The sequence below is a fragment of the Paraburkholderia sp. Ac-20336 genome (assembly GCF_017105025.1).
Lineage (GTDB): Bacteria > Pseudomonadota > Gammaproteobacteria > Burkholderiales > Burkholderiaceae > Paraburkholderia.
Genome location: NZ_JAAGPS010000012.1, coordinates 1 through 57,671, shown reverse-complemented (window position 1 = coordinate 57,671; position 57,671 = coordinate 1). Strand labels below are relative to the sequence as shown.

The following is a 57,671-nucleotide window of genomic DNA, read 5'->3' as shown; positions in this document are numbered from 1 at the left end:
CGCATGGGCACCGTGATGCGCGCGCTGAGCGCCATCGACATCGCGCTGTGGGACATCAACGCGAAAAGCGCCGGCCTGCCGCTGCACAAATACCTCGGCGCCGTGGAAACGGAAACCGTGGCGGCCTATGCGAGCGGCGGCTACTACGTCGAGGGCAAGACGGCGGAAATGGTCGGCGAGGAAATGGCCGGCTACGTGGCGCGAGGCTTCAAGGCCGTCAAGATGAAAACGGGCCGCTGGTCGCCGAGCGGCGAGGAGTCCCGCGTGAAGGCCGCGCGCGAGGCGATCGGCCCCGATGTGGAGCTGATGCTCGACTGCAACAACGGCTGGATCGATACGGTGCAGGCCATGCAGTATTTGAGCCGCATCGAGCAGTACCAGCCCTACTTCATCGAAGAGCCGTTCAGCCCCGACGACATCGAGAGCCACGCGCGCCTCGCGAAGCTCACGCGCATCCCGGTCGCCACCGCCGAGATCGGCTACGGCCGCTGGTATCACAAGCAGCTACTCGATATGGGCGGCGCGGCGATCCTGCAAACCGACGCGGCGGTCTGCGGGGGCATCACCGAGTGGAAGCGGATTGCCGCGATGTCGGCCGGTTATGGCGTGCAGGTGTGCCCGCACTGGTTCCACGACGTGCATGCCCCGCTCGTCGCCGCCACGCCCAACGCGCGCTACGTCGAGTTCTTCTGGGACGACCAGGTACTGAATTTCCGCCGGCTTATCGATCGGCAGCTCGAACATAAGGAAGGCCGCGTGGTGCTGCACCAGACCCCGGGGCTCGGCTTCGGCTTCGATGAAAAGGAAGTGGCGAAGTACGGCCGGTGGAGCACCGTGTCCTGAAGCCGTGTGCCCGAAATCGTGACGCCGCGAGGCAACGCGATTCCGGGCACGCGCCGGCGACGAGTCTGGCGCAACTGCCGATGTCGTGACGGCGCGAAGCCGCGCTTGAAGTCCTGAAGACATCCGCACCGCCGAGGAAGTATTCTTTAGCCTCTTCGAACCCGGATACTTCTATCGATGGATTCCCGCTACCTGCAAAGCTTCGTGTTCGTCGTGGAACTCGGCTCGATTGCAGAGGCCGCGCGCCGGCTCGACCTGACACCGGCCGCGGTCGCCCAGCGGGTGAAGATGCTCGAAACCGAACTGGGCGCAACGCTCGTGCGCCGCTCGGGCCGCACCGTCGGCGCGACGGAAGCCGGCGAGCGCATTCTGGCGCGGGCGCGCTCGGTGCTGCACGACATCCGCGATCTGCGCTCGGACATCGAGGACGCCGACGAACCCGGCGGCCAACTGCGTCTGGGCGGCATGGCGACGATGATGGCGAGTCTCATCCCCGATGCGCTCGCGCTGCTGCTGAACCGTTATGCGCGCCTGGACTTCTATCTGGAGCCGGGCACCTCGCTCGATCTCTATCGCAAGGTCACGAGCGGCGATCTCGATGCCGCAGTGATCGCGCAACCGCTTTTCAATCTGCCGAAAAGCTGCGACTGGCACACGTTCAGAAGCGAGCCGCTGATCCTGCTCACGCCCGCTTCGATGCACGTCGCCGATGTGCACACGACCCTGCAAACCGAACCGTTCCTGCGCTACGACCGCAATGTGGTCGGCGGACAACTCGCCGACACCTATCTGCGCCAGCACGGCATCAGGCCATCGCAGCGGTGCGAACTCGACGGGCTAGGCGCGATCGCCACGCTCGTCGACCGGGGGCTCGGCGTATCGCTCGTGCCGGACTGGTCATCGCGCGAACTCGCCGGGCTGTCGCTGAAGAAATGGGCGTTGCCCCATGCCTCGCCGAGACGTCTCGTGGGGCTGCTATGGGGGCGCTCGTCGGCGCGGCTGCGCCTCGTTCAGGCGTTTCTCGCCGCGGCGGAATCGGTGAGCAACATTTGATCGCGAGCCGGTCATCGCCGGCAACACGTTGCGGGCAAATCATTATGGGCCGATCATGGTCAGCAACGTCGGGACCTCAGAATCTTTATCGTTTGAAGCAAGCGTCAGTTCGACCTCGCCCTGCCCGGCACTGGCGATAATCACCGGTATCCCCTCATCCTTTCACGAGACGGTAGCGCAATCATGACCGACACATTCAAGAAGCAGCCCGACGACGCGCCCGCGCAACCCGGCGGCCTGCGCAAATCGCTCACGAGCTACGGCGACAACGGCTTTTCGCTGTTTCTGCGCAAGGCGTTCATCAAGGGCGCGGGCTATACCGACAGCGCGCTCGACCGGCCCGTGATCGGCATCGTCAATACGGGTAGCGCCTACAACCCGTGTCACGGCAACGCGCCGCAACTGATCGAGGCCGTCAGGCGCGGCGTGATGCTCGCGGGCGGACTGCCGATGGACTTCCCGACCGTCTCCATCGCCGAGTCGTTCTCGCAGCCGACCAGCATGTACTTGCGCAATCTGATGTCGATGGACACCGAGGAGATGATCCGCGCGCAACCGATGGACGCCGTCGTGCTGATCGGCGGCTGCGACAAGACCGTGCCCGCGCAGCTGATGGGCGCGGCATCGGCGGGCATTCCGGCAATTCAGCTCGTCACCGGCGCGATGTTGACGGGTGCGCATCGCGGCGAGCGCGTCGGCGCCTGCACCGACTGCCGCCGCTACTGGGGCCGCTTTCGCGCGGAAGAGATCGACGAGGCGGAAATCGCGGCGGTCAACAATCAGCTCGTCGCGAGCGTCGGCACCTGCTCCGTGATGGGCACCGCGAGCACGATGGCCTGCGTGGCGGAAGCACTCGGCATGACGGTGCCGGGCGGCGCAGCGCCGCCCGCGGTGACGTCGGACCGGATGCGCATCGCGGAGATGACGGGCACGCAGGCCGTACAGATGGCACGCGATGGCCTTTCGATCGAGAAGATTCTCACCGCCGACGCATTCGAGAACGCGCTGCGCGTGCTGCTCGCAATCGGCGGCTCGACCAACGGCATCGTCCATCTGACGGCAATCGCCGGACGCATGGGCTACGACGTCGATCTGAAAGCGCTCGACCGGATGGGCCGCGAGACGCCGGTTCTGGTCGACCTGAAACCGTCCGGCTCGCATTACATGGAAGACTTCCACAAGGCCGGCGGCATGGCGACGCTGTTGCGCGAACTCAGGCCGCTGCTGAACCTGAACGCGCTGACGGTCACGGGCCGCACGCTCGGCGAGGAAATCGACGCCGCGGGGCCGGCCTTCGAGCAGGACGTCGTGCGTCCGTTCGACCGGCCGATCTATCCGCAAGGCGGCATCGCGGTGCTGGAAGGCAATCTCGCGCCGGGCGGCGCGATCATCAAGCAGTCGGCCGCCGATGCCGGCCTCATGGAACACGAAGGCCGCGCGGTCGTGTTCGAGAATGGCGCCGACCTCGCCGCGCGCATCGATTCCGACGATCTCGACGTATGCGCCGACGACATTCTCGTGCTCAAGAACATCGGCCCGAAGGGCGCGCCGGGCATGCCGGAAGCAGGCTATATTCCGATTCCTCGCAAGCTCGCGACCGCGGGCGTGAAGGACATGGTGCGGATTTCCGACGGCCGCATGAGCGGCACGGCGTTCGGCACCATCGTGCTGCACGTGACGCCCGAGTCCGCCGTGGGCGGCCCGCTGGCTCATGTCCGCACCGGCGATCGCATCCGCCTCAGCGTGTCGCGGCGCGAGATCAGCCTGCTTATCAGCGACGAGGAACTGGCGGCGCGCGCCGCGAATCATCCCGTGTCGATACCGACCGCGGAGCGCGGCTACCGCAAGCTCTTCTTCGACACGGTGACGCAGGCCGACAAGGGCGTCGATTTCGATTTTCTGCGCGCGACCGAAACGCGTGGCGTGACGCCGCGAAGCTAGGGCACACGGGTCGTTCCCATTCGCAGGCCGCCTTGCGCGGCCTTTTTTTCGTTGATGCTTCGGCATGCCATGCATTCCGGATCAAGCACCCCGCCCTATTCCGGCCGCAGTCCGAAGCGTCCGCGAAACATCAAAATTTCTTTTGTTTGAAACAAGCGCACCCGTGTACTTCGAGCGTCGACCCACGGCGATACTGGTCCGATCTCATCGCCACTCACGGAGACGCTTTTCATGACCTCGTCCAGCCACTTTCAACGCGTGCTTTCACCGGTCGTCACACCGTTCGACGAAAGCGGCGCGCCAAGCGCGGAACGCTTCATACGCCATTGCCGCGCACTGCTGAGCCATGACGTGGACCTCGCGGTGTTCGGCACCAACTCCGAAGCCAACTCGCTATCGGTCGGAGAAAAACGCGGCCTGCTCGACGCGCTGCTCGCAGCAGGCTTGCCCGCCACGCGCATGATGCCGGGGACCGGCGCCTGCGCGCTGCCCGATACGATCGAATTCACGCGGCATGCCGTGGCGAGCGGCTGCGCGGGCGTGCTGATGCTGCCGCCGTTCTACTACAAGAACGTCAGCGACGAAGGACTGTTCCGTGCGTACTCGCGTGTTATCGATGCCGTCGGCGATACGCGTCTGAAGGTCTACCTCTATCACATCCCACCGGTTGCGCAGGTCGGCCTCAGTCTTTCGCTCGTCGAGCGGCTGCTGAAAGCGTATCCTGGGACGATCGCCGGCATCAAGGACAGTTCGGGCGACTGGAGCAACACGTCGGCGCTGATCGCCGAATTCGCGGCCGCCGGCTTCGAAGTATTCGCGGGCAGCGAGACGTTCCTGCTGCGCACGCTCGAAGCAGGCGGCGCCGGCTGCATTACCGCGACCGGCAACGTGAATGCGGCCGCCATCGCGCAACTGGCTCGCGACTGGCGCGCGGTCGACGCCCCCGCGCAACAGCGCCGCCTCGACGAAACCCGCGCCGTGTTCCAGCGCTTCCCGATGATTGCCGCGATGAAGGCGGCCATCGCGTGGCAATCGGGCGACGCAGGCTGGGCGGCGCTGCGCGCGCCGCTGGTCGAACTCGATGCCACGCAGCGCGCACGACTCGAAAGCGCCTTGACGGCCCTCGGCTTTCGCCTGCCGCACGCGGAGCAACTTGCGTTGCACGCCGGCGCATTGCACTGAGCCGGCCGAACGCACTGCGTGCACCGACACTGCAAACAGGCGGGCGCGCGAGCACACAAAACCGATAGCACGCCCCGCATCATCAGGAGGCAACCTTGGACTACCGCACCTCATTGCCCGCTTCGATAGGCACGGACGACGCCGATTCGATCTTCCGTCGTGTCGCGCTGCGCTTCATGCCCTTGCTGTTCGTCGGCTACGTGGTCGCGTATCTGGATCGCGTCAACGTCGGCTTTGCGAAGCTGCAAATGCTCAACGCGCTGCATCTGAGCGAAGCGATCTACGGCCTCGGCGCGGGCCTCTTCTTTGTCGGCTACTTTTTCTTCGAGGTGCCAAGCAATCTGCTGCTGCATCGCATCGGCGCGCGGCGCTGGATCGCGCGCATCATGATTACGTGGGCCATCCTCTCGATGGCGACCGCATGGGTCACGACGCCGCTGGAGTTCTACGCGGTGCGCTTTCTGCTCGGCATCGCGGAAGCGGGCTTTTTTCCCGGCATGGTGCTGTATCTGACTTACTGGTTCCCCTCGCACCGGCGCGGCCGGATGGTCGCGTTGCTGATGGCGGGCAATCCCGTCTCGGGACTCGTCGGCGGACCCGCGTCGGGCTGGATCATGCATTCGTTGCAGGGCGTGGGGGGCTTCGCGGGCTGGCAATGGCTCTTCATCATCGAAGCGCTGCCGTCGCTGCTGCTCGGCTTCGTGGTTCTGCGCCATCTCGACGACCGCGTCGCGGACGCCACGTGGCTCTCCGCGCCCGAGAAGCAGGTCATTCTCGACGAGATCGCCGCCGACGCCACGACGCACACGCACGGCTCGGTGCGCGCCGTGTTCAAATCCGCACGCGTCTATCTGATGTGCCTGATTCTGTTCGGCATCGTGATGGGCTCGTATGCGATCGGTTTCTGGCAACCGAGCATTCTGCGCTCGACCGGCATCGAGGACACGTTCGTCATCGGCCTGCTCACGATGATTCCGTATTCCGTCGCGCTCGTCGCGATGATCGCGGCCGGCAGGCACGCCGACCATACGCGCGAGCGCCGCTGGCACGTCGCAATGCCCGCGCTGGTTGCCGGAGCCGGCTTCGTGCTGTGCGCGCTGTCCGGTGCGTCGCCGGTCATCTCCGTGCTGGGGCTCACGCTCGCGACCGCGGGCGTCATTACCGCCTTGCCGATGTTCTGGGCGCTGCCGACCGCGTTTCTCGGCGGCACCGGCGCAGCCGCCGGTATCGCGCTCATCAACTGTACCGGCAATCTCGCAGGCTTTATCAGCCCGGCCGTGATCGGCTGGCTGAAGACGCTCACGCATTCGCTTTCTTCGGGACTGTTCGTCGTGGCGGCTTCGCTCGCGCTCTCGGCGCTGCTGATTCTCGTCTTCGTCCCGGCACGACTCGTCAACAAGTAACCCATGATAAAAAACCCGATGCACGACCCGAACCCCACCCTGCCGCCCGTACTGCAAATCGGCGAATTTCCTTCGGTAGCCTATGCGTTGCTGAAAGAACGCCTCGACCTGTTCACGCTCGCCGATATCGCCGCCGACGATGCGTTGCGGCAACGGATCGGCGCGATCGTCACGCGCTCGAACTACGACATCGACACGGCACTCCTCGCACGCCTGCCGTCGCTTCGGATCATCGCGACAAACGGCGTGGGCTTCGACCGGATTCCGCTCGCGTTCGCGCGCGAGCGCGGCATTGCGGTCACCAACACGCCCGACCTGCTCAACGCCGCGGTTGCCGAGCTGACGATCGGCCTCATGCTCGCCTTGCTGAGGAAACTGCCGCACGCCGATCGCTTCGTGCGCTCGGGCGCCTGGCGACAAGGCGCCTTTCCGCTGGGTTCGAGCCTCGCCGGCAAGCGGGTAGGCATCGTGGGCATGGGCCGCATCGGCCGGGAAATCGCGCGGCGGCTCGCCAGCTTCGATGTCGAACTGGCGTACTTCGGCCGCACGCAACAGGCGCTGCCGTTTCAATGGTTCGCGCAGCCGGTGGAACTCGCTCGCTGGTCGGACCTTCTGATCGTGAGCTGCCCAGGCGGCGATGCCACGCGTCATCTGATCGACGCAGCCGTGCTCGATGCACTCGGTTCGGCAGGCATGCTCGTGAATATCGCGTGCGGGTCGGTCGTCGACGAGCGGGCGCTCGTGCTCGCGCTTGAAAACGGCACCCTCGCGGGCGCGGCGCTCGATGTCTTCGAGCACGAGCCCGCGCCTGAATCGGCACTACTCCGATTCGAGAACGTGGTATTGAGTCCGCATATGGGAAGTGCGACACACGAAACGCGCATGGCGATGGCGCAACTCACGATCGACAATCTGGCGTCGTTCTTCTCGACGGGCAAGGCGCTGACGCCGGTCTGACGGCACGCCGTGCGTCATTCGCCGCGCTGATTCGCGCTCGCGGCGCGCGTGATCCAAACCGTCGGCCTATGTTGCGCCTTCCTTCGCCATGCTGCCGGTTTCACCCACTCCGCCGCAACCACGCCATCGCTTCCGTCAGCTCATGATGCCGATCTGCCAAGGCACGAACTCGTGGTCGCCAAGCCCGAGTTCTTCACTGCGGGTACGCTGGCCCGACGCGGTCGCGAGCAGCGCCTCGAAGATCTCGTGCGCAGTGCTTTCGATCGTCGCGGTACCGTCCAGAATGCCGCCGCAATTGAGGTCCATGTCTTCCGTCAAGCGGCGATACATCGGCGTGTTGGTCGCGAGCTTGAGCGACGGCACGGGCTTCGCGCCGAACATCGAGCCGCGCCCGGTCGTGAACGCGATCAGGTTCGCGCCGCCGGCAATCTGCCCGGTCGCGGACACCGGGTCGAAACCGGGCGTATCCATAAACACGAGACCGCGCGCCGTGACAGGCTCCGCGTAACGATAAACGTCCATCAGCGGCCCCGTGCCGCCCTTCATCGACGAACCGATCGACTTCTCGAAGATGTTCGCGAGTCCGCCGACCTGATTGCCGGGGCTGACCTTGCCGTTGATCTGCACGTCGCGCCCGACCGAATATTCGTCCTTCCACCAGCGAACGCGCTCGATCAGTTTCTCTCCGACCTCGCGGCTCACGGCACGCCGCGTCAGCGTGTGTTCGACGCCGTAGATTTCCGGCGTTTCGGAAAGAATCGCGGTGCCGCCGTGACGGACCAGCAGATCGACGGCGGCGCCGAGTGCCGGGTTCGCCGTGATCGACGAAAAACCGTCGGAGCCGCCGCATTGCAAGCCGATTCGCAGATGGCTCGCCGGCACGGTCTTGCGCACCACGTCGTTGGCGGCAGGCAGGAGCGCTTCGACGACGGCGATGCCGGCCTCGATCGTGCGCCGCGTGCCGCCGCTTTCCTGCATCACGAAGGTATGCAGCCGTGAGCCGGGCTGCAGCCCTTCCTGTTCGAGCAGGCCGCCCAACTGGTTACGCTCGCAGCCGAGCCCGACGATTACCGCTGCCGCGAGATTCGCGTGGCGCGCGTAGCCCGCCATGGTCCGGCGCAGCAGCGCCATCGGTTCGCCGCTCATCTCCATCCCGCAGCCGATGCCATGCGTGAATGCGACCACGCCGTCGACGTTCGGCCAGGCGGCAAGCCGCTCGGGCGTGAAATGCGCGGCGATGCGATGCGCAACCGTCGCCGAGCAGTTGACGGTCGCGAGAATGCCGACGTAGTTGCGCGTGCCGACCTCGCCGTTCTCGCGCACGATGCCCTCGAAGGTCGCTCGCTCGGACTCGGGCAGCAGCTCGACAGGCCGGTAATCGGCGCCGAATGCGTAGTCGCGGTCGAATTCGCGGAACGTCAGGTTGTGGCTGTGCACCATCGTGCCTGCCGCAATGTCGCCCGCGGCGAAGCCGATTACCACGTTGTACTTACGGATCGGCTCGCCTTCGCGGATCGCGCGCGCGGCGATCTTGTGGCCGGCCGGCACCTGACTGCGACAGGCAATGCCGTCGATCGGCAGCGGCGTGCCGATTGCGATGTCGACTCGCGCGATGACGACGTTGTCGTCCGGATGGAGCCGGATCACGGGACCGGCGACGGTCTTGTTCGAAGTGGAGATCATGGTCGGGGCAATCGGGAAGGAAGCGACGCGCGGGCGGCGAGAGGGTTGATGTTCGTCGCCCATGTTCGTCGCAATGGGCGATTAAAGAAAGTACGCTTTGCCTTCTTCAAAGCATAAAATTTTTATCGATGAGTTGCCGTTACCTGTGGCGCTTTGTCCGTGGGGTTGGACTGGGTGGTGTTGTCGAAGCGGCGTGGGCGTGCCATCAAGAAACTCTCTCCTCTCGGGACATCGGAAAAAGCTCTTTCGTCAGACTGACGGGTGATGATACCCGTGGTATTGGCAGAAGAAGGTTGCTGGTCACGCCAATGCGGCCAATACCATTGCCGCATTCATGAAGCGCCTCCAGCCAGATAACGCAACGCCTTCGCAAAAAAGTCGACGCTGCCGAAATTCCCCGACTTGAGTGCGAGGGCAAGCGGATCGGCACCGACCGTCGCGGTCGCGGGCACGCCCGGATCGATCTGCCTGCCGATACGCAGCATCTGCACGCCGAGCGCCTGCACCACGGCACCAGACGTCTCGCCGCCCGCAACGACGAACCGGCGCACGCCGACGTCATGCAACCCGCGGGCAATCGCAGCGAGCGTACGTTCGACCAGATGCCCCGCTTCCATCACGCCCAACGCGCCTTGTGTTGCCTTCACTTCGTCGGGAGAAGCCGTTGCGTAGATCAACACCGGCTGAGGCTGGGCCGCGAGTATATGCTCGCGTGCAAACGCCAGCGCCTTATCGACGACGGACTCCCCGCGCGCGACGGCCATCGGATCAATACGGAATGCGGGCCGTGACTCGCGCCACGCGGCAACCTGTGCGTTCGTCGCCTTCGATGCGCTGCCCGCCAGAACAACGGCAGCGCCCTCGATAAGCGGCAATGCGGCTGCGTCCCCTGCGGCTTCGAGCAAACCCGCGCGGCGGAAATTCGCGGGCAGGCCGAGAGCAACACCCGAGCCGCCCGTAATCAGCGGCAGGTCCGCGCAGGCTTCGCCGAGTGTATGGAGATCGGCGTCCGATACCGCATCGGCAATCGCCATGCGTACGCCGTCGCGTTTGAGCGCCGCGATTGCCGCGCGCACCGCGTCGGCACCTTTCGCCACCGCGTCGTAACGCACGAGCCCGACCTTGTGCTTCGCCTGCGCCTGCAACACGCGTACGAGATTCGCGTCGGTCATGGGCGTGAGCGGATGGTTCTCCATGCCGGACTCGTTCAGCAGCACGTCGCCAACGAACAGATGTCCGCGATAAATCGTGCGGCCATTCTCCGGAAACGCGGGACATGCAATGGCAAACGGCGCTTCTCCATGCACAGACAGCGCATCGAGCAGCGCTTCGGCTACGGGACCAATGTTGCCCGTATCCGTCGAATCGAACGTGGAGCAATACTTGAAGAAGAACTGGCCGCACCCTTGCGCCCGCAGCCATTCGAGCGCAGCGAGCGACTGCGCGAGCGCATCGCCGGCGGATACCGTGCGTGACTTGAGCGCCACGACCAGCGCGTCTGCTTCAATGTGCATGCCGGCGGCAGGCACACCGATCGTCTGCACCGTACGCATGCCGCCGCGCACGAGCATGTTCGCAAGGTCCGTCGCGCCGGTGAAATCATCGGCAATACAGCCAAGCAGCGGTCCCGGTCGACTTTCAGTTGCCATCGTTGATCTCTATTGAATAAAGGGAATAGGTTGCCGTTCTCGCAAAGCCGGCGCCGGCTGAGCGGCGCCGATTCGTGCCTGTCCGCGCCTCTCAGAAGCGCTGCGTAAGCCCCATCGTGACAAGCGTCTGCGAACCCGTGGACGACTGGGTCGTCCCCTGGATAGCGGCTACCGCACGACCGCCCGTGGAATCCGTTCCGCTCGCGTTCTGGTGAACGAGTATCGCGTAGAGCGACGTACGCTTCGAAAGGCTGTACACGGCACCGACGTTTTCCTGCTGATAACGCGCACTGCCCAAACCGCTCGCGCCGCTGTTATGCGTATAGGCATAGGAGACGCCGAGCAGCAGAGCCGGTGTCACCTGGTACTTGAAGTTCACTTCGCCGATATTGAATATGGCATTGCCGTGGTAGCCGCTTGCGGCGGTGTTCAAACCGGCCACACTCACGCTGCCGAGATCGCGAAACTGGGTATTGCTATACACGGCGCCAAGCGTCGCGGAACCGATCGTATAACTGGCCCCCGCGGACAATATCCGCTGGGACGCGGCGGATGCATAGCCGCTAAAAATCGGGCTCGAGATATTGTTTCCGGTTTTACTGTCGTTCGCCTTGTTTCCCCATAGCGAATAGTTCGGATCGTTGACATACAGATAACCAACCGCCACTCGCAACGACGCGTTCGTATACGACGCGCTCAGGTCCCAGATCTGGTTGCGGGAGAAATCGCCCGCCACGCCGCCGGGACTATAGACACCGCCAAAGCTGAAGCCGTTGTAGTTCCTGCTCAGAAACTTGATGGCGTTGTTGATGCGGCTATTGTTGTCGAGATTGTCGACGTCGCCCGGATGGGCGCCGTATTGCGCCCCAGGTGCCGCCCAGTCCTGCCCCGACTCGATCGGCCCAACAGCAATCGACGCACTGGAATACTGACGTCCGAACAGAACAGTTCCGTAATTCGAGTCGATACCCACGAATGCCTGCCGACCGAACAATGTCCCGTTCTGCCCCATGGTGCCGTTCACGAGGCTATACCCCGATTCGAGTGTGAACAGGGTCTTCAGTCCGCCACCGAGATCCTCGACGCCACGGAACCCCCATCGTCCTGCACCATAGTTCCCGCTCGTCAGCGAATACAGCGTTGATCCTTTCGAGTTCGAAACATAGGTCAGCCCCGCGTCCGCAATGCCGTAGAGCGTGACGCTGCTTTGCGCGAAAGCACCGCCCGACGAGATTGCGATGACGAGAGGAAGAAGTCTCCAATATTGTCTTTTTTTCATTTGCTTTGCGTTTCCGCTATTTCAGCTGGTTCACAGACAGAAAAATATCCTGATTCATTAAAAATCAAGACTCCAAAATACTTATTACGAGTAGCAATCCTATTCAATAGACATGCGATTGCCTGGCAGGCGCAGAACCCAGGTCAATATCAGTTGCGTGGAACTTCTACGACGAAATCAGGCCGGACCGGCCATCAATCGCAAAGATGGAACCTGTTGACGACCTTCGAGGTAATCCAGTCCCTCGTTGCTTCGTCGAACCGGCGATAGTGTTCCATGCGAAGATGCGCTTCGAAATCGGCTTCGCTTTCATAGAGCTCGTAAAGGAAAACCGAGCATGTGTCGTCGACCGAAGCAGCTACATCGAACCGGCGGCAACCCGGTTCGAGATCACGCGATTGCCGCGCGTTGAGCAGCATTTCGCGCAAAAACTCCGTGTGATGCATCTCCTTCACATTCAATGAAACTGTAATCACATACATCGCTCATTACCCGAAAAGAGAGGTGGACGCCAAATCCCGGCTCGGCCGGAACGTCGCCATGTCGACGCGACAGCCGTTTAGATGCGAGTGGTACACCGCCTCCTGAACCAGAAGATTGGCAAGGTAGTCCGATGCGGTATTTTCAGGTCGATGCCCCTTCTCGAGTGCATCGATGACATGTGCCTGCAGACGGCCGCATGCCCCTCCACCAAATTCGACCTCCGAGCCTCGATCATAGACGTGCTCGACCTCGGTCTGACCATGCGGCTTGAACCATAACCTCGCGTAGCCGTCCAACCGAAGCACTCCCGCGGAACCCTCCAGCCACATTTCCCCCATGGTTCGCCGAGGGTTTTCGCAGACATGATCCACCAGACGGTTGCCGTCGAACTGTCCGATCGTGTTGTCCGGAAACTCCAGACAGATGATCGCGGCATCTTCCCCCTTGATAACCGGATTCAGACGCCTCAATCTGGCGTACACACCGGAGACTTCACCGAACAGGAAGCGGAACGTATCGATGAAATGCACGGCCGTTTCCTTGACCATGAACCGGGGCATCTGCTGAAAGTACGGTTGCCGCGCCATGTAGGCTATCGATCCTTGCCCATCCCCGGGACGCAGGCGGAAATTCACGCTGTAGGGCTGGCCCAACATGCCTTGATCCAGAAGACGCTTTACTTCGCGGAACCACGGCATGAACCGGAAATTCTCGTGCACGACGACAGGTACACCGGCGCCCTGAGCCCGCTCGGCCATGTGCTCCGCCTGCCAGAAGTCGGTGCAGAACGGCTTCTGGCAGATCGTCGCCAGTCGGCGCTCCAGCGTCGCATCGAGTATCGCCGCGTGACTCGTGGGCGCCGTCACGATGTCGACGAGATCGGGGCGCGCTTTGTCCAGCAGTTCATCAATGCTCCCGAAGGTCTGCGCCACGTTATATCGCGCAGCCATCGCTTCGGCCTTTGCTGTGTCCATGTCGCAAATGCCGACGACTTCAACATTCGGGAGTGCGGTCCATCCAGCGAGATGAAACTGGCTGAAATAGCCTGCGCCGATAACGGCGACGCGCCAGGACGGTTTGGAGACTGACATGTCGGACCTGGCGTTACGCGGTGAGGAATGAAACGACTTCATCCGTGATCGCTTTCGTACCGTGCGAGCCACCGAATTCAAACGGCAGAATCTTTCCGCCCGAGAAAGTCTTTTCTACCGCGGCCTCGATAAGCGCCGCGCCATCGGCAAGACGTTGATCGCCCTGGCGGACTGCGAGCCACTGCAGCATCATGGCTGCGGAGAGAATCATGGCGGTGGGGTTCGCCTTCCCCTGCCCGGCGATGTCGGGTGCGGTGCCGTGAGCCGGCTGGAACAGGCCGTGTTTGTCGCCGATGTCCGCCGACGGCGCCATTCCCATTCCGCCGACCAGTCCCGCAATGAGGTCGGACAGAATGTCGCCGAACATGTTCTCGGTCACCAGAACATCGAACGTCCAGGGCTTCAGGACCAGATTCAACGCGACCGCATCGACGTAGGCGCTATCAGTGGCAACCCCGGCATGTCGCGCCGCAACGCTCTCGAAGACTTCGCGGAAGAACGCCATGGACTCGAATACATTGGCTTTGTCGACGTTGGTCACGCGCGAGGCGCGGCCGTTCTGCGCGGCCCGTTGTTCAGCCAGCGCAAAGGCGAATTCGCAGATTCGCTCCGTACCCTGGCGGGTAATCCGCATCGTGTCGAACACTTCGACTTTCTGGCCGTTCTCGTCCCGCTTCACGTCTCCCCGGCCGCGAGCATAGAAAAGGCCTTCGGTGTTTTCACGCACGAGAACCAGATCTATCTCGCGGCTCCTCGGATGAGCGAGGGGCAGCGGCAACCCGCCGAACGTTTTGACGGGCCGCACGCCCGCATAAAGATCGAAATGAAATCGAAGATCGAGCTGAGGAATAACTTCGGTGCCATCCTTGCCGCGAACGTGGGGCAAACCCATTGCACCGAAAAGAATGGCGTCGGCCCGATCGCAAACGGCGAGTGTTTCGTCGGGGAGCGCGACACCGCTCGCCAGGTAGTGCTGGGCTCCTGCCGGCTGGCTGTCCAGTTCGAACGCGACGCCGATTTTCTTGCCCACTTCGCCAAGGACATGGCACGCGGCTGCCATGACCTCTTCACCGATTCCGTCGCCCGGCAAAATGGCGATATGCCGACTGTTGCTCATGCCTTGCCTCCCGTGATTTCCTTGAGCTTCGAGAAAAAGCCCTTCTTGCGTTCGGAACCGATACGCCAGTCGACCGGCAACGACTGGAAGCCGCACGCCATCGATTCACGCGCGCCGCGGTAGTCGAAGAACCCCCAGCCGGCGTAACCTTCGACTGCCGCGACGAGATGGTTGTCGGGCTTGTCGAAATCGAAGTGATCGTCTTCGTTGTAGAAAATCGGCTGGCCGCGATAAGCGGGCGAAGCCTTCGTACGCAGAAGCTGAAGGCGAATTCCATCGGGATTCGACTGCTGCCAGCCTTCCAGACCGGTGACGTGATTGCCGTGAACCAGAAGGAAATCGCTCGCACCGATGATGTTGTCCGCCACCGTATGGGGATTGAGGATGCTGGCGCTGACGAGCAGCCGTTTGGCCGGTGTGTTGAATTTTCCTTCGGAACGGCTCTTTGCCCTCTCGATCAGTTCGTGACAGCGAGCGACTTCGATAACAGGCTGATGGAACACCTTGTTGTCGATCTCGTTGCCGATTTCCAGCAGCACGTGATTGGCTGTGTGTTTTGCGAGCCAGTCGACCGTGTTATCGACAGCCCGCACGACAGCCGCTTCGTCGGCGAACAGACGGGTGGATGCGCCGTAAAAAAGACCCAGCACGACGACCATGCCGAGCTCGTCGGTCGCCTGGAGTACTTTCTCGAGACGCTTCATCCACGGTTCTTTCAGCGAGCCGTCAGACTCGAAGGCCGAAATGATCCACGGCTGAATCGGCGAGTATCCACGAGGACTGCCGCCCTGCAGGTTGATACATACGGCGTCGAGACCGTGCGCCTTGTAGTCGGCCAGCGCGGCACAGAATTCCGCGGTATTGCGATCCGGGTCCCACGGTCCGTCCGCATAAGCCCACACGCCACGAGTCGTGGGGTTCTCGTCATCGGCAATCGCATTCGCCATGCGGCTGTTGAACAGCAAGCCTTCGATCCTGTTGCCGTTCCAGCTTCTGCCTTCCCATGTCGGGCGGCCGTTGATATGAAACTGATTTCCGGAAATGGAAACCACTGTCTTTCCCATTTTGCACTCCTTATAGTATTGACGATACCGATGCGCTTACGTCGTGATCCGACTGGCACAGTCATGACAATGGTGCGGCTGTCGAGCTAATCCCGTGTTCTGTGTTCGACAGCCGCCGTTATTCGGCTGTTACATGTGCTGGAACTTGTAGCGGTCGAAAATTTCCAGCAATTCTTTGCTCGCCCGGCGGCGATGCAACAGATTGTCGCGCGCCGCCCCTTCCGCATCGCCCTGGCGAATTTTCTCGACTAGCGCCATATGTTCGTGCGTCGACGCGGTCGGGAACGGGCGCAGCCTGAGCGAAAAAAGCCGCGCCCGATGCGAGCGATCCCAGTAGTGAAAAACCGCTTCCGCGAGGAGCTTGTTTCCGGCGAGGGTCACGAGATACATGTGAAACTTTTCGTCGGCACGCGCCCAGGCATCGAGGTCGTTCTTCTCTAGTGCCTTCGCCATATCCGACGTCGCATCGATGAGAGGCTTCAACTCCTCCTCGGTGGGCCGCCGCCGCGTCAACATCTCGACCGCCGTGCTTTCGAGAGAGCCCAGAATTTCATAGATCTCGCGCATCATGACCGGCGACACCGGCAAAACGCGCATGCCACGACGCGGGACGACCTCGACGAGCCCTTCGTTGTGGAGACGCATCAGCGCCTCTCGCACGGGGGTGCGGCTCATACCGAGTTCCTGCGCGATCTCCTGCTCCATCGCGTTGTAGCCCGGCGTCCAGACGTTGTCGAGAATCCGGCGACGAATGGCCTTATAGGCACTGTCGGAAAGAGAACCTGCTTCCTGATCCTGATCGACTGGGGAAGTACTCATGCAAAACTCCAATGAACGGGAGGGACGCCCGCGACAGGCATGCGGATCGTCGCGAGAGAGTCCCCGAGCAGACAACCCAGAAACCCTGTCCGCAAATCGTGCCCGCCGAATGCGAGGCTCGATATATTGCGAAGTACTTTGCTCCTGACGTTATCGAGGTGGGGCCGATCCATACGCGAGTTGACGAATGCTTCTTCCACCCAGCCGAGATGCGAAGGCTCACAATCTTCCAGGTAGATTTCGCTGCGCCCGTTCCGGTCGACCCGCAGCACGCGATTGCTCACGATACTGGTAATCCAGAAGTTACCCTCGACGTCCTGCGCCAAACCGTCGGGATAAGTCCCCGCGCCAAATTCGGCGAATACTTCCTTCTGTCCAAGCGATCCATCTTCGGCAACGCGGAATCTCGAGAGCTTTCGGCCGAAGGTTTCGTTGACGTACAGATAATGATGGGTCGCGTCCAGCACGCACTCGTTGGTGTAACCCAAACCGTCCGCAACGATACGCGCTCCGCGCTCATCGATCAGCACCACGAAACCATCGGCAACATCGGGCCGATAGCCGGCCGCTCGCGGCACCTTGCGGGTACTGACCGTGACCCAAAGCCGTCCGAGATGATCGGCGACGACGAAGTTGGTCGGCGGAAGATCAAGCCCGTCGACTGTGCGAAGAACCGTACTGACGCTACCGTCGCGCTGCAATCTGAACAGACCGCCGCGCTCGGCCCCGAGATGGGCAATCAGGAAACTGCCGTCACGCTGAAGCGCAATCCCGTTCGGCTTTAATGTCTCGCCGTCTACAGCGTGACCCAGATAGGTGACCTGCTGCCCCGACGGACGGATTTCGGTGACGCCGCCACGCCAGTCCGCCACGAACAGCGCACCGGATTCGGTCGCAAGAACGCACTCAGGGCGCTGTAAGTCCTGCCCCGTAAAAGCGATTGCGCTAACGTCGCCACTCATCGATTGCTCCATGACCCTTCAATGCCAGATTGTATTCGTTAATGCATACGTTGTGATCAAGGTTAACCCTGAACCATTTCCCGTGTATTTCCTGCGCATTTCCCTAGCACTCACCTCAATCCGCATTGAGGCGCTCTCCGCTATGGCTGTCGAAAATATGCAGCTGGTTGGAAGGCATCGCGATCTGCAGTGCCTGACCGACCGTGAAATCCAGCGCACCGTCGACGACGGCCGTGATCCGTTCGGATGCGACGTTCAGCAGCAAATGCGTTTGCGCACCGGTCGGCTCGATGATCTCCACGGTTGCCGCCATGCGATTCTCACTGCGCTCCAACGACAACGCCTCCGGCCGGATGCCGACCGTTACCGCCTGCCCTTCGCTCACACTCGCGGCAGGAAGCACAGCCCTTCCGCCTCCGGCGAAACGCGCCGCGAATCCATCGGCGATCTTCTCTACCGTCGCTTCGAGAAGGTTCATGGCAGGCGACCCGATAAAAGTCGCGACGAAGCGATTCGCGGGCCGTCGATAAAGCTCCATCGGAGAGCCCTGCTGAGCGATGCGGCCGCCGTTCAGCACGACGATCCGGTCGGCAAGCGTCATCGCCTCGATCTGGTCATGTGTGACGTAAATCGACGTGGTCCGCATTTTCTGATGCAAAGCCTTGATTTCCGCGCGCATCTGCACGCGAAGCTTTGCATCGAGATTGGACAGAGGCTCGTCGAAAAGAAACGCTTCCGGCTGACGCACAACGGCACGCCCCATGGCCACGCGCTGACGCTGACCACCCGAGAGTTGCGCGGGCCGCCGCTCGAGCAGCGCCGTCAGATCCATCATGCGCGCCGCCTCGGTGACGCGCTCCTTGATACGCGCCTTCGACTCCCCTGCAAGCTTCAGGTTAAAGCTCATGTTCTCCGCCACGTTCATGTGCGGATAAAGCGCGTACGACTGGAACACCATGGCGATATTGCGATCACGCGCGCTCAGTCGGGACACCGATTTGCCGCTGATCCTGACATCGCCCGAGGTAGCCTCTTCGAGCCCTGCGATGATTCGCAGAAGCGTCGACTTCCCGCAGCCGGACGGACCGACCAGCGCCACGAATTCTCCATCGGCAATATCGATGTCGATGTTCTGAATGACCTTCACGGACTCGAACGTCTTTTCCAGATTTTTTAGGGCGATTGCTCCCATCTCTCTCTCCAGTATGCGTCGGGTTCAGCCTTTGACAGCGCCGGCGGTGATACCCGTGGTCAATTGCTTCTTGAGCAGCAGATACCCCACGACCATGGGGGCAACCGCGAAGACGATGGAAGCCGCCATCATTCCGTAGTCCACCGAGTACTCCGTTTTTGCAAATGCCAGCGCAACGGACAGCGTACGGTTCTCCGCATCGGGCAACAGAAGAAGCGCCGTCATGTAATCGTTCCAGATTGAAACAAACGCGAGAATCATGATGGTGGCGATGCCGTTCCGGCTAAGCGGCAGAATGACCCTTGAAAAAAGCGCCCATACGCTCGCACCGTCGACCGTGGCCGCCTCGTCGATTTCCGCGGGAATCGCACGCATGAAACCCGTCAGGATGAAAATCGACACCGGAATCTGCTCGGTCGCATAGACAAGGGCAATGCCATACTTCGTTCCCATGAGCCCGAGTTTCGTGAAAAGCACATAGGTCATGGGCAGAACCGAAACATTCGGAACAAGTACCGCCACCGTAAAGAACAGCAGGATGTACTCCGCGAACTTGAACTTGAACCGCGTCAGGGCGAACGACAAAGGAACCACGACAACGAGAAGCAAGCCGAGGCTGACCGCCGTGATCGACACCGAGTTCCAGAAGCTCAAAGGGATATTGGTGCTGGTAAATAGCCGCTCGTAATTGCTGAAGTCGAGGTGCCGCGGCAACAGGGAGATCGATGTCAGGATCGAGTTGCTCGATCTGAACGAATTCCCGATGACCCAGATCAGCGGAAACAGCGTCAGCACGGCGTGCAGACAGAGCACACCATAGACCAGAACCAACGAAACCGGAGAATGTTCCCTGACCCGACGCGCCGCCGGCGATTCATTCAAGGACGGGCGTCCCATGAGTGCCTTGATACGAACTTGCATTCTGACCTCAGTAGCTGGAAGGTGCCATGACCTTGCGGGTCGCGAGCGTGGCGCACAAACCGATCAGGAAAATCGACGTTGCGATAGCAGTGCCGTAACCGAATTCCAGACTGCCGAAAATCGTCTGATACATCCACGTCGCGGGAACCTGCGTGGCGGTACCGGGTCCGCCGCGCGTCATCACGAACACGTAGTCGAACGACTTCAGCGCGCCCGATATCGCCAGTACGATGCAAACCTGCAATGCGGGCATGATGCTCGGCACCGTGATGCTCCTGAACAGGCGGAAACCGCGGGCTCCGTCGATCTTCGCCGCATCGTACAGATCCGGCGATACGCCGTGCATGGCCGCGAGGAGAATGACGAAGAAGTAGCCGATGGTGTGCCAGATCGGCACGGCGATAACGGCGAACAACGCAGTGTGACTATTGGAAAGCCAGCTGGTGGCCAGCTTGCCGAGCCCCACTCCTCTCAGCACTTCATTGATCAGCCCGGCGTCCTTGTCGTACAGCAACGTGAACAGCAGACTGATGGCCGCCGACGAAATAACCACCGGAATGAAGAACGCGGTCTCGAAGAACCCATGCCCTCGCAGCTTGCCGCGCAACAGGCTCGCCAGAACCAGCGCGATGCCAACCTTGAACACGATCGCAAGCACGGCCCATAGGCCAATACGGTAGAGCCCGGCCATGTATACGCCGTCGGTAAAAAGACGCGCATAGTTGGCAAGCCCGACGAATGCAGGATGACCGAAGAAGTTCCACGAAGTGAAGCTGAAAAAGATCGTCTGCGCAAATGGAAGAACGAAGAAAATTCCATATAGAAGAAGCGCAGGAATGATATACAGGACTACTTCCCATCTAAATCTCAATGAACCCATGCTCAATTCCTTCCTGGATCGTATGATGACGCCCAATCAGCTCCGCATGATTTCCGCGAACTTTGCCACGTACTCCTGCGGGGTGTACTTTCCTTCGATAAATTCCGACATCAGCGGTTCGTAGCGCGTGCGCTGCGCGGGCTTCATCAGCTTCGGCACCCATTTGTTGCCGGGAGCCGCAAGCGCCGCTTTCAGGGTTTCGACGGATAGCTGCCCTACCGCCGCGGGATCGACCTCGAGGTCGAGCTGCGGCATCTGTACCTTGGCGGTTTCGGTGAAATAGCGCGCGGTTTGCCGATTCGTCATCCGGCGAATGAATTCCTGTATGTACGGTCTGCGCGCCGCATCGGCATATTGCTTCGAACTCGCGTACCAGAGCGAAGTGAGATCGCGCTCGACCCGGAAGTCGTGCTGTACGCCATCGGGAATCGCCGGAAAGTTCAGTACCTGAAGGTCGCCCGCGATCTTCGGATCGATCTCGAAGAGACGGAACGACGCATCGATCAGGAACGCCGCTTTTTCGGTGTTGGTGTACTTCGCATAGACCAGATCGCTGGACAGGGTAATGCCGTCGCTTGGAATGTTCCCGCCAAGCAACTGCTGCACGAGGGTCGATGCCCGGATCATATCGGGTGAATCGGCCGGCTCCAGGCCGCCATGTATTCTGACCGCCCGCTCGTTGCCGAGACAGCGGCTCATGACGTAGTTGTAGACCCGCGCGGCCATACTGTCGTTGCCGTTATTGATCGACCACGGTATCTCTCCGGCGGCACGCAATCTGGGTCCTGCTGCGACCAGTTCGTCCCAGGTCGTCGGAACCGGGACTTTCGCCCGGTCGAGAATCTTTCTGTTGACGAGCAGCCAGATATAGAACATCTGGGCGGGAATGCCGTATACGACGCCCTTTCGCGTTGCCGTGTCCCACGAGCTGTCGTCGAAAAGACCCTTGAAAAAGGGATCGTTCTGGCTCCATGCGGTCAGGTCTGCCAGTCGTCCTGCCTCGGCGATCTGGTCGAGCCCATAACTCGGATCGAGCCGCCAGAAAGTAAACACGTCGGGTAACCGGTCGCTCAGCGCATCGAGCTTGATCTTTGTCTGATGATCGAATCCCGGCGTCGCTTCGTGAATAAGCTTGATGTTCGGATAGTCGCGCTGAAATTCATTCAGTACTTTCGTGAAAGGCTTTGCCAACGGCTCGGCGCCCGCATAAGTGGTCGCGACGCGCATCGAAAAGCCCGGACCATCCGAAGGCGGCGGTGCATAGGGCGACGCCGCCAAAGCCGTCTTCGCGGTCAGTCCTCCGCTAGCGATACTTATGGCCAACGCCGCAAGATGCCGCAACGCGTCACGCCTCGGCATCGCACGGTCGAGCTGAATCAGTGCACGTGTTGAACGGCTCACGATTTTCGTCTCCATCAGAAGTCTTATGCTTCGCGTCAAGTATGCACGATATTATTCGTTAACGTATACGTTGTGCGTCAGGATAAACCCCAGGACGGGCGACACGACCGGCATCTCAATCAAGGGACATAACCGCGCTTTGCCACGGACAACGGGCGTCCCGCCCGGAAAGCGGGAACGGATAATGGCGGTGGGAAGTTTGAGCCGTGCGATGTGAATGCCGAGCCGGCGTTGGAAGCGAATGCGCAGCTTGTCGAAGCCGGCAAACCGCGCATGGGGCGCTCGACTAAGGGCGGACTTGAAGCAGCCCGCAAGCGGCCATATCTGGCCTCGAAACGGGCAATGCTGAAATGGGAGTCTGGAGAAAACCAGCGTCGATGATGGAAGCGACCGGCTATATTCCGCCCGCTGAAACCGGGTAAAACTATTACGGGTAACTGAGCAATATCGCCGAATACCCGTATGCAACCTGAAACAGCGAACCTCTACGACTCCCGGTTCGGTACATGAATGAAATCCGACTCGGGCAGCACGGCAACCGCCTTGATCTCGACGATATACCCAGGCGCGCCACCAAGCATATGCGCCCCTACTGCCGTCCAGGCGGGAAGCGGATCGGTGTCGAGATAGCGATCGCGCACCTGCATGAACAAAGGCAGATCACGCATATCGGTATGAAACGTGGTCAAGTCCACGACATCCCGCAACGACGCGCCGGCAGCAATCAACACCGTCTTGAGATTGTCGAATGCCTGCACGATTTGCGCTTCACGCCCTTCGACGAGCTGCATATTCCTGTCACGGCCAATCTGGCCCGATACGTAAATCGTATTGCCGACCTTGACCGCGGGTGCATAGCGAATCTTCTCGTACACTGCTTCCATTCCTTCGGGAACAATGGCCTTACGATCATTCATCAACGTCTCCTCAAACAGCCTCAAATGCTGCACCCTATCCGAATGTTGCCGCAAGCAAGTCATGGGTCAGCCGGTATCTCCGCCTGCAACCGGCAACACCGTGCCCGTGATATAACCCGCTTCATCCGACGCGAGAAACAGGATCGGCGCAACCTGCTCGTCGATACTGCCGTAGCGCTTCAGAAAGGTCGACCCGGTCACCTGCCGCACCGCTTCGCTCATCCAGACCCTTTCCTGTTCGCTGTCTCCTGCGGCGTTGCGCGGAACGCGTCGAGGTGGCGCATCGGTGCCGCCCGGTGCCGTGGCAACGACGCGGATGTTGTGCTCCGCGTACTCCATCGCCAGCGATTGCGTGATCGCGTTGACCCCGCCCTTGGCCGCCGAATACGGCACACGCCGGATACCGCGCGTCGCATTCGACGATACGTTGACGATGGTTCCGCCGCCTCGCGCGAGCAGATGAGGCAGTACTGCATGACAGGTGTACAGCGTCGGCATCAGCGAGCGGCGGATTTCCGCATCGATCTGCGCGGGCTCGAACTCAGCGAACGGACGCATGCGAATGGCGCCGCCGACACCGTTGATGAGGATGTCGATACCGCCGAACTTTTGCGCGGCGTAGGCCATCGACGCCTGAGCGCCCTCGTACGTTTCGAGGTCCGCAACGAAACCCGCCGTATCCGCACGGCCTGCTTCGGCGGCCACCTCGGCCACGAAGTCGGCGCGATCGACGAACAGCACACGGGCACCCTCGGCCGCCGCGCGCAGCGCCACGCCGCGGCCGATCCCTTGCGCCGCGCCGGTGACGACCATGACCTTGCCTGTGAATCGTTGCATGTTCATGCCTTTGGCGCCGCGTTGGGAGTGAACTTCTCGTAGTGGAAGCTGTTGGGCTTCACGCCGTTGTCGTCGAAATACTTGCGCACTGCGTCGACCATCGGCGGCGGGCCGCACAGGTACACGTCGACGTCGCCGTCGTTCAAGGACCCGGCCGGCATATGCTGCGTGACCCAGCCCTTGCGCGAATGACTGGACTCCGCGTCGGCGACGACCGTGGCGAAACTGAAATTCGGCAGCTTCGTCTGATACGCCTCGATCGCCTCGACCAGCACGAGATCGAGGTCGCGGGTCACGCCGTAAATCAGATGCACCTTCTGCTGCGAGTTCGTACGCGCCAGGACTTCGAGCATCGACAGGAACGGCGCGAGGCCCGTGCCGCCCGCGAGAAACAGCAATGGCCGCTGCACGTCGCGCAAATAGAAGCTGCCTAGCGGACCGGTCAAATCCAGTTTCGTGCCCGGCTCCGCGACTTCGAGCCAGGTACTCATGACGCCGCCCGGAATCTTCTTGATCAGGAAACTGATCTTCGCTTCGCCCGGCGCCGACGAGAAAGAGTACGAACGATGCTGGCCGCTGCCGGGCACGTCGATATTCACATACTGGCCCGGCAGGAACACGGGAGCGGCCGCGTCCACCTCCAGGTCGAGCACGACGGCTGCGTCGTTATGCTGCTCGATCTTCGCCACGGTCGCGGCCAATTTGCTTTGCCCGGTCTTGCACACGGAAGACGATGCCGGCACAGCAATCACGCAATCGCTTTGCGGAATCATCTGGCAAGTCAGAACGAGCCCACCGTCCTTTTCGTCTTCGGTCAGTGCGTCTTCGATGTAATCGTCGCCGAGGTCGTAACTGCCGCTTTCGGCGCGGCACTTGCAGGTGCCGCACACGCCGTCGGAACAATCCATCGGCAGATTGATCTTCGCGCGGAAGGCGGCATCGAGTACTTTCTCGCCCGCCTTGCATTCGATGAAACGGGTCACGCCGTCTTCGAAATTCAGTGCAATATTGAAGTTGGACATGGAGCCTCCTGATCCCATGTTGATTCTGACGCCCGACATCAAACGTGATAGACGTCGAGTACCTGCCGGATATAGTCGTTCTTCAGCACGATCTTCTTGTTCGAAATCAGCAGGTCGTCGCCGGCCTCGCGCAAGGTGACGAACATCGTGCCGAAAATATGATCCGTGGACTTGTAGCGGTGACTCAGCGTGTGGAAGTTGTAGCGCACGTCCACTTCGTCGCCGCGCTCGGCCAGGACCTCCACGTTGGTGACGTTGTGCGCCGTACGCGGCTCCGGCGTCGAGGCACCGCTGCGCTCCGTCTTGATGCGGAATACGCGATCTTCGAGGCCACCCCGGTCCGGGTAGTACATCAACGAGATCTGGCTTTGCGGGTCGTCGGTGATCCGGTCATCGTCGTCCCAGGACGGCATCCAGTAGGTGACGTCCTCCGTATAACAGGCCAGCCACTCGTCCCACTGGCGATCGTCGAGCAGACGCGCTTCACGGTAGAGCACGCCGCAAATCTTCTGGTAGTCGAAGCTCATGCCACGGTCTCCTTGCCTTCCTTCTTCAGCGCATCGCGCATCACCTGCACCCAGTACTCGTGCTGGCACACGAACAGGCCTTCGTCTTCGCTGCGTTCGCCCGAAATGCGCGGCTTCAGACCCATCCGGCTCGCATTCTCGTCCGGCCCCTCGATCCACAGCGGCGCGCCGCGCGAAAGGTCGTTCCACATCGCCGTGATGCCGGCATAGCCCGCCTGGCAGGCGCGGAACTCTTCGAGATCGTCGGCAGTACCCATGCCCGACACGTTGAAGAAGTCTTCGTACTGGCGGATGCGAATGGCGCGATCCTCCGCGCTTTCGCCCTTCGGCGCGAAACAGAAGATGCTGACTTCGGTCTTGTCCACGCTGAGCGGACGAACCACGCGAATCTGCGTGCTGAACTGGTCCATCAGAAACACGTTCGGATACAGGCACAGGTTGCGCGTCTGATTGACGATGAAGTCCGCCTGCGTTTCGCCGACACGGTCCTTGATTTCTTCGCGATGCTTGTACACTGGCCGCACTTCCGGATTCATCGTCCGGGTCCACAACAGGATGTGGCCGTGGTCGAAACCGTAGACGCCCGCGACCGACTTGCTCCAGCTATTCGCATCGACGGCCTGCGTGCCGTCTTCCTTGCGCCGTCCCATCGTCGCCGCGTAGTTCCAGTGCACGGTGCTGACGTGATAGCCGTCGCAGCCGTTCTCCATCTGCATTTTCCAGTTGCCGTCGTAGACATACGTGGAATTGCCGCGCAGTACTTCAAGCCCGTTCGGACTCTGGTCGACGATCTGGTCGATGATGACGCGCGATTCGCCGAGGTACTCTTCGAGCGGCAACACGTCCGCATTGAGGCTGCCGAACAGAAAGCCGCGATAGCTCTGGAAGCGTGCCACTTTGCGCAGATCGTGCGAGCCGTTCGTGTTGAACTGCACCGGATATTCGGTGGTCTTCTCGTCCTTTACCTTGAGCAGCTTGCCCGTATTCGAGAACGTCCAGCCGTGGAACGGGCAAGTGAAGCTGCCCTTGTTGCCATGCTTGCGGCGGCACAGCATCGCCCCCTTGTGCGCGCAGGCGTTGATGACCGCATTCAATTGCCCCGTCTTGTCGCGAGTAATGACAATAGGCTGGCGGCCGATCCACGTGGTGTAGTAGTCGTTGTTGTCCGGAATCTGGCTCTCGTGCGCGAGGTACACCCAGTTGTTCTCGAAGATGTGCTTCATCTCGAGTTCGAACAGATCGGCATGGGTGAAGATATCGCGCCGGCAACGGAATATGCCGGCCTCCTTATCATCCTGCACCGCGGTGGCGAGCAGTTGATCCAGTTCATTGGCTTTGTCGATGATGGTGGACATGATTTCCTCTCCCTATGCGCGCTTCGACACGGCTTTCGGCAGGACCTGCGCTTTCTTGCCCGGGACTGCTTTGACGCTCATGATGACTGTCTCCGTTGGGTATCTGGGGAAATTGCCTGGTGCGGGTCCGCCCTGGCATGGCGAAAGATGCACTTCAGTTCATTTGATGGTTTTATACAGGTCACGCATTTCGACCGTCCAATACTTTCCCCATCCTCTTTGATACCTATAGAATATAAAGTGCGCATAATCCCCGACCCACATGGGCTTTTTGCGACGCAATATACTCAAACGTGCATCGAAAAATAGTTCATCTTTGAGATCACCATCATGGATCTGCGTCAGCTTCGCTACTTCGTCGCCGTGGCCCGCGAGCGCAATTTCACCCGCGCGGCCGAGCAGCTTCACATTGCTCAACCGCCGCTGAGCCGGCAGATTCAGTTGCTCGAAGAAGAGGTCGGCGTCCCCCTGCTGATTCGCAATACCCGCCCCGTGCGGATGACCGACGCGGGCCGTCTGTTTTACGAGCAGGCCATGCAGGTTCTTGCGCGAATAGATCAGATGAAAGCCGCCGCGAGGCGCGTGGGACTCCATCAGCGCAGCGTGTTGTCGATCGGATTCGTCGGTTCGGTTCTGTACGCGGGATTGCCGACGCTGATGCGCAAGCTGCGCGAGCATGCACCCGAACTGGACATTCAGATGGTCGAATTGATGTCGATGCAACAGATCGAGGCGCTGAAAGAAGGCCGTATCGACATCGGCTTCGGCCGCGTGCACCACGGCGATCCGAATATCGCCGCGATCGTCCTGCGCGAAGAGCGCCTTGCCGCGGTCGTGCCGGCCGGCTCGCCGATGGCGAGAGAATCGACGCCATTGCCCATCGAACAGCTGGCCGGACAAAAGTTGATTGTTTACCCCAAGGAGCCGCGCCCCAGCTTTGCCGATCAGGTCCTGAACGTCCTGTACGGCCACGGCGTGGAAGTGGGCGAGGTGCTGGAAGTGCGCGAGATCCAGACCGCACTGGGACTCGTCGCGGCCGAATTCGGCGTGTGCATCGTGCCCTCGTCGGCACGGCAATCGCGGCAGGACGTGCACTACCGGGTGCTGGACAGCGACCGCGCAACGTCGCCGGTCATTTTCAATCACCGTATCAACGACAATTCGATCTATATCGGCCTCGTCAAACGATTGATCGAAGAAATGTATGCGGAAAATCCATCGTGGCTGCACGCGCATAACCTGACAAGATTCGAGCCGCGCCAATAACCCGACGTCAGGAACGATGTTGCGCACAACGTCATTGCCTTACCCGGGCGCCTCGGCGAAGCGCAATCCGATGATGCCGATCAGCGCGAGGCCGAGAAAGAACAACCGCATCCAGCCCGTTCCTTCATGAAAGCAGACCATGCCGATCACCACGAGTCCGATCGTGCCTATGCCGGTCCAGATCGCATAAGCCGTGCCGATTGGCAAAGACGCAAGCGAGCGCGCCAATAGATAGATGCTGAGCAGTCCCGCGACTATCGCGAGAATACTCGGCACGGGCCGTGTCCAGCCGGCGTTCAGCTTGAGCGACACGCCCATCGCGATCTCCAGCATCGCGGCGAGAAACAGCGTTGCCCACGCCATACCGCTACTCCCGTGTCTCACCGGATTGCCCGTCGGCAGCCGGCGACAGCACCCTGTTCGCGGCGAGTCCTTCGATGACCGCCGGACGAGCCTCGATCACCGTCAGCCAACGCGCTACGTGCGGAAATGCCGACACGTCCAGCTCCAGTTCGCCGAAAGTGCGCAACCAGCTGAACGCGGCGATATCAGCAATCGTGTATTCGGGCAAGGCGAGGAATGCCGACTCGCCCAGGCGTCGATTCACGACGCCGTAAAGCCGCAACGCTTCCTTGCGATAGCGCGCGATCGCCTCATCGTTGGCAGTCTCGGCCCTATGCAGAAACCACCATAGCTGGCCGAGCATCGGACCGATGCTGCCGATCTGGAAATGCAGCCACTGCTGGACCGTGCTTTGCTCCCGTTGCCGGCCAGGCCATAGGCACCCGGTCTTCGACGAAAGATAGGTCAGGATCGCGCCGGACTCGAAGATCGTCAAGCCGGCTTCATGATCGACCACGGCGGGAATCTTCCCGTTCGGGTTGATCGCCAGATAGTCGGGACGGTGCTGATCGCCTCTCGACAGATCGAGATTCACCTGCCGGTAGGCGATGCCGGCTTCTTTCAGGAAGATGCTGATTTTCTGCCCGTTGGGCGTGTCCGCGGTGTAAAGCGTCATAGCGTCGGCGTTTGACATAGGGTTCCTTGCGGCCTCCATATTTTTGCAATTACAATAATTGCAATTGCAATCGTATGGCCGAAGATCGCTTTTGGCAAGCCGTCCAACAACCGTAGGTATCCGTATGACTTCAGCGCCACTGCGCCCTCCCGTTTTTTCAAACGCAACACGCGGTGCGGCACGTGCCTGTCTCGATGCGTTCGACGCCATGGAGCGCAGCGTCCCACACCATGCCACTTCTCCGCGACACGCCATCGACGCCATTGCGGATAGTCTCGGCGGCAACAGTTCGGTATCGCATCGAATCTCGATCGTCAGAGCGAACCGGCAGCGAGATTCGCATGGGGCACTCCCCAGTGCATGGCCACTCTGGTTTCAAAGCAGGCGTCATGCGTTCGAAAAACCGCTGCTGTATCTATTCGGCTCGGAAACGCTCGACCGGCTGCGGATGCTGTCGTTCGAATCGGCGGGACGGGGCATTCTGTGCAACGATGCCGAAACGCGGCCATCGATCTGGTGCAAGGGCGTGCAACCCGCACTGCCGCTCTGGCTCACCTCGCATCCGGACTGCACGCCGTACGACCCCGCTTCCGCCGATGAAGCACGCGCCATCCTGCGCTCGGCATTGCAAGCGCTTTACGTGGACCATCAAGCCGGCTTCTACTATCTGGCGACGCATGACGATACGTGCGCCGACACCGGCCCCTTGCATCGTGCCGATGCGCAAGGCGCAATCAAGGGGATGTATCGGCTCAGGTTCACGCCCGAGGTAAGCACAGTGAGCACGGCAAGCACGAATGGAAATAGAAAAACGCCGCCGCAAATCCGCCTATGCGGCGCGGGCAAGGCGCTACAGCGCGTGCTCCATGCGGCACGCCTGCTCTCGCAGGATTGGGGAATCGCGGCGGAAGTCTGGAGTTGTCCCAGCTATACGCGCCTTGCCCGCGAGGGACGCGCCGCCGCGCGATGGAACATGCTTCATCCGCAATCGCGGCCACGACGGCCTCATATCGCCCGATGCCTCGGCGACAGCACGGCGCCAGTGATCGCCGTCACCGGCTACGCACAGCATATTGCCGAGCAGATCGCTCCATTTGCACCCGGGCGATTCGTGGCGCTCGGCGCAACGCCGCAGCGCGGCACGGCCTACGCGGATTTCCCCGGTGCGCCATGGATCACCCTGATTGCCCTGAAAGCACTCGCCGACGAAGGCGCATTGTCCGCGCAAACGTTGGAAGCCGCGCTGCGCACTTATGTGCTGACCTAGCCGCGCCCTGCCCTTATTTGCCCTTATTTGCCCTTACCTGCCCGGCGCCGCTTCACGCGCAACCGCGCCGGCCTGATCGAGTGCGTTCGCGAACACGCGCTGTTCGTCTGCATCGAACTGGGCGAGAAACAACTCGGCCACCGCGGATTCGTAGACCTTCCACATTTTTTTGCGCAGCGCGCGCCCCTTGCTGGTAATCGACGCGTAGGCGGCCCGTCCGTCCTCGGCGGAACGGGCACGGGTAACGAGCCCTTCTTCCTCCAGGCGGTCAACCAGTCTCGTCAGGTTGTAGCGCTCGATCGCCAGCACGTCCGCCAGTTCGTGCATGCGCCGCGTGCCGCCAGGGCCGCTTTCCAGCCCCCACAGCAGGTCATACCACGCATAGGCGGGCAAGCCGCTCTCGGCCAGCCGCCGCTCGACCTCGCGAATCATCAAACGGTGCGCGCGGACGAATGAGAACCACAGGTCGGGCTCGTTTCTGGACATATCGGAAAACTCCATGAGGTAATTGCAGTTGCAATTCTACTCTACGGAGCTACAATGGCCGTCTTAACGATTGCAATTGCAATCGTAATGCGCTGTTTTTCGTGGACACCTTTTTTGCCGCGGTTCGTGCAAGCGATGCACCCGCCACTCATTCTGGAGATGTGCCAATGAATTCCGTCTTTGAATCCGTCGATGTCGATCCGCAGGAAACACGAGAATGGCTGGAAGCGATGGAAGCGGTCGTGGCCGTGGAAGGACGTCCACGCGCGCATTACCTGATCGATCGACTGGTCGACCGGGATGCCGCCCGACATGGCGATATGCATGGCCGCGTGACGAGCGCCTACGTCAACACGATCGGACTCGAACGGCAACCCGCCTACCCCGGCGACCTGAGACTCGAACGCCGCCTGAATGCCTATATCCGCTGGAATGCGATGGTCATGGTTTTGCGCGCAGGCAAGCATTCGAATGTAGGCGGCCATATCGCGACGTACGCGTCCGCCGCGGTGCTCTACGACGTCGGGTTCGACCATTTCTTTCGCGGCCGCACCGGGAACTTCGCCGGAGACCTGGTCTATATTCAGGGGCATTCCGCACCGGGCATCTATGGCCGCGCCTACCTCGAAGGCCGCATAACGGAAGCGCAACTGGACAACTTCCGCCGCGAAGCGGGCCGCAATGGCCTCTCCTCTTATCCGCATCCACGCCTGATGCCGGATTTCTGGCAATTCCCCACGGTGTCCATGGGGCTCGGGCCTCTCACGGCGGCCTATCAGGCGCGCTTCATGCGCTACCTCGAATACCGTGGGCTCAAGGAACATCAGGGCCGTAAAGTGTGGGCCTTTCTCGGCGATGGCGAAATGGACCAGCCGGAATCGCTCGCGGCGATTTCGCTCGGCGGCCGCGAGCGGCTCGACAATCTGATCTTCGTGGTCAACTGCAACCTGCAACGGCTGGACGGCCCGGTACGCGGCAACAGCAAGGTCATTCAGGAACTGGAAGGCACCTTCCGCGCGGCCGGCTGGAACGTCATCAAGGTCATCTGGGGAAGCGGATGGGACGCGCTGCTGCAACGCGATCACACCGGCCTGCTGCGCCGGCGCATGATGGAATGCGTGGACGGCGACTATCAAACCTTCAAGTCGCAGAACGGCGCTTATGTGCGCGAGCATTTCTTCGGTAAGTATCCCGAACTGCTCGAACTGGTGGCCGATCTGTCCGACGACGAAATCTGGAAACTGGCGCGCGGCGGTCATGATCCGGAAAAGGTTCACGCGGCGTATGCGCAGGCCATGCGCACCGAGGACCGGCCAACCGTCGTTCTCGCCAAGACGGTCAAAGGTTTCGGCATGGGCGAAGCCGGCGAAGGCCAGAACATCAACCATCAATTGAAGAAAATGAGCGCCGATGCGGTACGCGCTTTTCGCGATCGCTTCGATCTGCCGGTCAGCGACGCACAGCTCGACGAGATGCCCTATCTGAAGCCCGAGCCGAATAGCGACGAAGCACGCTATTTCGCGGCGTGCCGCACGCGGCTCGGCGGTCACGTTCCGGCCCGCTTCGCCGATGTTCCGCCATTGCCGATTCCGCCGCTCGAGGCATTCGCCGCGCAGCTGAAGGACAGCGGCGAACGGGGTGCGTCCACCACGATGGTTTTCGTGCGCATTCTGAGTACGCTGCTGAAGGACCCGAACCTGGGCAAGCTGGTCGTGCCGATCGTGCCGGACGAATCGCGCACCTTCGGCATGGAAGGGCTATTCCGTCAGATCGGCATTCATTCGCCGGTCGGGCAACTCTATACGCCGCAGGACGCAGGCCAGCTGAGTTACTACAAGGAAGCGAAGGACGGCCAGATTCTGCAGGAAGGGATCAACGAATCCGGTGCGTTCGCGTCGTGGATCGCCGCCGGCACCGCCTATGCCAATCATGCGTTGCCGACGATCCCGTTCTATATTTTCTATTCGATGTTCGGCTTGCAGCGCATTGGCGATCTCGCCTGGGCGGCAGGCGACGCACGCACGCGCGGGTTCCTGCTCGGCGCGACTTCCGGGCGCACCACGCTGATGGGCGAAGGCCTGCAACACGACGACGGTCACAGTCACGTGCTGTCATCGGTCATTCCCAATTGCGTCTCGTACGATCCGACCTTTTCGTATGAACTGGCCGTCATCGTTCAGGACGGCTTGCGCCGGATGTACGCGCAACAGGAAGACGTGTACTACTACATCACGCTGCTCAACGAGAACTACCCTCACCCGGCGCTGCCGCCCGATGCCGAGGCCGGCATTCTCAAGGGGCTATACAGGCTGCCCGGTGTGGCACCGGACGAAGCTCGCGACGATGCGCAGCGTCCTCATGTACAACTGATGGGCAGCGGCGCCATTCTGCGCGAAGTGATCGCCGCGGGTGAATTGCTGAAGCAGGACTTCGCGGTTTCCAGCGACATCTGGAGTGCCACGAGCCTGACCGAACTGCGCCGCGACGGTCTCGCCGCCGAGCGCTGGAACATCCTGCATCCACAGGACGAGCCGCGCATTCCGTACGTTCAGCAATGCCTGCAGGGCCGGCCGGGTCCGGTCGTCGTGGCGACCGACTACATGAAGATCGTCGGCGACCAGATCCGCCCGTTCGTCGACGATCGCCGCTTCATCGCGCTCGGCACCGATGGATTCGGCCGCTCCGATACACGGGAGTCGCTACGCACGTTTTTCGAAGTGGACCGGCATTTCATCGTGCTCACAGCACTGAAAGCGCTCGCGGACGAAGGCACCATTGCGCGCCGGACAGTCAGCGAGGCGATTGCGCGCTACGGTATCGATATCGACAAGATGGACCCGGCCACGGTTTGAGTACCGGCGGCGGCATTCACCGGATACCTGACTAATCGCAATCCCATCTGGACCTGGCATCATGCGTCTATTGAATATCGTGTGTTCTCCTCGTGGCGACGCGTCAGCCTCGATCACCATCGCGAATGCGTTTCTCGACGCGTATCGCCAGCATTGCACGTCGATCGAGGTCGACACGTTGAACGTCTGGGAAGAAGACCTGCCCGACTTCGACAGCGAGGGCATTGGCGCGAAATATAAAGGGGTATCGAAAGAACCCTTGAACAGCGTCGAATCGTCGATCTGGAATCGCATACAGTCGCTCGTCAAGCGTTTCCAGGAAGCTGACCGGATCGTTCTCGGCGTGCCGATGTGGAATTTCGGCTACCCGTACAAGCTGAAACAACTGATCGATCTCGTCAGCCAGCGCAATATGCTGTTCACCTTCAATGGGAGCGCATACGGTCCGATGCTGAAGATTCCGCGCGCCCTCGTCATTCATGTGCGTGGACAGAGCCGCGAGGCAAGTGCCGGCAGCGGCCATCCCGGGTTTGAACATCAGGCCGACTATCTCGACTTCTGGCTCAAGTTCATTGGCGTGGCCGACGTTAAAAGCCTCATGGTGGAGCACACCTGGCATGCCGACCCTCGGCAGGCGATCGAGCAGGGAAAAGCCCGGGCGCTCGCCATGGCGGCGGATTTCTAGGTATCTCCAGGCATAAGCGGACGCTCAACTCCACCCTTCGAGCCGCAACGTCGCCCGCACCAGCCTCTGTTCTTCCTGCTCGATTTCACGCAGGCTCGCACAGACCCTGTCGATATGATCGGCGGCAGCCTTGCGCGCCTGCTCGGGCAGCTTGCCGACCACCGCGTTGTAAAGCCGCGCATGCTGACGATCGATCACCCGTTTGTGCTGTTCGCGGTGGTAAAGGTTGTTGACCGACGCGAACACGGAACTGAGCAGCAGATCGGTCAATGATTGCAGGGTGTGGACCAGCACCGGATTGTGCGAAGCCTCGCAAATCGCCAGATGAAACGCGTGATCGAGGCGCGCGTGGACCGACGGATCGGCCTCGGTCTCCTGCGCCTCGATCATCTCCTGATAGCGCCGCGTAATCAGCACATGGTCAGCCGGCGTGCCGCGCAGTGCCGCCAGCCGCGCCGATTCCGCTTCCAGCATGCCGCGCACCTCGAACAGGTCGTAGAGCGTGCGCGGCTGCGAGCCGAGCAGGTGCATGAGCGGCGAGGTCTCCGTGTGCCCGGTCAGACTGGCGACATACGACCCGCGCCCATGCGAGGTCTCGATGATGCCGCGCGCGCGCAGCAGCTTGAGCCCTTCGCGCAGCGCCGTGCGCGACACGCCGAGCTTCTCGACAAGCCGCCGCTCCGAGGGCAGCGACTGCCCCGCTTTGAGCACGCCGTCGACGATCAGCCGTTCGATGCGTTCCGCCACGACGTCCGCGACCTGGCGGGCGGGGGCGACATCGGCGTTCTCGCGGGTATTCGTATCGTGCATTTTCAAGTGGTACGACCAGTTAAGGCAAGGGCATGAATCAAATCGTCATCCAGCAGGATATCGCACGATATTAAGGCTAGGCCAGAAATTGCTCCATGAAGCCCGATAAAAAACTGGTACGACCACTCGACCAGCTTATCGACAGACGCCGGCGGCGCGGCAACAATTCCGCCTGCAACGCCTGCCGGCCGGTCGTCCCGATCCGTCGCGCGAGGGCGAGGAGACATTCATGAGCTATCGCTATGACGAAGCGATCGACGGCCCGCTCGTCACGCACGACCGTGCCGCCGTCGTCGCGGAACTGCGCGCGCGCGTGCCTGGCCTGACGATCCTGCACGAAGCCGAGGAGCTGCGTCCGTTCGAATGCGACGGGCTCTCGGCCTATCGCACGACCCCGCTACTCGTCGCGCTGCCCGAAACCGTCGAGCAGATCGAAACGCTGCTGCGCTATGCGCACGAGGCGCGCATTCCCGTGGTGGCGCGCGGCGCCGGCACCGGTCTGTCGGGCGGCGCGCTGCCGCTCGAAAAAGGCATTCTGCTCGTGATGGCGCGCATGAACCGCATCGTCGCGATCGATCCCGAGGCCGGCATCGCGCGCGTTCAGCCGGGCGTGCGCAATCTCGCGATCTCGCAGGCCGCCGCGCAGTACGGGCTCTACTATGCCCCCGATCCTTCGTCGCAGATCGCCTGCTCGATCGGCGGCAACGTCGCCGAGAACGCCGGCGGCGTGCACTGCCTCAAATACGGCCTGACGGTCCACAACATCCTCAAGCTCGAAGTCCTCACCATCGAGGGCGAACGCGTCACGCTCGGATCGGACGCGCTCGATTCGCCCGGCTTCGATCTGCTCGCGCTCTTCACCGGTTCGGAAGGCATGCTCGGCATCGTCGTCGAAGTCACGGTGAAGCTGCTCACCAAACCGCAGAGCGCCCGCGTGCTGCTCGCGAGCTTCGACGACGTCGAGCGGGCCGGCTCGGCGGTGGCCGAGATCATCGGCGCGGGGATCATTCCGGGCGGCCTGGAGATGATGGACAACCTTGCCATTCGCGCCGCCGAAGACTTTATCCACGCGGGCTATCCCGTGGATGCGGCAGCCATCCTGCTGTGCGAGGTGGACGGCGCCGAAAGCGACGTCCACGAGGATTGCGAGCGGGTGGAAGCGCTGCTGCGCGCCGCCGGCGCCACCGACGTGCGGCTCGCCCGCGACGAAGCCGAGCGCCAGAAATTCTGGGCTGGCCGCAAGAACGCGTTCCCGGCGGTCGGCCGCATCTCGCCCGACTACTACTGCATGGACGGCACGATCCCACGCCGCGAACTGCCGGGCGTGCTGGCCGGCATCGAGCGTCTGTCGCAGCAATACGGGCTGCGCGTCGCCAACGTTTTCCACGCGGGCGACGGCAATCTGCATCCGCTGATCCTGTTCGATGCGAACGCGGGCGAGACCGAGCGCGCCGAAGCGCTCGGCGGCGCGATCCTGGAGCTGTGCGTGAAGGTCGGCGGCAGCATCACAGGGGAACATGGCGTGGGCCGCGAGAAGATCAATCAGATGTGCGCGCAGTTCAATGCCGATGAATTGACCTTGTTTCATGCCCTGAAAGCCGCGTTCGATCCGCAAGGTCTGCTCAATCCCGGCAAGAACATTCCGACCCTGCACCGCTGCGCCGAATTCGGCGCGATGCACGTTCACCACGGCGCCCTGCCGTTTCCTGAACTGGAGCGATTCTGATGCGAGACGATCCGATCCCGCTGGACGACAGCCAGCGTCTCGTCGACGAGGTCGCTCGCGCCATCTCGACGCAGACGCCGCTGAGCGTGCGCGGCGGCAACACCAAGGCGTTTCTCGGCCGCGGCGTGCCTGATGGTGCACCCGACGGCGCACCCAACGGCGCGCGCGAACTCGACACGCGCAGCCACAGCGGCATCGTCCGCTACGAGCCGACCGAACTCGTTATCACGGCGCGTTGCGGCACCTCCGTCGCGGCGCTCTCGGCCGCACTCGATGCCGCCGGTCAGATGCTGCCCTGCGAGCCGCCCGAATTCGACGGCCGCGCGACGCTCGGCGGCGCGGTCGCGAGCGGGCTGTCGGGACCGCGCCGGCCGTGGGCAGGCTCCGTGCGCGACTTCGTGCTCGGTTGCCGCCTGATCACCGGCGAGGCGAAGCATCTGCGCTTCGGCGGCGAAGTGATGAAGAACGTCGCCGGTTACGACATGGCGCGGCTCGCGGCCGGCAGCTACGGATGCCTCGGCGTGATGACCGAGGTGTCGCTAAAGGTACTGCCCAAACCGCGCGCGACGCGCAGCGTCGTCCTTGAGATGAGCGCCGACAAAGCCATGACGGCGCTGACGAACTGGCGCCGCGGCGCACTTCCCGTCACCGGCGCCTGTTACGAGGATGGCCTGTTGCACGTGCGGCTCGAAGGCGGCGAAGGCTCCGTGGAATCGGCCATCGGCCACATCGGCGGCGCGGACCTCGACATGGCGTTCTGGACCGACCTGCGCGAACATCGCCTGCCTTTCTTCGCCGATCCGCGTCCGCTCTGGCGTCTGTCGCTGCCGGTCGCCGCGCCGCTCATGGCACTGCCCGGTGACGTCATGCTCGACTGGGGCGGCGCGCAGCGCTGGCTCAAGAGCCATGCCGACGTTTCGTCGATACAGGCGATCGCCGCGGCCGCCGGCGGTCACGCGACTCGCTACAGCGCGGACGCAACGCCGGACCCGCGCGGCGCGGCAAGCCCGTTCATGCCGCTCTCCGCACCGCTGCTGCGCCTGCATCGCGCGCTGAAGGCCCGGCTCGATCCGCATGGCCTGTTCAACCCCGGCCGCCTGTACGCCGACTTCTGACGCGAGACACCATGCAAACCAACCTCAGCGAACAGGCCCGAACTCTCGCGCGCGCCGACGAAGCGGAATCGATCCTGCGCAGTTGCGTCCATTGCGGCTTCTGCAACGCGACCTGCCCGACCTATCAGGTGCTCGGCAACGAGCTCGACGGCCCGCGCGGCCGCATCTATCTGATCAAGCAACTGCTCGAAGGCGAGGACGTCGGCGCGAAAACCCAGCAGCATCTCGACCGCTGCCTGAGCTGCCGCAATTGCGAAACGACCTGCCCTTCCGGCGTCACCTATCACGCGCTGCTCGACATCGGCCGCGCCGAACTCGAGCGGCGGGTCGCGCGGCCGACCGGCGAGCGCATGCTGCGCGAAGGGCTGCGACAGGTTATCCCGCGCCCGATGGTGTTCAAGACGCTGCTGACAGCGGGCCGTCTCGCGCGGCCCTTCCTGCCCACATCGCTGCGGCAGAAAATCCCCGTCGACAAGGTCGCGGCCAAGCCGCGCCCGCCGGCAAGACACAGCCGTCGCATGCTGATACTCGAAGGCTGCGTGCAGCCCGCCTTGTCGCCGAACACGAACGCCGCGACGGCACGCGTGCTCGACCGGCTCGGCATCAGCGTGATCGCGGCGCCACAGGCCGGCTGTTGCGGCGCGACCGACTACCACCTGAACGCGCAGGATGCGGGCCTCGCACGCGCACGCCGCAATATCGACGCATGGTGGCCGGCCATCGAGGCGGGCGCCGAAGCGATCGTGCTGACCGCGAGCGGCTGCGGTGCATTCGTCAAGGAGTACGGACATTTACTGCGCGACGATCCGCGCTACGCGACCAAGGCCGCGCGGACGAGCGAGCTGGCCCGCGATCTCGTCGAAGTGCTCGGCGGCGAACCGCTCGACGCATTGCAGACAGGCGAGCGCAAGCGCATCGCCTTTCATTGCCCGTGTACGCTGCAGCATGCGCAGAAGCTCGGCGGTGCGGTCGAGGCGATCCTGACGCGGCTCGGCTACGACCTGACCGACGTTCCCGACGCGCATCTATGCTGCGGCTCGGCGGGCACCTATTCGATCACGCAGCCGGAACTGGCGGCAACGCTGCGCGAGCGCAAGCTCGACGCGCTCGAAAGCGGTCAGCCCGACCTCATTGCGACGGCCAACATCGGCTGTCAGACTCACCTCGCCGGTGCCAATCGCACGCGCGTGCAGCACTGGATCGAACTTATCGAAGACGCGCTTCAATAACTCCGGGAATCGACCGACATGCAAACCAAATCTGTACTCACCCTCGCGGAAACCACGCGCATTCTCGACGCCGCTCGCGCCGAGGCGGAAAAAAACCACTGGCCCGTCGCCATCGCGGTGGTCGACGACGGCGGCCATCTGCTCGGCCTGCTGCGTCTGGATAACTGCGCGCCGATCGGCGCCGAGATGGCGATCGGCAAGGCGCGCACCTCGGCCCTGGGACGTCGCGAGTCGCGCCTCTACGAAGAAATGATCAATGGCGGCCGCACCGCTTTCGTGAGCGCACCGCTCGTCGCGACGCTGGAAGGCGGTGTTCCGCTTACCGTCGATGGGCAGGTGGTGGGCGCCGTCGGTGTGTCCGGCGTGAAGCCGGGTGAAGATGCGCAGGTCGCGAAAGCGGGAGCGCAGGCGCTGGCGTGAGGGAGTCAGTGTGTTCCCGATGTCCACGACGTCGGGTTCATCGAAGATCGCGCGACGTTGCATAGCTGCGGCCAATCCATCGCGGACTGACCGCAGCACCGCGTGCCGGACGACTCGGCACGCATTAGAAGTACCTCAATCAGGACCTCCGTCCTCTCAGCCTGAATTGCGCGTGTATTTCGTCAACACGACGCGCGAAAACGCATTCATGAATTGCTCGACCCGTTCGAATCCCCCCGCGTCCTGTGCGAATACCGAAAGGCTGTCGGCAAGATGAGTCAATAGAAGAATCAGGTCCTCCTTCGGCGTATCGCGTTTCAACTCACCGCTGCGGATCGCGAATCCGACCGCTGTCTCGATTGCGCCGTGAATTTCGGTCGTGAACCTGACGAGGGTCGCGCGCGCTTCGCCGCTGAGCACATCGCTTTCGAGCCGTAGACGTCCGATCAGACTCCAGGGATGATGGGTCTTTCCGCCCGGGTTGTATTTCCTGTACAGATTGCGGTTATAGGCGATCTCTCCCTGCACCTTTTCCTGTAGCGACTTCGTTTCATCGAGCCAGATGCTCTTTTGCCCGTGGATTGCCGCGTCGACATAATCCTTGACGACTTCTTCAACGAGACTGTTCTTGTTGCCGAAGTGATAGTGGATATTGGTCGTCGTGATACCTAACTGTTTGGCGATCACGCCGAACGTGGTCTTGTGATAACCGTGTGCAATGAGCAGCTTCTTTGCCAGTTCTTTAATGCTGTCGTACATCGAAGGCTTTTTGGGCCCGGAAGTTGTCTTGTCGTTCTGACTCAACGTCTCACCTCGGCGAAAAACGGTGTGATGAGAGCGGCCTCATGCGGAACACAGCAGCAGGCGTGACTCGTGTAATTGCGGGCAGCCGGCGCACAACGGTCCGGCACGATTGATGGCGCCGATTCTACACGACTCCCCCGCGCCCCAGCAGCGAAGCAGTCCATCCCCGAGCCCGGCCAGCCGGCCGGCAAAACACTTCCCCCACTTCCCGTCACCCGTCGCAGACCCATTGCGGACGGCGCCAGGCGCTAGCCATGACGCTAGCAAAAATCCCCGTTGCCTGTCTCAAACAAAGCTGGTATCTTCACGAAAAAATACTTACTAGTAAGTAAGTATATGGGTCGCGATCGAGGGAAACCGCGCTGCATGCAGCAGCAGAATCAGGAGACACAATGCAGGAGCACGTTCTACTCAGGCGCCACGGAGCCGTGGCCGAAATCGTCATCAATCGGCCGGAAAAAATGAATGCGATGACGCCGGAAATGACGCAAACGCTGGTTGGAATCAGGGAGGAACTGGAGCGGGATAACGACGTACGCGTCGTGCTGTTGCGCGGCGAAGGCGAACGCGCCTTCAGTGCCGGCAGCGATCTCCATACGTTGAAGACGTATCGGACTGCGTGGGAATTCCGCCGGCGCACGGACTACGCGATGGTCATTCGCGAATTCACCAAGCCGGTCGTCGCGGCGCTCAAGGGATGGGTGCTGGGCGGCGGACTCGAAATGATGCTGGGCGCCGACATCCGCGTGGCGGGACAAAGCGCGAAGTTCGGCGCGCCGGAAGTCTTGCGCGGCTGGGTCGGCGGCGGCGGTGCATCGCAAATGCTGCCGCGTCTGGTTGGCTACGGCCAGGCCATGCGGCTGCTGCTCACCGGCGACTCGATCGACGCACACGAGGCGCACAGCATCGGTCTGGTGGAGATCGTGGTCGAAGACACGGCCGTGGTCGATACCGCGATGGCGCTGTGCCGAAAGATGGCCGAATTCAGCCCGATTGCGACGCAGTCGGTCAAGGCGGCCGTGCGCGCGGCGCTGTCGATGTCCGTCGATCAGGGCATCCGCTACGAGAACGAGTTGACGTCGCTGTGCTTCGCCTCGGGCAACTACGAAGAAGGAGCCAACGCGTTCGGCGAGCGGCCGAAGCGTTCCTAGCGGGCAAACAGTGCGCCGCGCCGCCTCTCGGTGCGCCGCGGAACATCATTGACAAGAGAAACGGAGACAGCGCTATGCAGCATGCACATGCGCAGCAGGTTAGCCGCAAAAACATCCGACGTGCGGTATTCGCGTCGACGCTCGGCACCATCATCGAGTGGTATGACTACGGCCTCTACGCCGCGGCGTCGGGGCTCATCATCAACAAGCTTTTCTTTCCGCAACTGTCGCAACTGGCCGGCGTGCTCGCGGCCTTCGCTACGTTTGCCGTGGGCTTCGTGATCCGCCCTGTCGGCGGCATCGTGATCTCGCATATCGGCGACAAGTACGGGCGCAAACCGGCACTCGTGTTCTGCGTGACGATCATGGGCGCGGCGACCGTGGGCCTCGGCCTGCTGCCGACCTATCAGCAGGTGGGCATGCTCGCCCCGGCCCTGCTGGTGCTGCTGCGGTTGATGCAGGGCTTCGGCGCGGGCGCGGAACTGGCCGGCGCGATCACGTTGATCGCGGAGTACACGCCGCCGTCACGGCGCGCGTTCTTTACCTCGATTCCCAATGCCGCCACGAACTTCGGCGTGCTGATAGCGATCACGACGTTCCTCGTGATTTCATCGGTGCCCGAGAGCATCCTGTATTCGTGGGCATGGCGCGTGCCGTTCCTGATTTCGCTGGTGCTGTTCGGAGTGGCGATCTATATCCGCTCGAAGCTCGACGAAACGCCCGAATATATCGCGGCGATGGAAAAGGCCAGTGAACGCGCGAGGAAGGAGAAAGTGCCCGTGGCCGAACTCTTCCGCAATAGCCGGCGCGAGGTTCTGTGCGGCTTCCTCGCGATGGGCGGCCATCAGGCGCTCAGCTATGTGCTGAACACGTTTGCCCTGAGCTACATGACCAACACGCTCGGGATGGCGAAGTCCGACAGTCTCATCGCCCTGATCATCGCGCTGGCTTTTTCGCTGCTGTGCGCGCCGGTGGGCGGCATGCTGGCCGACCGCTACGGCAGCGGCAACGTGTTCGCGGCCGGCGCACTGATCGCGCTGAGCCTCGTTTGGCCGCTCTTCCACATGATCGACTCGAAGGACGTCGTGCTCGCGACCATCGCGATGAGCGCGGTCTACGGCATCAGTTGGGGCTGCACCTGCGGCGCGCAGGGCTCCTTCCTGTCGAACCTGTTCCCGACGCGATACCGCTTCTCCGGCATCGCAATGTGCCGCGAGCTGTCGGGCGCAATCATTGGCGGCCCGACGCCGTTCATCGCCACGGCGCTCGTTGCGTACGCGAACGGCAAGCCGACCGGCGTGATGCTGTTCCTCGCCGTTTTCTGTCTGCTCACGCTGATCGCCGCGCTGTGGGGCAAGCGTCTGTCGCGTCATCAGGATGAACAGCAGGTGCTCCGGGAGTCGGGCTCGACGGCCTGATCCGTTGCGCCGCGAACATGCGGCCACGCGGTTCCCGGCGCGACGTCCGATCCAGGGCAGTTGTCGCTGCCCGGCGCGGGCGCCATTTTGAACGGCCCTTACCAAAGTAAGTTTTTGCGGTCCCGGCAGCGCTTCCTGCGAGGCGCTGCGGCTCGATACGAGGCACGGCGCGCGGCGCCCTGCGTGACCAGAACGCGACCCTACGGAGTAGAAGACATGCAGATTCTGAGCGCCGACGAAGCAGCCGGCATGCTGAAAGATGGCGATACCCTGATGATCGGCGGATCGGGCAGCGGCCATGCCGTGCCCGAAGCGCTGATCGAGGCGCTGGAGCGGCGCTTTCTCGCGCAAGGCGAGCCGCGCCGGCTCACCTCGGTACACCCGGTCGGACTCGGCGACCGCGGCGAACGGGGCGCTTCGCGACTCGCGCATGCCGGGCTGCTCAAGCGCGTCGTCTGCGGCACGCTCGTCGATTCACCGCCGCTTGCGCAGATGGCGCTGAACCAGGAGATCGAGGCGTGGACCTTGCCGCAAGGCGCGCTCTCGCAACTGACACGCGAAATCGCCGCGGGCCGTCCGGGCCTGATCAGCCACGTCGGTCTGCACACGTTCGTGGACCCGCGCAACGACGGCGGCCGGCAAGGTGCCGCCAGCGACGATACGCTCGTCAGCCTGATCGAGATCGAGGGACGCGAATGGCTTTTCTATAAACCGTTCGACATCGACGTGGCCTTTCTGCGCGGCACGACCGCCGACGAAGACGGCAACATTTCGATGGAGCAGGAAGCGATTTTCGGCGACATGCTGTCGATGGCACAGGCCACGAAGCGCAACGGCGGGCTTGTGATCGTGCAGGTCAAGCGGCTCGCGAAACGCGGCACCCTGCCGGCCAAGACGGTGAAGATCCCCGGCATGCTCGTCGATGTGGTCGTGGTCGAGGCCGATCAGCCGGTCACGTATCAGACGGCCTACGATCCGGCGTTCTCGGGCGAGATGCGCATTCCGCTCGGCGGTTTTCCACGTTTGCCGCTCGACGAACGCAAGATCATCGCGCGCCGGCTGGCGATGGAACTGCGCGTCGGCGCGGTATGCAACGTGGGCTCCGGCGTCTGCACCGGCATCGGACTCGTCGCGGCCGAGGAAGACGTGCTGCATCACATCGTGCTGACCAACGAACAGGGGCTGATCGGCGGTGCGCCGGCGGCCGGCCTCGATGCGGGCGCCGCGCGCAACTACAGTGCGATCATCGACATGCCGTACCAGTTCGACTTCTACGACGGCGGCGGAATCGACATCGCCTTTCTTTCGGCAGTCGAAATCGACTCGCAGGGCAGCGTCAACATCAGCCGGTTCGCGAACAAGCTGATCGGCGTGGGCGGCTTCATCAACATCAGCCAGAACGCACGCAAGATGGTGTTCGGCGGCACGTTCACAGCCGGCGGTCTCCAGGTGGCCTGCGAAGACGGCAAGCTGCGCATCCCGCGCGAAGGCGCGCACCGCAAGTTCGTGCCGAAGCTGCAGCAGGTGTCGTATAACGGACCGTTCGCCCGCGAGCGCAATCAGACGACACTGTTCGTCACCGAACGCGCCGTGTTCCGTACTATCGACGGCGGCCTGGAACTCATCGAGATCGCGCCGGGTATCGATCTGGAGCGTGACGTCCTCACGCACATGGCATTCCGCCCCGCCATTTCGCCGGACCTCAAGCTGATGGACGAGCGTCTGTTCCGCCCGGAGCCGATGGGACTCGACGCCGCGATGTCGGAACAGGCGTGGCCGGAACATCCGCGCCTCGCCGCGCGCCGGAAGAACCGCTTGTGAGCGGCGCGACGCAGGCATCGCGCATCGACGGCTCGACGCGTCTGTTCGGCATTCTCGGCAGCCCGGTCACCCAGGTGAAGACGCCACAGATCATGAACGCGCTTTTCGCCGCGGGCGGCATCAACGCCGTCTGTCTGCCGTTCGAAGCACCGGTTGCATCGTTCGCGCAGGTCGTGGCCGGTCTGAAATCGCTGGCCAATCTCGATGGCCTCGTCGTGACCGTGCCGCACAAAGTCAGCGCGATGGCGCTGGTCGATGCGGTATCGGCAACGGCGGCGCAGGTCGGTGCGATCAACGTGATGCGGCGGCAGCCGGACGGTAGCTGGTTCGGCGATATGTTCGACGGCACGGGGCTCGTCATTGGACTCGAGCGGATCGGTTTTGCGCTGCGCGGCAAGCGCGTCAAGCAGCTCGGTGCGGGCGGCTCGGGGGCGGCCGTCGCGTTCGCCCTTGCCGGTGCCGGTGTCGCGAGCCTCGCGCTGAGCGATCCCAACCGCGCGTTGCCCGATGAACTCGCCGGCCGCCTGAACCGCTTCCACCCCGCGTGTCAGGTCAGCGTCGATATCGATCCGGCCGACGTATCGGGCATCGATCTGCTGATCAACTGCTCGCCCGTGGGCATGCGGCCCGGCGACGGCATGCCCGCGTCATTCGGCGCGTTCCCTGCGTCGCTGCAGGTCGTGGACATCATCATGACGCCCGCCGTGACGCCGTTGCTCGCGCACGCGCAACAATGCGGCTGTCGAGCGACCAACGGGCGTCCGATGATCGAGGGACAACTGGCCGCATTCGCCACGTTCTTCGGCATCGACGTGCCCGCTTCATTTCCGTGTTTCTCCGACACACCCGCGTAAAGCCCGCCGCTTACGCCTGCCCAAACCATTCACAATCATCATGCACATCGTTCTTCCCACCTCCTCAGGCGAGCTCGAACCCTATACGCTCCAGGGCCAGCCGCTAGCGGTCAAACCCGCGACGGCGCCGTTCAGCCGGATTGCCTATTCCGCCGCGCACGTCGTCGCCGATCCGCTTCGAAGTGGCGAGCTGAACCAGCCGTGCGCGATCGACTGGACACGCACGATCGAATATCGCCGCTATCTGATCGGCCAGGGACTCGGCATTGCCGAGGCGATGGATACGGCCCAGCGCGGCATGGGCCTTACGTGGGAAACGGCGCTCGAACTGGTCGAGCGCACGATGAACGAAACCCGCGACCTGCCGGGCGCACTCATCGCGTCAGGCTGCGGCACGGACCATCTGCCCGCGCATCTTGCGACGTCGTGCGACGACGTGATTCGCGCCTATGCCATGCAGCTCGATGCAATCCAGCGCACCGGCAGCCGGGTGATCCTGATGGCGAGCCGCGCGCTCGCCCGCGTTGCGCGGCACCGCGACGATTACGCGCGGGTCTATCGCGAAGTGCTGGCCATGTGCGACCAGCCGGTGATACTGCACTGGCTCGGCGACATGTTCGATCCGGAACTGAAGGGCTACTGGGGCAGCGACGATCTCGACGAAGCCGCCGACGTATGCCTTGGCATCATCGCGCAGAACGCGCACAAGATAGACGGCATCAAAATTTCGCTGCTCGACGACAGCAAGGAAATTGCGTTCCGCCGCCGGCTGCCCGACGGCGTCAGGATGTACACCGGCGACGACTTCAACTATCCGGCGCTGATCAAGGGCGACGAACAGGGCTTCTCGCATGCGCTGCTCGGCATCTTCGATGCGATCGCACCCGCCGCGTCGCAGGCACTCGCCGCGCTGGCCGCAGGCGACGTGGCCTGTTACGACAGCCTGCTCGCCCCCACCGTCGCCCTATCGCGTCACATCTTCAGGAGGCCGACTCAATACTACAAGACCGGCGTCGTCTTCCTCGCCTACCTGAACGGCTTCCAGCCGCATTTCTTCATGCTCGGCGGCCATCACGGCGCACGTCCGCCGCGCTATCTCGCGGACGTGTTCCGTCTCGCGGACACCGCGAATCTGCTGCGCGATCCGGAGCTGGCCGTCGAGCGCATGCGGCGCGTCATGGAAACGCTGGGCTGCGGCAATTGATGTGGCCACTGAAGCGGCAACCAGGGAGAAACGACGCATGGAATCGCTGAACAACCAGCTACACCGTTGTTCCATCAATACCGCGACGCTCGGGCATCGCGAGCCGATCGCGCTCACGCTGGACCGGATCGCCCGCGCGGGCTTCGGTGGCGTAGCGCCGTGGCGGCAGGAAGTCGAAGCGGCCGGCGCCCCGGCCGTCGCGCGCCAGCTTCGCGCCTTGCAACTGAGTGTGAGCGGCTATTGCCGCTCGGCCTATCTGACAGGCGCCACGCCGGCGGAGCGCCGCGCGGCTATCGAAAGCAACCGGCGCGCGTTGCACGATGCGGCGGAACTCGACGCACGATGCTTCGTGATGGTCGTGGGCGGCGTGAATGGAACAGGACCGGCGAATAGCGCCGGCACGGCACCGCGCGATCTTGCGGGAGCGCGCCAGCAGGTCGCAGACGGCATCGCGGAACTGTACGACGAGGCACGCAAGCTGCGCGTGCCGCTCGCCATCGAGCCTTTGCATCCGATGTATGCGGCGGACCGCTCGGTGGTCAACACGATCGCGCAGGCGCTCGCTCTGTGCGAGTCCATCGTGCCCGACGATCCGGCGCTACTCGGCGTCGCCATCGATGTCTACCACTGCTGGTGGGACCCACTGCTGTCCGAATCGATCGCGGCGGCCGGACGCGCGCGGCGGATACTCGGGTATCACGTCTGCGACTGGCTCGCCGATACGCGGGACATGCTGATGGACCGCGGCATGATGGGCGACGGTGTCGTCGATCTGGCGGGTTTTCGTCGGCAGATCGAGGAAGCCGGCTACGACGGCATGGTGGAAGTGGAGATTTTTTCGCGCGATCGCTGGTGGACGGTCGAACCGGACAGCGTGCTCTCGACCTGCGCACAACGGCTGCAATCGGTGTGCTGATGTTTGCCGACGCTTGCTGTTACCCATCCACACTTCGCCGGCGGAGTGCCGCGCGGCGATGAAGGAACACAACAAGGAGAGACGATATGGTTACGGAAACCCATGAAACAACAACGCCGGCTCGTGAAGGGCGGCGACTGCAACCCGGCACCTACGCCGCGCAAGACATCCGGATTGGCGATCATTTCCTGACGTCGGGCATCACGGTCACGGAAACGCACGTCGTCAACTTCGCGGGCGTGTCGGGCGACCTCTACGACATCCATCTCGACGATGTCGCGGCACAGGAAGCCGGCTTTTCCGGCCGGATCGCGCATGGACTGCTCGGCCTGTCGTTGGCCGATGGCCTGAAGACACGTTGCCCCGTGCGGCTGATGGGCATCGCAACGCTCGGCTGGAACTGGGCGTTTCGCGCGCCGCTGCTGATAGGCGATCGCATTCACGTGGAAGTCGAAGTAAAAGCTCTGCGTCCGACCCGACGCGACGATCGCTCCATTGCGACGTTGTATCTGAAGGTGCTCAACCAGCGCGGCGAGACGGTGCAGGACGGCGAGACGCTGCTGATGATGAAGCAGGAGCCTGCTTTTGACCGGTAGGCAAGGGACATTGGCCTCGGCCCGCCCCTACCCCTTCGGCGGCAACAACGCCGACAACAGCCGCCGCAACTCCTCGCACTCCCGTTGCGTCAGCCTTGCGGTCAACACACGCTCGAGTTCCTCGACACGCGGCCGCAAGGCCGCAAGCTGCTTATTGCCGGCCGCGGTCAGCGATAGCAGATAACTGCGCTTGTCGGCGGGATCGTCGGATCGCTTGACGAGCCCATTGCGCACCATGCGCGCCACGAGATCGGCAATCGTCGAGCGATCCACGTCGAGCCCTTCGCCGAGTTGCCGTTGATTGACGCCGGGCGTGTGCCGCAGGATTTCGAGCGCCGCGTACTGGACGCTCGTGATCTCGGTGGAAACTTCGCTGAGCCATACCGCCGCATGGCGTTGCTGGGCGCGGCGGACGAGGCTGCCCGTAAACTTCGAGAGCGCGTCGGGGTCGTGTTGGGTCGGCAATTTGGCAGTATCGGCGTGGTTTAGCGCAGGCGGAAAATCGGCCCGAAGAAGGCGTTCAGTTCCGCATAGGCATTCAGAGGAAGCACATGGGCGACGTATTGATCCGGACGGACCACGACGAGCGCGCCCCGTTCGCGATCGATACCGCGTTCGTCGAAGATATCAGTTGCCGCATCGCTCGTAAATGCCTTCTCATAGTCGACGAGACCATAGCGTCCCTTGCGCGGCAATAGCAACGCCGGCAGGTCTTCGAGACGAACGTCGCGATGCGGTTGCTGCAGCACCGCGCGCAGATCGAACACGCTGTCCACGTCGGCCCCTTCCGGCGTGGCGAGCCGCAGCACCGAATCGGGTGACGTGGCGAGATGCTCGCACAGCGTGTGCAGCACGCTGCGATTCGCATCTGCGAACGCATACAGGCGCCAGCGGCCGTCCGCGCGCGCCGCGTGGCCAAGATGGACGGGCTTCGCATCGGCGAGCCGCACGACCGGCGACGAGTGAAAGCGCGTGCCGATCGAAAAGCCCTTCGCGAGCGCCTGATGCGTTGCCTCGCCGGTCAGCATGGCCGGTCGGTAACGGGTCGCGACACCCGCCGTATAGCGGCCGGCGCGCACGAAATACGCCTGCAATTCCGCGGGATCGACGCCGCCGGCTTCGGGCCGGTTGGGATCTTTCGGCGGCGCGGCCATCATCGCCGACCATTCCTTGTCGAAATCGATCAGCTCCTGCGCGATCGGCTGACGCTCGTCGGAATACGTGCGCAACAGCTCGACGCCGCTGCGACCTTCCAGCACCGCCGCGAGTTTCCAGCCCAGGTTGAAGCCGTCCTGCATCGACACGTTCATGCCCTGCCCGGCCTTCGCGCTATGCGTGTGGCAGGCATCGCCGGCGATGAACACGCGCGGCTCGCGCGCTGTGCCTTCGCTAGTGAGTGCATCGTCGAAGCGGTCCGTCAGGCGCTGCCCCACCTCGTACACCGAGAACCATGCGACCTCCTTCACGTCGAGCGAATACGGATGCAGGATTTGCCGGGCCGTCTCGATGATGCGCTCGACGTTGGCCTGCTTGATGCTGTCGCGATTCTCCGGCGTGACTTCGCCGAGATCGACGTAGAAGCGGATCAGATACCCGCCTTCGCGCGGAATGAGCAGCAGATTGCCCTTGCCGGCGGACTGGATCGCGGCTTTCAGGCGAATGTCCGGGAAGTCGGTCACGGCGAGCGCGTCCATCACGCCCCAGGCATGATTGGCCGCGTCGCCGCGCAGCGTTTGTCCGATGGCCGTGCGCACGCGGCTGCGAGCGCCGTCGCAACCCACCACATAGCGCGCGCGCACCGTTATCGTCGCGTCGCCTTGCGCCGCATCGGTATGGCGCAACGTCACGCGCACCGGATAGTCGTGCGCATCGTCGCGTTGCACGTCGACGACTTCGAGACCGTAGTCCGGCTCGAGCCGCTGCGCGGAACGGCGCATCGAATCGAGCAGATAGTCCATCACGCGAGCCTGATTGACGATCACGTGCGGGAATTCCGACAGACCTGTTTCGGTATCCTGAACACGACCGGTACGCCTGATCGCGTTCCGATCATTCACGTCCGGACGCCAGAACACCGTTTCGTTGACCCAGTAGGCTTCGCGCAACAGGCGATCGCTGAGCCCGAATGCCTCGAACATTTCGACGGTACGGCAAGCGATGCCGTCCGCCTGCCCCATCTGCAACGCTTCGCCGCGACGCTCGACGATGCGTGTGCTGATCGACGGGAACTGCGACAGTTGCGCCGCCAGCACGAGCCCCGCGGGACCGCTGCCGACGATCAGCACGTCGACCGTCTCGGGCATGCCGGCGCGAGGCGCGCCTTGCGCGGCGGGTTCGATGGTCGGGTCGCCGACGCGAAAACCGTTGAGATGAAATTGCATGACTGTCTTCCTCCATTCCGTGTGGGTGGCACTGTGAAGACGAATATACTCCGTACACCAACTATTTTCCAAGCACTTCATGCACTCACTGATGTTTACCCTGGAATCTGGCATCGGAACCGGCCTGATGTGCGGCTTTCGCTCCGCAAGTCCCGCTTTGCCGCGCGACGGTTTTTGTCGCGATGGCCGGCAATCGGGCCATCACGCCTCGTGTCTTTGCATGCCGGTCTATCGGCACGCTCGCGCATGTCGGGCTATATGACTTCGAGTGAAGCAAGCCTGTCACCCCCCTGTTTCATGGCTCTGCCTGAAGCCTAATAGGCACCCGATTGACATTACAAATAACAAACAATATTTATAACATCTTCAATACGATAATTACGATTAACCAACATAAAGCATGCATTGCAGATTCAGCATGAAATTTGCTCTCCGGATTAACACGGATAAAAGGGGCTTGAATCATGCAAGCGCTTAACGCTCGGCGTACACTCGCCGCAAGCGCTTGCAGCAAGGCGCAACGAGTACTGAAGCACCCGTCGTCAAAGGCGGGTTTCTGAAGACAGAAAAGAGGAGAACAATCAATGAGCTGGACTCGGGAACAGAGAAACGTCACGATTGCCGCCTATCTGGGCTGGACATTGGACGCATTCGATTTCTTTCTGATGGTGTTCGTGCTGAAAGATATCGCGCAGGAATTCAGCACCGATATTCCATCGGTCGCGTTTGCCATCATGCTGACCCTGATGATGCGTCCGCTCGGCGCATTGATTTTCGGCTGGCTCGCCGACAAATACGGCCGCCGTCCCACGCTGATGGTCAACATCGCGTGCTTCTCGCTGCTGGAGTTGCTGTCCGGCCTCTCGCCGAACCTGATGACGCTGCTCGTGCTGCGCGCGCTGTTCGGTATCGCGATGGGCGGCGAATGGGGCGTCGGCGGTGCGCTGACGATGGAAACCGTGCCGCCGAAATCGCGCGGCATCGTCTCGGGCCTGTTGCAGGCCGGCTACCCGAGCGGCTATCTGCTCGCCTCGATCGTGTTCGGCGTGTTCTATCAATACATCGGCTGGCGCGGCATGTTCTTCGTCGGCGTGCTGCCCGCACTGCTCGTGCTCTACGTCCGCGCGCACGTGCCGGAGTCGCCCGCCTTCAAGACGCTCGAAAAGAAGGCGCGCCCCGGCCTCGTCGCAACGCTCAAGCAGAACGTCGGCCTGTCGATCTACGCGATCATCCTGATGACCGCGTTCAACTTCTTCTCGCACGGCTCGCAGGATCTTTATCCGACCTTCCTGCGCGTGCAGCACCAGTTCGACGCGCATACGGTGTCGTGGATCACGATCACGCTGAACATCGGCGCGATCTGCGGCGGGCTGTTCTTCGGCTGGATATCGGAGAAGATCGGCCGCAAGCGCGCGATCTTCATCGCCTCGCTGATCGCCTTGCCGGTGCTGCCGCTGTGGGCCTTCTCGAGCACGCCGATGCTGCTCGCGCTCGGCGCGTTCCTGATGCAGATCTCGGTGCAAGGCGCATGGGGCGTGATCCCGGTGCACCTGAACGAAATCTCGCCCGATGAGATTCGCGCGACCTTCCCCGGCCTCATGTATCAGCTCGGCAACCTGATCTCGTCGGTCAACGGTCCGCTGCAATCGAAGATCGCGGAGATTCACGGCAACAACTACGCGCTCGTGATGGCGGTCGTGATCGGCATCGTCGCAGTCGTAATCTGCGTGCTGATTCCGTTCAGCCGCGAGCGGCGCGGCATCGACATGACGCAGTCCGCGCGCGAAGTCGGCGCGCCTGCCACGGGAGGCGCCGTGTAGGCCGGCTCGCCCGCCGACCGCTTCAAATGCTTCAAGCGTTCGAACTAAACAGCTACTGCGCCGGCGCGTTATAGGGCACAATAGCTGCAAAGGCGGTTCGAACCGCCACGACGCCAACGCGCGTCAGGCGCCTCGGGTTATCAGGATCGAGGCGCGGGGCCAGATACATCGCAGAGCAATACGAGGCCGTTCCGATTTCGTCGGAACGGCCTTTTTATTTTCCGCGCGATCTGACGCACCGCGCACAGGAAAGGCGACCCTCGTCAGGTCTTCTAGAGGAGTTAGTCGAACGGGACCCCTTGATCGCAGCCGTCATCCTTCTTTATCCTGAAAAAAACGATTGTTTCAAATGGCGATTTGAATCGCTTGTTTGCGAGCCGGCAGCCCCGGCAACTGGGAGACGCAACATGGCAGTTCGCACAACAGGCCGGCATGCCGGCGATACCAAGTCACGCATTCTCGACGCCGCGGAGACGCTCTTCATCGAATGCGGCTACGAGGCGATGTCGCTGCGGCAGATCACTTCGCGCGCCGAAGTCAATCTCGCGGCGGTCAACTATCACTTCGGCACCAAGGAGTCGCTGATCCACTCGATGCTGTCGCGCCGTCTCGATCAGCTCAACCAGGAGCGGCTCAAGCTGCTCGACCGCTTCGACGCCATGCTCGGCGCGCGGCTGACCTGCGAGCACGTGCTCGGCGCGATGTTCATTCCGGCGCTGCGGCTCTCGCGCGATCCGCGCATCGGCGGCAAAGCGTTCCTGCGCCTGCTCGGCCGCGCCTATACCGATCCGTCGTCGTTCATCCGCGATTTTCTGAACCAGCATTACGAGCCGGTGGCAGTGCGCTTTTTCGATGCGTTCCAGCGCGCGCTGCCGCATCTGCCGCGCGAGGAACTCGGCTGGCGGCTGCACTTCGCGATCGGCGCGCTATCGGGCGTGCTCGCCGGCACCGATACCGACAGCCTGATTTCCGAGTTCTCGCAGGGCAAGTCGATGAACGATCTGCAGTTGATCGCACGCCTTGCCTCGCTAATGGTCGCCGCGCTCAAGGCGCCGCTGCCGGACAGCTCGCAGCTGGCGACGTTCGCCGCGGTGCTCGGCGATGCAACCGATGGCGCTCAGGAAGCGGCCAGCCGTGAGATGGCGCCGTCCGCGTCGCGCGAAAGCGCCGCATCGGCACAACCCGCTTATAGCGATACGGACGGTGGCGAACGCCGCGGCGGCGGTGGCATCGAAGCAGCGTCCGCATCGTTCGAGCACGTGTTGCACGGCACGGCTTGAGCATGCCTCGCCCGGGACGGCGCCCGCATAGGCCGTCCCCAGCGGGAAGCCTGCAGAATATGGCAAGCAGCCCGAAACATCGGGCCGACGGCAGGCAACGAAGAAGCAACGTACAAGTAACAAACCGGCAACGGACAGGCGCCAGGCAACAAACAAGCAGGCAGGCAGCCCTCGGACAGCACGCAACCCGTACCGCACACGAGCCATGAAACCCGAAAACCTCGCCTATCCGGGCCGTACCTCTACGTTGCGCCGCTGAGCCGCACCGCGCTGTCGAGCCGATAGGAACATCGGCATCGGCGCGAGAACAGCGACAGCGCCGCGAACCCAGCGCCGCATCAGAGGCGCGCTTCGCAGGTGGCGCCGCTTGCATCGTCATCAGAAAGAACAATGGAACGCGAACCGTCCGCGCCACGTGGAGGCGTTCGCTCGCGCTGTCAAAACCCAGGAGAAAACGTCATGCCGTGGTTCATCCTTGCGCTCGCCATCGTTGCGCTCGCGCTCGTCTACGTTCGGGCACGCGCCTCCTGGTGGCTCGCGGCCATGATCGTCTGGGTCGCGGCCGCGCATCTGGGCGGCGCGGCGGGTCCGGCGCTCACGACGTTCCTCGCGATCGTGTGCGTGCTCCCCGCCTTCGTGCTGACGTTCAGGCCGCTGCGCCGCGCATGGATCGCGAAACCGGTACTCGACGCGTTCCGCAAGATCCTGCAGCAGATGTCGCCGACCGAGCGCGACGCGATCGAAGCCGGCACGGTCTGGTGGGATGCCGAACTGTTCTCCGGGCGCCCGCACTGGGACACGCTGCTCGGCTACGGTCCGGCGACGCTGACGCCCGAGGAGCAGGCGTTTCTCGACGTCGAATGCGAGCAGCTCTGCGATCTCGCGAACGACTGGGACACCACGATGGTGTGGCAGGACCTCTCGCCGCAAGCGTGGCAGTTCGTGAAACAGCACGGCTTTCTCGGCATGATCATTCCGAAGCAGTACGGCGGCAAGCAGTTCTCCGCGTACGCGCATTCGCAGGTCATCATGAAGCTCGCGACGCGCTGCTCGGCCGCGGCCGTCTCGGTGATGGTGCCGAACTCGCTCGGCCCCGCCGAACTGCTGATGCACTACGGCACCGAGGCGCAGAAGAACCACTATCTGCCGCGTCTCGCGCGCGGCGAGGACATCCCCTGCTTCGCGCTGACGAGCCCCTACGCCGGTTCCGACGCGGCCGCGATTCCCGATGTCGGCATCGTCTGCAAGGGCCTGCACGAGGACCGCGAGACGCTCGGCTTTCGCGTCACGTGGGACAAGCGCTACATCACGCTCGGGCCGATCGCGACCGTGCTCGGCCTTGCGTTCCGCGCGCTCGACCCCGACCATCTGCTCGGCGCTGACGACGAGCCCGGCATCACCTGCGCGCTGATTCCGACCGACCACCCCGGCGTCGAAATCGGCCGGCGGCACTGGCCGTTGAACGCGGTGTTCCAGAACGGTCCGAACTCGGGCAAGGACGTGTTCATTCCGCTCGACTGGGTGATCGGCGGACGCGCCCAGGTCGGCAACGGCTGGCGCATGCTGATGGAGTGCCTCGCGGCGGGCCGCGCGATCTCGCTGCCGTCGTCGAATGTCGGGATGGCGAAGATCGCCGTGCGTGGCACCGGCGCGTATGCCGCGATTCGCCGCCAGTTCCGCACCGCCGTCGGCAAGTTCGAGGGCGTGCAGGAAGCGCTCGGCCGCATGGGCGGCAACCTCTACGTGATGGATGCCGCGCGCCGCCTGTCCGCGCATGCGGTCGATCTCGGCGAGAAGCCTTCGGTCATTTCCGCGATCGCCAAGTATCACATCACCGAGCGTGCCCGCAAGGTCATCAACGACGGCATGGACGTGGCCGCCGGCAAGGGCATCTGCATGGGGCCGTCGAACTTTCTCGCGCGCGCCTATCAGCAGGTGCCGATCGCGATCACGGTCGAAGGCGCCAACATTCTGACGCGCTGCCTGATCATCTTCGGCCAGGGCGCGATCCGCTGCCATCCGTACGTGCTCAAGGAAATGAACGCGACGCGCGAGCCCGATCACGCGAAGGCGCTGCGCGATTTCGATGCCGCATTCTTCGGTCACCTGAGCTTCATGCTGTCGAACCTCGTGCGCAGTCTCGTGGATGGGCTCACGGGCGGCGCGCTGATCGGCAAGCCGCGCGCCGCCTATGCGCCGCTGCACGCGTATTACCGCGCGGCGACACGTCTCGCGACGGTGTTCGCGCTGCTCGCCGACGTGTCGATGTTCGTGCTCGGCGGCGACCTGAAACGCCGCGAGCGCATCTCGGGGCGCCTCGGCGATGTGCTCTCGCAGCTCTACCTGATCTCGGCAACGTTAAAGCGCTTCGAGGACGAAGGCCGCCAGCCCGATGACCTGCCGCTCGTGCGCTGGGGCGTCGAGGACGCGCTGTACCAGGCCCAGCATGCGCTCGACGGCGTGCTCGCGAACTATCCGAACCGCCTCGCCGCGACGCTCGTGCGCAGGCTCGCGTTCCCGTTCGGCCTGCCGCACCGCGAGCCGTCGGACCGGCTCGGCAGCGAGATCGCCGAGCTGATGCAGACGCCGGGCGCCGCGCGCGAGCGGCTCGTCGCCGGTTCGTACGTGCCGCACCCGGACGTCGATGCGCTCGGCTATGGCGAACTCGTGTTCGCGCTGAATCCGCGCTTCACGCAGATCGACCAGAAGCTGCGCGAGGCGGTCAAACAGGGCTCGCTCGAACCGATGCCGCAAAGTCTCGCGCAACTCGGCGCATGGACCGACACGGCAGAGCGGCAAGGCCTGATCGACGCCGACGAGCGCCGCGTGCTCGACGACTACGCGCGCTATGGCGCGCACGTCGTGAAGGTCGACGATTTTCCCGCCGACTTCGATATGCTCGCGAGTCTGCAAAAGCGCAAGGAAGCGCTCGAGCAGGCGTTGGAGGTGGCGGCTTGAGTGGCGCAGCCCAACCGGCACGCGAACGCGCAAAAAAATCCGCGCCGCATCACGGCAAAGCGCCCCCGGCGCCCCCAACTCAAGGCAAACTGGCACACGTCCGGCGTCCCCGCCACGGGGTTTCCCGGGGCGCGTCCAGCGGAGCAAGCTACGACATGAACGACTCCTACCTGAAGTTCGTCAACTCGCCGTTCGGCGCGCGCCTCGCGCGTTCGCTCGGTTTGCCGAAGCCCGAGGTGCTGCGGCGCTATCGCGCGGACCGGCCCGAGTTCGACGGCCTGATTGCGATCGGCGCGGGCCGCGAGCCGCACCTGTTCGATGCGCTCGCGAGGCTCGTCGCGAGCATCGGCATGACGAGCGTCGCGCACGCAAGCGCCGGGCTCTGGGTGCCGCTCGCCAACCGCCACGGCCTGATGACCGGGCGCTTCGAGCCGGCCGAAGCGGGCTCGGCAGGCAAGCTCGCCGCGCTGCTGTTCGACGCGAGCGGCATCGAGGACAGCAGCCAGCTCGAACCGCTGCACCGCTTCTTTCACGACACGCTGCGCTCGCTCGGCAAATGCGGACGCATCGTCGTGCTGGGCCGGCCGCCCGAAGCCTGCGCGAGTCCGCGTCAATGGACCGCGCAGCGCGCGCTCGAAGGCCTGACGCGCTCGCTCGGCAAGGAAGCGCGGCGCGGCATCACCGCGAATCTCGTGTATGTCGCGCAAGGCGTGGAAAACGGTATCGACGCGACGCTGCGCTTCTTTCTGTCGCCACGCTCGGCGTATGTATCGGGCCAGGTCGTGCGCATCGAGGCGAGCGATACCAGCGGCCAAACCGGCGTGAACAGCATGGGCGGCCTGCACGATTCGGGCAACTCGCTCGAAGTAACCCACGCAACCAACGCAGCTAATACAGCCCACGCAGGCAGCCCCCACGACGCCAACCCCACGACGTCCGCCGCCTTCGACTGGCGGCAACCGCTCGCCGGCCGCCGCGCGCTCGTCACCGGCGCCGCACGCGGCATCGGCGCGGCA

General features: G+C 62.8%; 49 protein-coding genes and 2 pseudogenes (1 of these 51 running past the window's edge). 25 read left to right on the top strand and 26 right to left on the bottom strand.

The window, feature by feature from the left end; translation table 11 throughout:
• The 6 genes from GXB81_RS07175 to GXB81_RS07150 all read left to right on the top strand — a co-directional run.
• On the top strand, positions 1 to 843 hold the 3' portion of the coding sequence (locus GXB81_RS07175) for a mandelate racemase/muconate lactonizing enzyme family protein (RefSeq protein ID WP_167040015.1). The gene continues 282 nt to the left of window position 1, outside the view; the window shows 843 of its 1,125 coding nt (coding positions 283-1,125); its start codon lies off the left edge, out of view; it ends in the stop codon at positions 841 to 843.
• Between the two features lie 177 nt (positions 844 to 1,020).
• Positions 1,021 to 1,896, top strand: coding sequence for a LysR substrate-binding domain-containing protein (locus GXB81_RS07170; protein ID WP_205988742.1), 876 nt, complete (start codon positions 1,021 to 1,023; stop codon positions 1,894 to 1,896).
• Positions 1,897 to 2,079: 183 nt separating this feature from the next.
• Entirely contained in the window at positions 2,080 to 3,837 is a 1,758-nt protein-coding gene (locus tag GXB81_RS07165; protein WP_205988741.1) for an IlvD/Edd family dehydratase, read from the top strand.
• Between the two features lie 231 nt (positions 3,838 to 4,068).
• Positions 4,069 to 5,019 (top strand): dihydrodipicolinate synthase family protein, encoded by a 951-nt coding sequence (locus GXB81_RS07160; protein WP_205988740.1) that lies wholly within the window; start codon positions 4,069 to 4,071, stop codon positions 5,017 to 5,019.
• 95 nt (positions 5,020 to 5,114) lie between these two features.
• Positions 5,115 to 6,422 carry an MFS transporter gene (locus tag GXB81_RS07155; protein WP_205988739.1) on the top strand — a complete coding sequence of 436 codons (1,308 nt, stop codon included), beginning with the start codon at positions 5,115 to 5,117 and terminating at the stop codon, positions 6,420 to 6,422.
• A gap of 3 nt (positions 6,423 to 6,425) precedes the next feature.
• Complete coding sequence (locus tag GXB81_RS07150) at positions 6,426 to 7,379, top strand: 2-hydroxyacid dehydrogenase (protein ID WP_241016269.1); 954 nt, start codon at positions 6,426 to 6,428, stop codon at positions 7,377 to 7,379.
• Between the two features lie 135 nt (positions 7,380 to 7,514).
• Here the strand turns inward: GXB81_RS07150 and GXB81_RS07145 are convergent, their stop codons facing one another.
• The 19 genes and pseudogenes from GXB81_RS07145 to GXB81_RS07055 all read right to left on the bottom strand — a co-directional run bounded on the left by GXB81_RS07145 (position 7,515) and on the right by GXB81_RS07055 (position 26,578).
• Complete coding sequence (locus GXB81_RS07145; protein ID WP_205988738.1) at positions 7,515 to 9,062, bottom strand: altronate dehydratase family protein; 1,548 nt, start codon at positions 9,060 to 9,062, stop codon at positions 7,515 to 7,517.
• Between the two features lie 332 nt (positions 9,063 to 9,394).
• Positions 9,395 to 10,711 carry a 3-oxo-tetronate kinase gene (gene otnK / locus GXB81_RS07140; protein ID WP_205988737.1) on the bottom strand — a complete coding sequence of 439 codons (1,317 nt, stop codon included), beginning with the start codon at positions 10,709 to 10,711 and terminating at the stop codon, positions 9,395 to 9,397.
• A 91-nt stretch (positions 10,712 to 10,802) separates the two neighbouring features.
• The gene (locus GXB81_RS07135) at positions 10,803 to 11,990 is read right to left on the bottom strand and encodes a porin (RefSeq protein ID WP_167040029.1); all 1,188 of its coding nucleotides are present in this window, start codon (positions 11,988 to 11,990) and stop codon (positions 10,803 to 10,805) included.
• Positions 11,991 to 12,184: 194 nt separating this feature from the next.
• Positions 12,185 to 12,466 (bottom strand): antibiotic biosynthesis monooxygenase, encoded by a 282-nt coding sequence (locus GXB81_RS07130; RefSeq protein ID WP_205988736.1) that lies wholly within the window; start codon positions 12,464 to 12,466, stop codon positions 12,185 to 12,187.
• 12 nt (positions 12,467 to 12,478) lie between these two features.
• A complete protein-coding gene (locus GXB81_RS07125) occupies positions 12,479 to 13,564 on the bottom strand; it encodes a Gfo/Idh/MocA family oxidoreductase (RefSeq protein WP_205988735.1) in 1,086 nt (361 codons plus the stop codon).
• A gap of 13 nt (positions 13,565 to 13,577) precedes the next feature.
• Positions 13,578 to 14,681, bottom strand: a complete 1,104-nt coding sequence (locus GXB81_RS07120; RefSeq protein WP_167284270.1) for an isocitrate/isopropylmalate dehydrogenase family protein — start codon at positions 14,679 to 14,681, stop codon at positions 13,578 to 13,580.
• On the bottom strand, positions 14,678 to 15,745 hold the full coding sequence (locus GXB81_RS07115; protein ID WP_205988734.1) for a hypothetical protein: 1,068 nt from the start codon (positions 15,743 to 15,745) through the stop codon (positions 14,678 to 14,680). Before GXB81_RS07115 ends, GXB81_RS07120 begins: the two co-directional genes overlap by 4 nt.
• A gap of 129 nt (positions 15,746 to 15,874) precedes the next feature.
• Positions 15,875 to 16,564 (bottom strand): GntR family transcriptional regulator, encoded by a 690-nt coding sequence (locus GXB81_RS07110; protein WP_167284272.1) that lies wholly within the window; start codon positions 16,562 to 16,564, stop codon positions 15,875 to 15,877.
• Positions 16,561 to 17,526: an SMP-30/gluconolactonase/LRE family protein gene (locus GXB81_RS07105; protein WP_167284273.1), complete on the bottom strand. Its 966-nt coding sequence runs from the start codon at positions 17,524 to 17,526 to the stop codon at positions 16,561 to 16,563. Before GXB81_RS07105 ends, GXB81_RS07110 begins: the two co-directional genes overlap by 4 nt.
• Before the next feature lie 115 nt (positions 17,527 to 17,641).
• On the bottom strand, positions 17,642 to 18,718 hold the full coding sequence (gene ugpC, locus GXB81_RS07100; RefSeq protein ID WP_167040043.1) for a sn-glycerol-3-phosphate ABC transporter ATP-binding protein UgpC: 1,077 nt from the start codon (positions 18,716 to 18,718) through the stop codon (positions 17,642 to 17,644).
• A 24-nt stretch (positions 18,719 to 18,742) separates the two neighbouring features.
• Positions 18,743 to 19,639: a carbohydrate ABC transporter permease gene (locus tag GXB81_RS07095; RefSeq protein WP_167284274.1), complete on the bottom strand. Its 897-nt coding sequence runs from the start codon at positions 19,637 to 19,639 to the stop codon at positions 18,743 to 18,745.
• A 7-nt stretch (positions 19,640 to 19,646) separates the two neighbouring features.
• Positions 19,647 to 20,519 (bottom strand): sugar ABC transporter permease, encoded by an 873-nt coding sequence (locus GXB81_RS07090; RefSeq protein ID WP_205988733.1) that lies wholly within the window; start codon positions 20,517 to 20,519, stop codon positions 19,647 to 19,649.
• A 36-nt stretch (positions 20,520 to 20,555) separates the two neighbouring features.
• Positions 20,556 to 21,920 (bottom strand): extracellular solute-binding protein, encoded by a 1,365-nt coding sequence (locus tag GXB81_RS07085; RefSeq protein ID WP_205988732.1) that lies wholly within the window; start codon positions 21,918 to 21,920, stop codon positions 20,556 to 20,558.
• 168 nt (positions 21,921 to 22,088) lie between these two features.
• Positions 22,089 to 22,187: pseudogene (locus GXB81_RS07080) on the bottom strand (IS5/IS1182 family transposase); the annotation flags it as partial.
• A 218-nt stretch (positions 22,188 to 22,405) separates the two neighbouring features.
• Positions 22,406 to 22,837, bottom strand: a complete 432-nt coding sequence (locus GXB81_RS07075) for a RidA family protein (protein ID WP_205988731.1) — start codon at positions 22,835 to 22,837, stop codon at positions 22,406 to 22,408.
• Between the two features lie 66 nt (positions 22,838 to 22,903).
• Positions 22,904 to 23,680 (bottom strand): benzoate diol dehydrogenase BenD, encoded by a 777-nt coding sequence (gene benD, locus GXB81_RS07070; protein ID WP_167040055.1) that lies wholly within the window; start codon positions 23,678 to 23,680, stop codon positions 22,904 to 22,906.
• On the bottom strand, positions 23,677 to 24,696 hold the full coding sequence (gene benC, locus GXB81_RS07065) for a benzoate 1,2-dioxygenase electron transfer component BenC (RefSeq protein ID WP_205988730.1): 1,020 nt from the start codon (positions 24,694 to 24,696) through the stop codon (positions 23,677 to 23,679). The genes benD and benC overlap by 4 nt, the downstream gene beginning before the upstream one ends.
• Before the next feature lie 38 nt (positions 24,697 to 24,734).
• Entirely contained in the window at positions 24,735 to 25,223 is a 489-nt protein-coding gene (benB, locus tag GXB81_RS07060; RefSeq protein ID WP_167040060.1) for a benzoate 1,2-dioxygenase small subunit, read from the bottom strand.
• Positions 25,220 to 26,578, bottom strand: a complete 1,359-nt coding sequence (locus tag GXB81_RS07055) for a Rieske 2Fe-2S domain-containing protein (RefSeq protein WP_205988729.1) — start codon at positions 26,576 to 26,578, stop codon at positions 25,220 to 25,222. The genes benB and GXB81_RS07055 overlap by 4 nt, the downstream gene beginning before the upstream one ends.
• A 330-nt stretch (positions 26,579 to 26,908) precedes the next feature.
• On the opposite strand from GXB81_RS07055, the gene GXB81_RS07050 reads away from it, so the two are divergent.
• Positions 26,909 to 27,844 carry a LysR family transcriptional regulator gene (locus GXB81_RS07050; protein ID WP_167284279.1) on the top strand — a complete coding sequence of 312 codons (936 nt, stop codon included), beginning with the start codon at positions 26,909 to 26,911 and terminating at the stop codon, positions 27,842 to 27,844.
• A 39-nt stretch (positions 27,845 to 27,883) separates the two neighbouring features.
• Here the strand turns inward: GXB81_RS07050 and GXB81_RS07045 are convergent, their stop codons facing one another.
• Positions 27,884 to 28,207, bottom strand: a complete 324-nt coding sequence (locus GXB81_RS07045) for a multidrug efflux SMR transporter (protein WP_167040066.1) — start codon at positions 28,205 to 28,207, stop codon at positions 27,884 to 27,886.
• Between the two features lie 4 nt (positions 28,208 to 28,211).
• On the bottom strand, positions 28,212 to 28,880 hold the full coding sequence (locus GXB81_RS07040) for a glutathione S-transferase N-terminal domain-containing protein (protein ID WP_205988728.1): 669 nt from the start codon (positions 28,878 to 28,880) through the stop codon (positions 28,212 to 28,214).
• Between the two features lie 430 nt (positions 28,881 to 29,310).
• Here GXB81_RS07040 and GXB81_RS07035 point away from each other — a divergent pair, with 430 nt between their 5' ends.
• Positions 29,311 to 30,129, top strand: coding sequence for a hypothetical protein (locus GXB81_RS07035; protein ID WP_241016268.1), 819 nt, complete (start codon positions 29,311 to 29,313; stop codon positions 30,127 to 30,129).
• Between the two features lie 33 nt (positions 30,130 to 30,162).
• Here the strand turns inward: GXB81_RS07035 and GXB81_RS07030 are convergent, their stop codons facing one another.
• The gene (locus GXB81_RS07030; RefSeq protein WP_205988726.1) at positions 30,163 to 30,615 is read right to left on the bottom strand and encodes a MarR family transcriptional regulator; all 453 of its coding nucleotides are present in this window, start codon (positions 30,613 to 30,615) and stop codon (positions 30,163 to 30,165) included.
• Positions 30,616 to 30,782: 167 nt separating this feature from the next.
• Between GXB81_RS07030 and aceE the strand changes: the two genes are divergently transcribed.
• Both aceE and GXB81_RS07020 read left to right on the top strand, forming a co-directional pair.
• Complete coding sequence (gene aceE, locus GXB81_RS07025; protein ID WP_205988725.1) at positions 30,783 to 33,467, top strand: pyruvate dehydrogenase (acetyl-transferring), homodimeric type; 2,685 nt, start codon at positions 30,783 to 30,785, stop codon at positions 33,465 to 33,467.
• A gap of 61 nt (positions 33,468 to 33,528) precedes the next feature.
• Positions 33,529 to 34,152, top strand: coding sequence for an NAD(P)H-dependent oxidoreductase (locus GXB81_RS07020; protein WP_167040075.1), 624 nt, complete (start codon positions 33,529 to 33,531; stop codon positions 34,150 to 34,152).
• Between the two features lie 24 nt (positions 34,153 to 34,176).
• Here the strand turns inward: GXB81_RS07020 and glcC are convergent, their stop codons facing one another.
• On the bottom strand, positions 34,177 to 34,962 hold the full coding sequence (gene glcC, locus GXB81_RS07015; RefSeq protein ID WP_167040077.1) for a transcriptional regulator GlcC: 786 nt from the start codon (positions 34,960 to 34,962) through the stop codon (positions 34,177 to 34,179).
• Between the two features lie 229 nt (positions 34,963 to 35,191).
• On the opposite strand from glcC, the gene glcD reads away from it, so the two are divergent.
• The 4 genes from glcD to GXB81_RS06995 are packed head-to-tail and all read left to right on the top strand — an operon-like array spanning position 35,192 to position 39,452.
• Complete coding sequence (gene glcD, locus GXB81_RS07010) at positions 35,192 to 36,688, top strand: glycolate oxidase subunit GlcD (protein WP_205988724.1); 1,497 nt, start codon at positions 35,192 to 35,194, stop codon at positions 36,686 to 36,688.
• Positions 36,688 to 37,803 carry a glycolate oxidase subunit GlcE gene (gene glcE, locus GXB81_RS07005; protein WP_205988723.1) on the top strand — a complete coding sequence of 372 codons (1,116 nt, stop codon included), beginning with the start codon at positions 36,688 to 36,690 and terminating at the stop codon, positions 37,801 to 37,803. The genes glcD and glcE overlap by 1 nt, the downstream gene beginning before the upstream one ends.
• A gap of 11 nt (positions 37,804 to 37,814) precedes the next feature.
• A complete protein-coding gene (gene glcF, locus GXB81_RS07000; protein WP_205988722.1) occupies positions 37,815 to 39,032 on the top strand; it encodes a glycolate oxidase subunit GlcF in 1,218 nt (405 codons plus the stop codon).
• Positions 39,033 to 39,050: 18 nt separating this feature from the next.
• On the top strand, positions 39,051 to 39,452 hold the full coding sequence (locus GXB81_RS06995) for a heme-binding protein (RefSeq protein WP_205988721.1): 402 nt from the start codon (positions 39,051 to 39,053) through the stop codon (positions 39,450 to 39,452).
• Positions 39,453 to 39,608: 156 nt separating this feature from the next.
• Here GXB81_RS06995 and GXB81_RS06990 read toward each other — a convergent pair whose 3' ends face one another.
• On the bottom strand, positions 39,609 to 40,211 hold the full coding sequence (locus tag GXB81_RS06990; RefSeq protein ID WP_167040087.1) for a TetR/AcrR family transcriptional regulator: 603 nt from the start codon (positions 40,209 to 40,211) through the stop codon (positions 39,609 to 39,611).
• Positions 40,212 to 40,684: 473 nt separating this feature from the next.
• On the opposite strand from GXB81_RS06990, the gene GXB81_RS06985 reads away from it, so the two are divergent.
• The 7 genes from GXB81_RS06985 to GXB81_RS06955 all read left to right on the top strand — a co-directional run bounded on the left by GXB81_RS06985 (position 40,685) and on the right by GXB81_RS06955 (position 48,216).
• Positions 40,685 to 41,407, top strand: a complete 723-nt coding sequence (locus GXB81_RS06985) for an enoyl-CoA hydratase/isomerase family protein (RefSeq protein ID WP_346777787.1) — start codon at positions 40,685 to 40,687, stop codon at positions 41,405 to 41,407.
• Between the two features lie 74 nt (positions 41,408 to 41,481).
• Positions 41,482 to 42,825 carry an MFS transporter gene (locus GXB81_RS06980; RefSeq protein ID WP_205988720.1) on the top strand — a complete coding sequence of 448 codons (1,344 nt, stop codon included), beginning with the start codon at positions 41,482 to 41,484 and terminating at the stop codon, positions 42,823 to 42,825.
• A 216-nt stretch (positions 42,826 to 43,041) separates the two neighbouring features.
• Positions 43,042 to 44,646 (top strand): CoA-transferase, encoded by a 1,605-nt coding sequence (locus GXB81_RS06975; protein WP_205988719.1) that lies wholly within the window; start codon positions 43,042 to 43,044, stop codon positions 44,644 to 44,646.
• Positions 44,643 to 45,500 (top strand): shikimate dehydrogenase, encoded by an 858-nt coding sequence (locus GXB81_RS06970; protein ID WP_346777786.1) that lies wholly within the window; start codon positions 44,643 to 44,645, stop codon positions 45,498 to 45,500. The genes GXB81_RS06975 and GXB81_RS06970 overlap by 4 nt, the downstream gene beginning before the upstream one ends.
• 40 nt (positions 45,501 to 45,540) lie before the next feature.
• Positions 45,541 to 46,704, top strand: a complete 1,164-nt coding sequence (locus GXB81_RS06965; protein WP_205988718.1) for a dihydrodipicolinate synthase family protein — start codon at positions 45,541 to 45,543, stop codon at positions 46,702 to 46,704.
• A gap of 37 nt (positions 46,705 to 46,741) precedes the next feature.
• Positions 46,742 to 47,620 (top strand): sugar phosphate isomerase/epimerase family protein, encoded by an 879-nt coding sequence (locus tag GXB81_RS06960; RefSeq protein ID WP_167284293.1) that lies wholly within the window; start codon positions 46,742 to 46,744, stop codon positions 47,618 to 47,620.
• A gap of 86 nt (positions 47,621 to 47,706) precedes the next feature.
• Positions 47,707 to 48,216, top strand: a complete 510-nt coding sequence (locus tag GXB81_RS06955; RefSeq protein WP_167040099.1) for a MaoC/PaaZ C-terminal domain-containing protein — start codon at positions 47,707 to 47,709, stop codon at positions 48,214 to 48,216.
• 27 nt (positions 48,217 to 48,243) lie between these two features.
• On the opposite strand, the gene GXB81_RS06950 is transcribed toward GXB81_RS06955, so the two are convergent.
• Together GXB81_RS06950 and GXB81_RS06945 are read right to left on the bottom strand one after the other, a co-directional pair.
• Positions 48,244 to 48,681, bottom strand: a complete 438-nt coding sequence (locus GXB81_RS06950) for a MarR family transcriptional regulator (RefSeq protein WP_167284294.1) — start codon at positions 48,679 to 48,681, stop codon at positions 48,244 to 48,246.
• A 20-nt stretch (positions 48,682 to 48,701) separates the two neighbouring features.
• Positions 48,702 to 50,597: an FAD-binding monooxygenase gene (locus GXB81_RS06945; RefSeq protein WP_205988717.1), complete on the bottom strand. Its 1,896-nt coding sequence runs from the start codon at positions 50,595 to 50,597 to the stop codon at positions 48,702 to 48,704.
• A 584-nt stretch (positions 50,598 to 51,181) separates the two neighbouring features.
• Here GXB81_RS06945 and GXB81_RS06940 point away from each other — a divergent pair.
• The 4 genes and pseudogenes from GXB81_RS06940 to GXB81_RS06925 all read left to right on the top strand — a co-directional run.
• Complete coding sequence (locus tag GXB81_RS06940; RefSeq protein ID WP_167040105.1) at positions 51,182 to 52,417, top strand: MFS transporter; 1,236 nt, start codon at positions 51,182 to 51,184, stop codon at positions 52,415 to 52,417.
• A 407-nt stretch (positions 52,418 to 52,824) separates the two neighbouring features.
• On the top strand, positions 52,825 to 53,697 hold the full coding sequence (locus tag GXB81_RS06935) for a TetR/AcrR family transcriptional regulator (RefSeq protein WP_205988716.1): 873 nt from the start codon (positions 52,825 to 52,827) through the stop codon (positions 53,695 to 53,697).
• A 459-nt stretch (positions 53,698 to 54,156) separates the two neighbouring features.
• Positions 54,157 to 56,655: an acyl-CoA dehydrogenase gene (locus tag GXB81_RS06930; protein WP_205988715.1), complete on the top strand. Its 2,499-nt coding sequence runs from the start codon at positions 54,157 to 54,159 to the stop codon at positions 56,653 to 56,655.
• A gap of 155 nt (positions 56,656 to 56,810) precedes the next feature.
• Positions 56,811 to 57,671 (top strand): annotated as a pseudogene (locus GXB81_RS06925) (short chain dehydrogenase); the annotation flags it as partial.

Excerpts from the sequence above, each read along its gene's own strand:
- GXB81_RS06990 (WP_167040087.1), bottom strand. The coding sequence starts at position 40,211 with ATGTACGACAGCATTAAAGAACTGGCAAAGAAGCTGCTCATTGCACAC.
- GXB81_RS06945 (WP_205988717.1), bottom strand. The coding sequence starts at position 50,597 with ATGCAATTTCATCTCAACGGTTTTCGCGTCGGCGACCCGACCATCGAA.
- glcD (WP_205988724.1), top strand. The coding sequence starts at position 35,192 with ATGAGCTATCGCTATGACGAAGCGATCGACGGCCCGCTCGTCACGCAC.
- GXB81_RS07075 (WP_205988731.1), bottom strand. The coding sequence starts at position 22,837 with ATGAATGATCGTAAGGCCATTGTTCCCGAAGGAATGGAAGCAGTGTAC.
- GXB81_RS06965 (WP_205988718.1), top strand. The coding sequence starts at position 45,541 with ATGCACATCGTTCTTCCCACCTCCTCAGGCGAGCTCGAACCCTATACG.
- GXB81_RS06980 (WP_205988720.1), top strand. The coding sequence starts at position 41,482 with ATGCAGCATGCACATGCGCAGCAGGTTAGCCGCAAAAACATCCGACGT.
- glcC (WP_167040077.1), bottom strand. The coding sequence starts at position 34,962 with ATGCACGATACGAATACCCGCGAGAACGCCGATGTCGCCCCCGCCCGC.
- glcF (WP_205988722.1), top strand. The coding sequence starts at position 37,815 with ATGCAAACCAACCTCAGCGAACAGGCCCGAACTCTCGCGCGCGCCGAC.
- benC (WP_205988730.1), bottom strand. The coding sequence starts at position 24,696 with ATGTCCAACTTCAATATTGCACTGAATTTCGAAGACGGCGTGACCCGT.
- ugpC (WP_167040043.1), bottom strand. The coding sequence starts at position 18,718 with ATGGGAGCAATCGCCCTAAAAAATCTGGAAAAGACGTTCGAGTCCGTG.
- GXB81_RS07135 (WP_167040029.1), bottom strand. The coding sequence starts at position 11,990 with ATGAAAAAAAGACAATATTGGAGACTTCTTCCTCTCGTCATCGCAATC.
- GXB81_RS06930 (WP_205988715.1), top strand. The coding sequence starts at position 54,157 with ATGCCGTGGTTCATCCTTGCGCTCGCCATCGTTGCGCTCGCGCTCGTC.
- GXB81_RS07050 (WP_167284279.1), top strand. The coding sequence starts at position 26,909 with ATGGATCTGCGTCAGCTTCGCTACTTCGTCGCCGTGGCCCGCGAGCGC.
- GXB81_RS07030 (WP_205988726.1), bottom strand. The coding sequence starts at position 30,615 with ATGTCCAGAAACGAGCCCGACCTGTGGTTCTCATTCGTCCGCGCGCAC.
- GXB81_RS07120 (WP_167284270.1), bottom strand. The coding sequence starts at position 14,681 with ATGAGCAACAGTCGGCATATCGCCATTTTGCCGGGCGACGGAATCGGT.
- GXB81_RS07110 (WP_167284272.1), bottom strand. The coding sequence starts at position 16,564 with ATGAGTACTTCCCCAGTCGATCAGGATCAGGAAGCAGGTTCTCTTTCC.
- GXB81_RS07105 (WP_167284273.1), bottom strand. The coding sequence starts at position 17,526 with ATGAGTGGCGACGTTAGCGCAATCGCTTTTACGGGGCAGGACTTACAG.
- GXB81_RS07115 (WP_205988734.1), bottom strand. The coding sequence starts at position 15,745 with ATGGGAAAGACAGTGGTTTCCATTTCCGGAAATCAGTTTCATATCAAC.
- aceE (WP_205988725.1), top strand. The coding sequence starts at position 30,783 with ATGAATTCCGTCTTTGAATCCGTCGATGTCGATCCGCAGGAAACACGA.
- GXB81_RS07150 (WP_241016269.1), top strand. The coding sequence starts at position 6,426 with ATGATAAAAAACCCGATGCACGACCCGAACCCCACCCTGCCGCCCGTA.
- GXB81_RS07165 (WP_205988741.1), top strand. The coding sequence starts at position 2,080 with ATGACCGACACATTCAAGAAGCAGCCCGACGACGCGCCCGCGCAACCC.
- GXB81_RS06960 (WP_167284293.1), top strand. The coding sequence starts at position 46,742 with ATGGAATCGCTGAACAACCAGCTACACCGTTGTTCCATCAATACCGCG.
- GXB81_RS06955 (WP_167040099.1), top strand. The coding sequence starts at position 47,707 with ATGGTTACGGAAACCCATGAAACAACAACGCCGGCTCGTGAAGGGCGG.
- GXB81_RS07090 (WP_205988733.1), bottom strand. The coding sequence starts at position 20,519 with ATGGGTTCATTGAGATTTAGATGGGAAGTAGTCCTGTATATCATTCCT.
- otnK (WP_205988737.1), bottom strand. The coding sequence starts at position 10,711 with ATGGCAACTGAAAGTCGACCGGGACCGCTGCTTGGCTGTATTGCCGAT.
- GXB81_RS07170 (WP_205988742.1), top strand. The coding sequence starts at position 1,021 with ATGGATTCCCGCTACCTGCAAAGCTTCGTGTTCGTCGTGGAACTCGGC.
- GXB81_RS07035 (WP_241016268.1), top strand. The coding sequence starts at position 29,311 with ATGCTGTCGTTCGAATCGGCGGGACGGGGCATTCTGTGCAACGATGCC.
- glcE (WP_205988723.1), top strand. The coding sequence starts at position 36,688 with ATGCGAGACGATCCGATCCCGCTGGACGACAGCCAGCGTCTCGTCGAC.
- benB (WP_167040060.1), bottom strand. The coding sequence starts at position 25,223 with ATGAGCTTCGACTACCAGAAGATTTGCGGCGTGCTCTACCGTGAAGCG.
- GXB81_RS07040 (WP_205988728.1), bottom strand. The coding sequence starts at position 28,880 with ATGTCAAACGCCGACGCTATGACGCTTTACACCGCGGACACGCCCAAC.
- GXB81_RS06975 (WP_205988719.1), top strand. The coding sequence starts at position 43,042 with ATGCAGATTCTGAGCGCCGACGAAGCAGCCGGCATGCTGAAAGATGGC.
- GXB81_RS07095 (WP_167284274.1), bottom strand. The coding sequence starts at position 19,639 with ATGCAAGTTCGTATCAAGGCACTCATGGGACGCCCGTCCTTGAATGAA.
- GXB81_RS07145 (WP_205988738.1), bottom strand. The coding sequence starts at position 9,062 with ATGATCTCCACTTCGAACAAGACCGTCGCCGGTCCCGTGATCCGGCTC.
- benD (WP_167040055.1), bottom strand. The coding sequence starts at position 23,680 with ATGAACATGCAACGATTCACAGGCAAGGTCATGGTCGTCACCGGCGCG.
- GXB81_RS07020 (WP_167040075.1), top strand. The coding sequence starts at position 33,529 with ATGCGTCTATTGAATATCGTGTGTTCTCCTCGTGGCGACGCGTCAGCC.
- GXB81_RS06940 (WP_167040105.1), top strand. The coding sequence starts at position 51,182 with ATGAGCTGGACTCGGGAACAGAGAAACGTCACGATTGCCGCCTATCTG.
- GXB81_RS07055 (WP_205988729.1), bottom strand. The coding sequence starts at position 26,578 with ATGTCCACCATCATCGACAAAGCCAATGAACTGGATCAACTGCTCGCC.
- GXB81_RS07160 (WP_205988740.1), top strand. The coding sequence starts at position 4,069 with ATGACCTCGTCCAGCCACTTTCAACGCGTGCTTTCACCGGTCGTCACA.
- GXB81_RS06935 (WP_205988716.1), top strand. The coding sequence starts at position 52,825 with ATGGCAGTTCGCACAACAGGCCGGCATGCCGGCGATACCAAGTCACGC.
- GXB81_RS07045 (WP_167040066.1), bottom strand. The coding sequence starts at position 28,207 with ATGGCGTGGGCAACGCTGTTTCTCGCCGCGATGCTGGAGATCGCGATG.
- GXB81_RS07125 (WP_205988735.1), bottom strand. The coding sequence starts at position 13,564 with ATGTCAGTCTCCAAACCGTCCTGGCGCGTCGCCGTTATCGGCGCAGGC.
- GXB81_RS06995 (WP_205988721.1), top strand. The coding sequence starts at position 39,051 with ATGCAAACCAAATCTGTACTCACCCTCGCGGAAACCACGCGCATTCTC.